Here is a 57671-nt window from a genome sequence, read left to right on the forward strand (position 1 = left end):
CCTGAGGTAAATACAGTCAATAAGTTTGTACTTAGCAAAGCCGTAGCCAATGCACTTTTGGCTCACGTATATGCCGAAAAACCTATACGCGACTATAATAAAACAGTGCAATATGCCGATGCAGTAATAAATGCAGGATTTTCATTAGTACCTAATTACGCCGATTTGTTTCAGCTAAACACAGCAGGTACTGATGCCAAATTGCGCAATTCATCTGAATCTATCTTTGAAATTACCTATTCAACAGGAGGGCAAACTTGGCTTAGTATAATGTTTGGTAAGAACCATATCAACCCTAATAGCAAGTACGATTGGCGCAAATGGTGTACCCCTTCACGCGACCTTATTGCAGCCTACGATGCTGAGGGAGACAATATTCGCAAAGATCAAGCTATCGTATGGGGGCAACCCTCTTGGAGCAATTACTACCCTTCAAGTCATTACGCTTTTATGTACAAAATACGTTCAGGCGCCAATAGCATCATCAAATTGCGTTTAGCCGATATTCTTCTGCTAAAAGCTGAAGCACTTGCAGCTTTAGGTCAAACTGCGCAAGCAGCAACCCTCGTTAACCAAGTACGTGCGCGAGTAGGGCTTACACCAATTGCTACTTCGCTTTCACAAGAGCAAATGAAAGAAGCCGTACTAAAAGAACGCCGATTAGAGTTAGCCTTTGAAGGGTTCCGCTGGTTCGACCTTGTGCGCAACGACAAAGCTATCTCTACAATGAATACCCTCAATACTCGTGATAGTGGAAGATTAACCCAAACATATCCTTTTACCGACAATACACTTCGCTATCCAGTACCACAAACTGAAATAGAAAAAAATGCCAAGCTAACTCAAAATACAGGATATTAATAAGAAAGCAATGACAAAAAAACTAATTTCATCTCTTTTAACATTAAGTTTGCTATGGGCAGTAACCTCGTGTACTGCCCAAAAGCAAACACATCAAAATACCGTGAAAGTACTCACTACTACAGGCGATCGCCTTTACGACCTGAGTACCTACACCACTACTTTACAAAAGAACAACAAAAACAACAATACCCCCGATATCACTTTGATGCCCAATGAAAAGTATCAAACTATTTATGGTTTTGGAGCAGCCATTACAGGGGCTACTTGTTACAACCTAATGCAAATGGCTCCAGCCGACCGAAAAGCTTTTCTTACAACAACTTTTTCAGAAACCGAAGGATTCGGACAAAACTACGTGCGAGTATCTATCGGCTGTTCCGACTTTTCACTTAGCGAATATACCCTTTGCGATACACAAGGAATACAGAATTTTGCTCTTACCAACGAAGAAAAGAACTACCTAATCCCGATACTACAAGAAATACTTGCCATCAACCCGAAAGTTCAAATTATAGGGTCGCCTTGGACAGCTCCACGATGGATGAAAGTAAATAACCTCACCGACCTACAACCCTATAACGAATGGACAAGCGGACAGCTCAATCCTGCATATTACCACGATTATGCCCTCTATTTTGCTAAATGGTTACAAGCAATGAAAGATAACCAAATAAATGTAGGAGCTATCACTATACAAAATGAACCACTCAACCGACAAAACTCGGCATCTATGTATATGGGATGGGACGAACAACTCGCCTTTATTAAAAATGAATTAGGAAAAACCCTACGCGACAAAGGATTTCCCAACGTTAAAATCTATCTATTCGACCATAATTACAATTACGACAATATAGAATCTCAAAAACAATACCCTATACACATCTATAAAGACCCACAAGCGAGCCAATATGTAGCGGGAACAGCTTTTCACAACTACGGAGGAACAACAAGTGAGTTAAGTAACATTCATAACCAATACCCCAACAAAGAACTTATTTTCACAGAATCTTCTATAGGGAAATGGAATGATGGAAGAAACCTCAAACGCCGTCTTACCGAAGATATGGAAGAACTCGGCATCAAAACCCTCAACAATCACTGCAAAGCAGTTATTGTATGGAACTTGCTACTCGATGAACACGGAGCACCTAACCGCGACAAAGGCTGCAAAACTTGTTTTGGAGCTGTAGATATACAAACAAGCAACTACAAAACAATGCAACGCAACTCACATTACTACGTTATAAGCCATTTAGCAGCTGTCATCAAGCAAGGTGCTACCCGCATAGGTATACAAAATAACACCAACAAACAAATCTTATCTACCGCCTTTCAAAACCCCGACAATACGCTAGCACTGATAGTAGTAAACAAAAATCAACAACCAACCCCCCTTACAGTAAAACATACCAACACTTATTTCACTTACCAACTACCTCCCAATAGTGTAGTATCTTTTTTGATACCACAAAATTAAAAAAAACACAAATTACGAATTAATTAAACAAATAAAAAATGAAAAGAATAGTATTATTAGTAGCATTTATTACAGCAACACTCATACAAGCACAAAATACTACCCCCACGACCACTATCAAAAGCACCATTCCGTTTCAACACACCGATGAAACATCTTGGATATTGCGATATCAAAACGACATCAACAAATATCAAAAAGAAAACAAACGCCTCAGCAATCGCTCCTGCGATGTTCTCTTCTTGGGAAGTTCTTCTATCAATTTATGGGACACCATTTACGAAGATTTTGCACCCCTCAAGCTCATACGCCGTTCCTATGGAGGTGCTACCTTACGCGATATGATATACAACTACGCTACCATTGCAAAAGGATATAAGCCGAAAGCCATAGTACTATATGTGGAAAACGACCTTGGAAGCCATAAAGAAGGCGTAAATGCCGTTAAATGCTTTGATCTCTTTCGCATATTCATAGCTAAGCTCAAAAAAGAATATCCCAATACCCCGCTATTTGTAGTGTCATTAAAACCCTCACAACACAAAGCCGACCAGCTAAAAGACCAACTAATTGTAAATACCCTTTTAGAGCAAAACGCTACTGAACAGCAATACACCTATATAGACATCACCAAAGTAATGTACGATGAAGAGGGTAACTTACGTACCGACATCTTCAAAGAAGATAACCTACATATGAATGCCGAAGGTTACAAACTCTGGACAGCTATTATTAAACCATTACTAACCCAATCGGTACAAAATTAGCAAACAATACCCCCATTATTCTACCACACAACAATATTTACAATAAAAAGATAACAGATATGAAAAATCTAACAACTTTACTACTTTGCTGTGCAGTAGCGACACTTTCAGCTCAGCAAATGCCTATTTATTTAGATGCTTCACAACCTATTGAAAAGCGGATAGAAGATGCTTTATCACAAATGACCTTAGAAGAAAAGGTAGCAATGTGCCACGCCCAATCTAAATTTAGCTCACCTGGTGTACCCCGACTTGGTATTCCTGAAAATTGGATGACTGATGGACCTCACGGAATACGCCCTGAGGTGCTATGGGACGAATGGATACAAGCAGGATGGACAAACGATAAATGTACCGCTTTTCCAGCCCTCACCTGCCTTGCAGCAACTTGGAATCCTGCCCTGAGCAAAGAATACGGGAAAGCAATAGGAGAAGAAGCACGCTATCGCAATAAGAACGTACTTTTAGGCCCTGGAGTAAATATCTATCGTACTCCACTCAACGGACGAAACTTTGAATATATGGGGGAAGACCCTTATTTGGCTTCTAAAATGGTAGTTCCCTACGTACAAGGAGTACAAAGCAATGGTGTAGCAGCTTGCGTAAAACACTATGCACTCAACAACCAAGAAATCAATCGCCATACTGTTAATGTAGTGATAGACGACAGAGCTTTATACGAAATATACTTACCCGCTTTTAAAGCAGCTGTGCAAGAAGGAAAGGCTTGGAGTATAATGGGCGCTTACAATAAATATAAAGACCAATGGGCTTGCCAAAACCAATATTTACTGCAAGATATCTTGCGCAAAGAATGGAATTTTGACGGAGCTGTAATATCCGATTGGGGAGGCGTAAACAATACCGATGGTGCAGCCCTAAATGGGCTTGATATGGAATTTGGAACTTGGACAGATGGGATGACCCAAAACCGCGCCGATGCTTACGACCATTACTTCTTGGCAAAACCTTTCCTCAACAAGCTTAAATCGGGAGAAATAAAAGAAGAAATCTTAAATCAGAAGGTACGCAATATCCTGCGCCTTATATTCCGAACTAATATGGCTGCCAACCGACCCTATGGTTCATTTGCCTCACCACAACATTTTGCCATAGCTCGAAAAATAGGGCAAGAAGGCATCGTATTGCTCAAAAACGATAAAAACCTATTGCCTATCGATACTCAAAAAATGAAGACAATAGCAGTAATAGGTGAAAATGCTATTAAAATGATGACCGTAGGAGGAGGAAGTTCCTCACTAAAAGCTATACACGAAATTCTACCATTAGATGGACTTAAAAACCGCATAGGCAACACTGCCAAAGTGATATACGCACGAGGCTATGCTAGCAACGATTATAAAGACCAAGATGGGCTTAGCGCCAACGACATCACCGATAAACGTTCCCCTCAAGAGCTCCTCGATGAAGCCCTTTCAGTAGCTAAACAAGCCGATATAGTAATTTTTATAGGAGGATTGAACAAACACGATGGACAAGATTGTGAAGGCAACGACCGCAAAGAGTACAACTTACCTTATGGGCAAGATGTCGTGATTGAAGCTTTGGCTAAAGCTAATAAAAATTTGGCTGTAGTTCTCATATCAGGTAATGCAATGGCAATGCCTTGGGTACATAAAGTACCTGCTATTGTTCAAGATTGGTATTTAGGTTCTGAAGCTGGTAATTCACTTGCCGATGTTCTATTAGGCGATGTAAACCCCTCAGGCAAATTGCCTTTCACTTTTCCAGTTCGTTTGGAAGATAATGCAGCAGCAGCTTTAGGTGAATATCCAGGCGATAAAAATGTTACCTATGGCGAAAGTATTTTAGTAGGTTACCGCTATGCCGATACTAAAGGAGTAAAGCCGCTATTTCCTTTTGGTCACGGACTTTCTTATACAACGTTCAAATATGGCAAGCTCACTGCCGACAAGAAAACTACTAACGGCAATATTACCTTTTCTATTACTATTCAAAATACAGGTAAGCGAGACGGAGCCGAAGTAGTACAACTTTACCTGCACGATGAAGAAGCCTCTGTATTGCGTCCTTACAAAGAACTAAAGGGGTTTGAGAAAGTATTCTTAAAGGCAGGCGAAACCAAAACGGTAACTTTTCACATCACCAAACAAGATCTTTCTTTTTTTGATGCTGACCAGCACGATTGGGTAGCCGAAAAAGGTACTTTTAAAGCTTTAGTAGGCACCTCTTCAGGCGACATTAAAAGCACTGTAGATTTTATTTTAGAATAAACATTTTTACTTTTCATATTATAATAGAAAAGAGGCTGTCCATTTTTTTTGGATAGCCTCTTTTTTTAATTCTCTTTTAAACTATCTTTAAAAGATGTATTTATAACTCTTTTCTAAGCCGTGCTACCGGTATATCCATTTGTTCGCGATATTTAGCAATGGTACGGCGTGCGATGGGATAGCCTTTTTCCTTAAGAATCTGTGCTAATTCGTCATCAGGTAGTGGCTTGCTCTTATCTTCTTTAGCGATAATATGCTGTAATATTTGCTTAATCTCGCGTGTAGATACATCTTCACCTTGGTCATTTTTCATAGATTCTGAAAAGAAATCTTTAATGAGCTTGGTACCATAAGGAGTAGTAACATATTTGCTACTTGCTACACGCGATACGGTAGATATATCCATACCCACCTTGTCGGCAATATCTTTGAGGATAAGCGGTTTAATCTTTAGTTCATCGCCTGTAAGGAAATACTCACGTTGGTGTTCCATAATAGCCTGCATTGTTACCAAAAGCGTTTGTTGTCGCTGCCTAATTGCATCAATAAACCATTTAGCAGAATCTAATTTTTGCTTGATAAAGAAAACCGCCTCTTTTTGTGAATTGCTCTTTTCTTTACTTTTTTTATAAGTATCAAGCATTGTGCTATACTCTTTTGATACGTGCAGCTCTGGAGCGTTACGTCCATTGAGGGAGAGTTCTAAATCATTATCAACTACTTTTACGGTAAAATCGGGGATAATTTGCTCTATATGGGCGTTACTATTAGAGTAGGTACTACCAGGTTTTGGGTTTAGGCGTTCTACTTCTTGCACTGCCTCTTTTAGTTCTTCATCGCTTACCATAAAGCGTTGTTGCAGTTTGGCGTAGTGTTTTTTAGTAAAGGCTTCAAAAGCTTCAGTAATTATATTGATAGCCAGTGTTATAGTAGGGGTTTGTTTTTTTCGTTTTAGTTGTATGAGTAAGCATTCTTGCAAGCTAAAAGCACCCACACCAGGGGGGTCTAACTGAAAGATAATTTGCTGGCGAATTTCCTCTACGTGTTCATCAGTGGTATAGATGTTTTGCGTAAAGGCGAGGTCATCGGTAAGGTCTTGTATAGAGCGGCGTATATAGCCTGTATCGTCTATACTACCCACCAAAAATTCGGCTATAAGATAGTCTTCATCATTTAGGGTAAAAGTATTCAGTTGATTGATAAGTGATTGGTGGAAAGAGATTTCGGCACTAAAAGGCAAGTCAAAATCGTCATCATCATCGCTATAGTTATTAGCGTGCAATCTATAGTCGGGTATTTCGTCATCACTCAAGTACTCATCGATGTTGATATCATTCATATCAATAACATCGTTGTCGTTATATTCATCGGCAGAATTGTCGAATTCCTCGTGAAATTCATCATAAGGTGTTTCTTCGCGTCCTGCTTCCAATGCAGGGTTTTCCTCCATTTCTTGCTTTATACGTTGTTCAAAAGCAAGCGTAGGCAGTTGCACCAGCTTCATCAGCTGTATTTGTTGTGGTGATAATTTCTGAGAGAGTTTAAGTTGTAAATTCTGTTTTAGCATTTTCTATAGAATAAGGCGCAAAGATACGTTTTTTATTTCTTTTTAGTAATGGTATTGATAATATGTCGTATTTTTTGTTTGTTTTTACGAGCGTAATAGCCTCTATTTACATAAAAAAGCAATATTACCAATGCTCCAAATATACAGCCAAATACAACCCCCAGCCATAATGATGAAAGAAACGTATTCAGCCATAAAATAATGATAAAAACAACCAAATTAATGGTAGCCAATAATATACTCGCCTGTGGGTGTGATAGTTTCAGGTAATCAATGATTACGTGGTGTATGTGGTTGCGGTCGGCTTTAAAGGGCTTCCCATCACGTATTACGCGGGTAGTGAATACCCGTGTGGTATCAAAAAAAGGAATAAAAATAATAGATAATAGCACCCACACTTTGTTGGCAGGAGTAATGATAGCATTCTCTAAAGAAGCAGTGTTTAAGGCAAAAAATTTAATAGCCAATACTGCTATTAAAAAACCTACTATCATAGAGCCCGTGTCCCCCATAAAAACTCGCATTTTTGCCGATAAGTTATAACGTAAAAAAGCCAACAAAAATCCAATACAAGTTATTGATAGCAAGAAGTAATAATGCATTTCGGCATCGTAAAACACATAGGCAAAAATACCAAAAATTACCATTCCTACCATAGAGGCAGATCCATTGATACCATCAATAAGATTATACGAATTTACGATAGCCATTACAATAGCACAACTGATAAATACTGAAAACCAATAAGGAATATCCGTAATACCCAAGAAGTTATCAAAGCTTATAATTTTCAGATTAGTACCAAAAAAAAGAATAAGGGTAGCTACTACTTGCCCCATAATTTTAGTACTTGGGTTTACTCCCACAAGGTCATCTTTTAAACCCACAAAAAAGAGGGCTCCTGCCCCTGATAAAATATTAATTCCTACTAAATCTTCGTCAAAAGAGCGAAACATAAATAGAGTAAAAACCAAACTTACAAAAAACGAGATACCACCCAAGGTTGGTGTCTTTTCGCTATGAGAACTGCGCTCATTGGGCTTATCCATCAAGTTTTTCTGTTTTACTACAAAAATAACACTCGGCAACGTAAAATACGCTACTACAAATGAAAATAAAAACACTAATAGTGCCGTAATACGTAAATTTTCTAAGAAAAAATGGGTTATCATAATGACTAAAATTAAAAGTAGTATTTGTGGTGCAAAGATAATCAAAAAAGTTGAAAGCACAAGCAAAAATTGTTTATTAATCTAGCTTGTGCTTACTTACGCTTGCCATATTCTTCTCATTCCATATAATAGTTTTTACAAAAGGCTTCTTTCTGAGGTCACAATTTATACTACACAATTCGCACGAAAAGTCTTTGCAATAATCCATATGGAAGTTAAATTCTATAGTTCTATCTACTTTCTGGGCTAAAAGTTTTATCACTTTTTCCATTTCTTGGTGAGCTTCCTTCAGCGAATAGTAATAAGGCAAGGTAATATGTGCATCTATGTGCAGGTGTGCCCCAAACTGCTGTATGCGCATATTGTGTATGTCAATCCACTCAGTATGCCGGTGTTCTTGCAGTATCTGTACTATTTTGGCAAAGAGAGCTTCATCTTGTTTGTCCATAATGCCACCCAAGGCTTTTCGTACTATTTGGTAACCTACTACAATAATATAACTTCCAAAGAAAATAGCAATCAGAGGGTCTAACCATTTCCAACCCGTAAAATGTACTAAAAGAAGCCCAAAAACAATGCTTATGGTAGCAAAAGTATCCGATTGTAAGTGTTTCCCAGCACTCATTAGCACCAAAGAGTTTTCTTTCTTACCTTTTTGGTACGAAATATACCCCATAATGTAGTTTACTACTGCTGTAGAAGCAAAAAGAGCTATTCCCCAGTCTAATTTATCTAAGTTGATGCCGAAAATGATAGCCGAAATCGCTTCTATAAGTATCAATATACCTGCTAAAACAATCAAGATGCCCTCAATTCCTGAGGTTACGAACTCTACTTTGCCGTGCCCATAGGGGTGGTCGGTGTCGCGTGGTTTAGCACACAAGTGCAGCGAATACCACCCCATAAAGGCAGCTACAATATTCACTGTACTTTCCATAGTATCTGAGAAAATAGCATTAGAGCCCGTAATGCGCCACGCTATTAGTTTTATCCCAAAAAGTACCACCCCTAGTAGGGTTACCAACTTCTGAAACTGCAAACTCTTCATCTACTAACGACTTACTTCAGCTACTTCCAACAAGAACGTATGCAGTTCGGTATTGCGCATAAAAGGTTTCAGTTTTTCGCTACCAGGTCCGTACATTCCCAGTTCGGTATAGTCTGATGAGTGATCCATACTTATCCAGCCCACCGAAGTGTGTGCTTTTTGTATTTCGGCAAAAAGACGATAAGGCAGATGCTTGTAGTTATACAATCCATCTTCTTTTCTTTCAGTTTTAGCGTAATATCCCAATAATTCTTTAGCCTGTTCCTCGCTGATAGTCATACCACCACAATGCTGAGCCACGTGTTCTTTTACTTTGGCTACCGAGTCGTTAGCGTTTATTTGTTGTAATATCCAGTCGTTAGAATGTGTGAATTTTTGGAGTCTATCAAAATTGTCGTTACACTCTTTACCATAGATAAGTCCGGGGTTGGCATTGCCGTGGTCGGAAGTAATAACAACTAGAGTGTTACCATCAGCTTTGGCAAAGTCTAAAGCTACTTTTACAGCCTCATCAAAAGCTACTTGGTCGTAAAGTAGTGCGCCAATGTCGTTGCCGTGAGCAGCCCAATCTACCTTACCGCCTTCCACTTGTATTACAAAGCCATTAGGGTGGTTTTTAAGCTGGTCTATAGCCTTAGCAGTCATTTCGGCAAGAGTAGGAATAGAAGCCTGTTCTTCAGCGCTTTGAGCGCGGTCTATAGAATAAGGAAGTGCTTCCTCAGCAAATACACCATACAAAGGCTTGTTGGCAGGAGCTTTTAGCATTTCGTTGCGCGTGCGAGCTATGGTATAGCCTTTCTTTTTCAGCATATCAAAAACATCTTTTTTGTCTTTGCGTTGTGCAGCATCAAAGTAATTACTACCACCCCCTAACATCACGTCCAAGCCTAATTCGGTGTAGTTGAGGGCAATTTCATTCATTGCATTGCGGCTTTTGCTCCAAGTACAGAATCCAGCAGGAGTAGCGTGGGTAATCATCACGGTTGTTACACAGCCTACTTTTTTGCCAGCATTCTTAAACTTCTGTAAAATAGGCATATTCTCCTTGCCATTAGGACTTATATTCAAGCTACCATTATTTACTCGTACACCTCCGCCCCACGATGAACTTGCTGCTGAAGAATCAGTTACTACCGAGCTTGCGGAAGCCATATCCATCAAGGCGCGTTGCCCAAGGTTACTTTCGTATAAATCCATCCAGCTTGAAGGGCGACCATATTTGCGTTTCAGATACAAATCAGCCATTACCATAGTGCCTGTGCTCATACCATCGCTCACCAAAAAGATAATATTTTTAGTACGTTTGTTGCGATGAGCTTCGCCCATTGTTTGTGCTTTTAGGTCGAATGAAGGTAGTATCAATCCGCCTAAAGCTGCTAATGTTCCGTTTTTAAAAAATGCTCTTCTTTTCATAATCTTGTTATAAGATGTTTAATTTTTCCTTTAATTCTGCAGGAAATTTGGCACGTTGCAAGAGTTCTTCTGCAAGAGCTAATTTCTTAGGAAAAAGAACTTTTCCTTTAAACTTATCAAGTTTTTTATCTATTTTTACTAAAGGTGTTTTTGTCTTGTTTAAATCTTGGACACTCATAATAATTAGTTGTTTTTTCGGGTTACTAAAAAGCCTATATAATCTTCACCTAAAATAAACTCTTCAAAGATTTCATCTTCTTTTCTCAAACCATAAACATAAAAGTCTTTTTTCAATTCTTCCAAGTTATTAGAAATTCCCATTCTATATAGGCGAGTTCTTGCTTCGGTACTTCCTGTTGCAAAAACATTAGATTGTTTATATTTATTAGTAAAAGCATAAAGTGTAGAAACTACAGTTGCTAATACTTTCTGACCATCACCATTATTGCTTCTTACTTCATCGTCAATTTCATTAGTTTCCTCATTGTAATCGCCAAAACCCAAATTGAAAAAACCTTCTACTGACATTTCAGTGTACTGAACCATTTTCTTGATTTTTCCTTTTCGTCCAACACTTTCAAACATAAAAGAATGTAGTTCATTTTCAGCAGAATAATTATATCTTGGATATTTCATAATCTTGTTATAAGATGTTTAATTTCTCCATTTTGTATTTCATTAATCTTTGCTTAAAGCGTTCCACCCTCTTGCTATTATAGGGATAAACTGTCCTGCACGGGTTACCAAGTTTACGCCATCGTCTTTAGGGGTGATATGACCAATCACACTAAAGTGCGGATTGCCCTTTATCTTGTCGTAATCTGCTTGAGCAATGGTAAAAAGCAATTCGTAATCTTCGCCTCCACTGAGGGCAATGGTAGTACTATCTAAATTAAACTCCTCGCAGGTACTAATCACTTGGGGGTCAAGAGGTATTTTATCTTCGTAAAGCCTACAACCTACGCCCGATTGACTACAAATATGCAGTATTTCGGACGAAAGCCCATCGCTTACATCCATCATAGCGGTAGGTTTTACCCCCAATGCCTTTAGCAAGGGTGGAATATCCTTGCGAGCTTCGGGTTTCAGCTGTCGTTCCAAGATATAAGTATACATATCAAGGTCGGGTTGTGAATGCGGATTAACTTGAAATACAGCTTTTTCGCGTTCTAATATCTGCAATCCCATATAAGCCCCTCCGATGTCGCCTGTCAGGACGATAAGGTCGTTTTCTTTAGCTCCATTGCGGTATACAAGTTCATCTTCTTGCGCTTCACCTATCGCTGTAACCGAAATGATAAGTCCGCGAGTAGAAGAAGTTGTATCTCCTCCTACCAAATCAACCTCATAGCGCTCGCAAGCCAAGTAGATACCAGCATAAAGCTCTTCCAAAGCCTCCAACGGGAAACGATTAGAAACTGCAATTGATACTGTTATTTGGGTAGCACGAGCGTTCATTGCGTAAATATCGGATACATTTACAGAAACTGCTTTATAGCCCAAGTGTTTCAGTGGCACATAGCTAAGGTCAAAATGGACGCCCTCAATGAGCAGGTCGGTTGATACGACTGTTTTTTTATCATCAAAATTCATTACCGCAGCATCATCTCCTATTCCTTTTAGGGTTGAAGGCTGCTTTGTTTTGAAGTCGGCAGTTAAGTGAGCAATCAGTCCAAACTCACCTAAGTCGCTCAGCTGGGTGCGATGTGGAGTTTTATCTTCTATCATTTAGCAAAATAGTTTAAAGCAATCACCACCCCAAGGTGCATTCCTTCGTGAGTATTATTAAAGTTGATAGCATCTTCAATACAAGTGAGCGTATAGCCATAGCTGGTGGTATAAGGGGTAAAGTTGCTGAATACCCCACGCTCATAGTCAGCTTGCAGTTGTTTTTGAGTACTGATAAGCAAGGCGCGTAGCGATTGTATTTCTTCGGCTGTAGGCACGTGCCCATCGGGGTGAGTACCTTTTTTGTAAGTTTCTATAAACTCATCGACAACTACGGGTTTCACCCCTGATAGTTTATAACAAAGAATTTGCTGAGTTGCTACACAATGAGCAATATTCCAAAGAATACTATTGTGAAAACCAGCAGGTATCTGTGCTAATTTTTCAGGTGATACATTTTCTAAATAGGTAAGTAGGTTGTTGCGAGTAGCCAAGTGTAAGGCAAATACTTGTTCTGTCATATTATTTAGTTATTAGTATAAAGTTGTTAGGTGCGAGCTGCATAGGCAGTTTCTATCGGCAAAGGTACGAAATAATGTTTAATTGTCAATGATTGATGATTAATTTTTCTTACTAATTTTTAAACGAATGGTAAGGGGAAGATAAGGGGAAGATAAGGGGAAGATAAGGGGTGAGTGGGGGAGAATTATGAATTTTGAATTATGAATTTTGAATTATGAATTTTGAATTGGGCACAAGCTGCAAGCTTGCGCCAGCGAGGGAGAACCTTGAGCGAAGGATAAGCGAAGGATAAGCGAAGGATAAGCGAAGGATAGTCGACGAGCTGGCACAGCCGAGTATGTGACGAAGGTTGAACAACTTTGTCAAACTCTGAAAGTTTGACAAAGTGTGTGGCGCATAGTAAGCGAAGGATAAGCGAAGGATAAGCGAAGGAAAGTCGGCGAGCTGGCACAGCCGAGTATGTGACGAAGGTTGAGCGAAGGTTGAGCGAAGGTTGAACAACTTTGTCAAACTCTGAAAGTTTGACAAAGTGTGGGAGGGGGAAGAGAAGTTTGACAAAGTAGGGAGGCAAAGAGGGAGTGCGAGTTGTACTATAAATATAATCTATATTATAGCTATAATTTATGGAAAATCAGTGTTAAAAAATGTTAATAAAAAAAAAAACGATTTAAACATCAATTTTTTTGATAGTTTATTGGAAAAAAGTTGTATCTTTGCCGCAGAAAATTTTAAAAACATTTCAGAATGAAAAAAGTAACTTTTTTGGCTGGGCTTATCATCGCCCTTGTACTTACCGCTTGTGGTAAAAAAAACACACCATTTGGTGAGGAACTCCTTAGCGAAGTTTCTATCAACAACGCTAAACAAATCCTTACCAATCCTCCTTTTGCTGATAAGCAATTCCGTTGGATAGAAATCAGAACCAATGGTGCGCTTAACTCAGACTTCCACGAATTGGAAGCAAAATACGAAGATCCTGCTGCTGGTGGGAAACTCGTAGTGCAAAAACAAGACAGCTCTTCAGGCTTGGGCGACCCTACCGTTAGCACTATTCCTGAAATAAACAAAAACTTTGAACTTTTCAAAGTTTCTGAACTTGACTTTACTAAAGTATTGAGCCAAGCTAAAGGGGCTATTGAGTTCCTTAGCAGTTTGCAAGACGCTAAAGAGTACGAAAATTTCAACGTAAACAAGATTAGCATTGAAAAGTTGGACGGTAAAATCGTTACTACTTACGGAATTGATATGACTAAAAAAGGTGAAGGTACTCAACGCCAAGGTAGAAAACGCGTTACTAACTACTACACGCTTACAATAAAACTTGTAGACGGTGGTAAATATGAAATAGACTAATAAGTAGAACGATGAAAAAACTATTATCAGCTTTATTTGCATTGGCTTTGGCAAGCTGTGTGCCCAGCACTGGCAGCACTAACGCGAGCCTTACTTCTCCTGAAGGGCTAAAAGATGCTCAGGCTCTTTTGGCAGATAACTTTGCTAAATATGACGGGAAGATAGTGGCTGTAGGCTTTAGTGTAGATGCTGACGACCATATAGATATGGTGGATGTAACCTATAAAGAAGGCAGTAAAGCTACTGCAGCTTCTTATGTAGTATATACCAAGCAAGTGATAGAATCTAACCCTTATGCAGGTTTGGAAGCAGAAAAGGGTTTAAAGGTAAGCGATTTTAAGGTTACTGAACTTACTTCTTTGGTAGAAAAAGCAAAAGCTCTTATTGCTGAAAAAGATAAGAACTTTACTGATTTCCGCGCTCATAAGTTGGAATACGAAGTACAAGCTGATGGCAGCTTGCTTACACGCTTTGTGGTATATGCCAACAATGCTAATACTTCTTATTTTGGCAAACGCGTAGATGCAGGAAAACCTGTATTTGCCTTCTCATTTGAAGCTGATACAGCGGGTAACGTAAAAGCAGTTTCGGGATTAGAACTATAATCATAGTTGAGGCTGTCTGAAAAACTTTTTTGGGCAGCCTCAATTTTTTAAAACAAACATTTAATAATGAATATTACAGAAGCTAAAGCACTCGTACTACAAGAGTGCCAACGTGAAAAGAAAATTACCATCCGCAACCTTGTAGTGGTTGCGGTTTTGGTTCTAATAGTAGTGGTTTTGGTGGTACTTTACGCACTGCCTTTTGTAACCCAATTTGCCAGCAACCTTGCCAGCTCTGCCAACGAAAATCAGCCTTTTTATTACAAACTTATTATCCCATTGGTGATAGTAATGTCGTTATACTATCCTGTGATGCGCACTTGGACTGTATTCAATAGAAGGAAAAAGGTAGATGAGTTTTTTGCACAATTGGAACAAGGTGCTGAAGCGCGTATCCATAACGAAATTGAAAGTTACCTTACTGTAATTCCTTTAGGAAAAATAAAATTTCAAATGGATGCTGTAACGCTCTTGCAGGTATCTATAGGCAGCAAAAACTACGAATTGCCCATCTATAAATACGCAGCAGCTGATGTGAAACGTGCTTTGAGCGCACCACAAGGTAGCGAAACTTACGACCAAGTGATGAAAGAGCTCTTCAATAAAGAAGCGACCACGGCTACCAGTGCCGCAACTACAACTAATGAGCCTCCTATTACCTTGAAACCTGTAGAGGAATTTAGGCATTATGCCCAAGAGCATCTTGCTACTGACCTTACCGCTATGGAACAGGGGCGCAGCACTAGCAAAAATATGTTGTACATACAGATGGCTTTTGCCATAGGGATAGTGGCTTTGGTGTTCTTTTTGTTTTCATCGGGGGTGTTCTCAGCAGGCAATTCTACTGGCGTATTTATACTGATAGGGGGCTTTGTAGGGGTAACATTCTTGTGGAGTATGTTCTCTAAACGCTATGCTCAAAACAAAATGGCGGGTACTGCCGATTATACCCAAGTAAAAAGCAAAGTGTTTGGCAAGTTGGTACATTACATCAGCGATAATTTCCAATACTTTGAAAAGGGACACGTGAATATAGGCGAATTCTTGTCGTCATACCTCTTTAAAGTGGAGCGTTACAACATCACAGGGGGCGACCAAATAGTGGGTAGATACAACGGCGTGCCTTTCCAATCGTGTAACCTTTCGGTTACTTATCGCCCGAACCTGCGCAACGAAAAAGAAGGCGATGATGTGGCTTTCTACGGCAATTTCTTTATGGCTCGTTCGCCTAAAACCTTTGAGCACCCTATTGTTATTCACCCTAAAAAGAGTTTTTGGGGCGATATGAAGGACAACGAAATAAGTACTTATTTGAATATTGGAGGTGAAAAAATACGCCTTGAAGACCCTGAGTTTCAAAAGCTATTTGAGGTGTATTGCGATGACCAAATAACAGCGCGCTATGTGCTTACACCTGCCTTTATGGAACGCCTTAAAAAGCTGAACGAAAAGCACAAAGGCGAGGTGTATATAGGTATTAATAATGACAATATAGTTATAGCTACCAATCGTGGCAATGCCCTTATGAAAGCTGACTACTCGCCTACGGCTATGCTTTTCCAAAAGATAGATTTGGCAATGGTGGAAGATGTATATAGCGAGCTGGTAGCTCAATTGCAAATGATTGATACTTTGAAATTAGCAGATAACAAATAAACGTAAGAAAAATGATAGCAATAATTGTAGCGATTGCTATTGTTGTACTGCCACTGTTATACATAGTAGTACAATACAATAGCATTACCCGTAGGCGTAACCAGATAGAGAATGCGATCTCGTCATTAGATTCGCTATTTATACAGCGTGCTGACTTGATACCTAACTTGGTAGAGACGGTAAAACAATACGCTAATTTTGAGAAGGAAACACTCACCAAGATAGCCGAGCTTCGCCGTCCTAAAACTATAGGGGATATTACGGAGAACGATAACCCTTATGTGCAGACTGATGAGGCTACGGTATCGCTAAAATCGTTTATGTTGCAGGCAGAGGCTTATCCTGACTTGAAGAGTAGTACGCAATTTACCTACTTGCAACGCCAGCTTACTGATTGTGAAGAACAAATAGCAGCAGGACGCCGATATTTGAGTGCCTCTATTACGGATTATAACGATAAAATAGTGGTGTTCCCGTCTAATCTTATCGCTTCTCTTTTTGGGCTGAAGAAATACCAATGGCAATATGCTACTAAAGAGCAACGCGAAGCTGTGAAAGTAAAGTTTTAAGTTAAAAAAGAGGCTGTTCGAAAAGTTTTGTTTTTAAAGTAAAAATCTTATTAACAGATGAAGTATTTTCTATAACTATCTGATTATTAACATCCCCCCCTTCCCCCCTTCAAAAGGGGGGGAGATGATGCAGTTATACTATTAAAGACTTTTTGAACAGCTTTTTTACAGCTTTTTTTTAATTTTTAAATAGAGTATTGATAGCTTCTATAGTTTCTTTTACGCTATGCTGTGCTGTGAGTGCTACGATGCTGGTGCCTACAATTACGGCATCGGCATATTGGCGCATTTGTGCTACATCGGCTTGTGTTTTGATTCCAAAACCTAAAGCTATAGGTAGGTGGGTTTGCTGCCTAATATCTTCTACAAAGGAGGCTAATCGGGGTAGGGCTACTTGCTGGCTGCCCGTAACGCCCAATGAACCTACAGCATAAATAAAACCATCACCTAAACGGGCAATCTTCTTTATTCTCTCGCCCGAAGTAACGCTTACTAAAGGAATAAAGGCTAATTGTTTTTCCCTGAGGAGGCTTACTACTTCATCGGCTTCTTCATAAGGCAAATCGGGAATGATAAGTCCGCTGATACCTACCGCTGCGCATTTATCAATAAAAGCCGCTACCCCATAAGCTAATACGAGATTGTAATAGACCAAGAAGACGAGTGGTTTTTGCACTTCTCCTTTTACTTCGGCTAATAGATTGAAAACGGTATCGGTAGTAACGCCTGCCTGTGAGGCTGTGAAAGAGGCTTGCGAAATGAGTTTGCCATCGGCTAGAGGGTCGGAGTAGGGGATACCTATTTCTAAAATATCAATAGCTGAATGGTTGAGATTTTGCAAGAACTCTTTGGTGAAGGTTACGCTGGGGTATCCTGCTACGATGTAGCCGATGTTTACTTTTTGTTGTTGAGCGAAGATACTTTGTATATTATTAGTCATAATGTTCGTTTTTTAGGATTGAAAATACGGTGTGCATATCTTTGTCGCCTCTTCCTGAAACGTTTACTACGATGTTTTGAGGCTGCCCAGCAGGTAGGGTGGGGCATAGCTTGCTGAGGTAGGCTAAGGCGTGTGCACTTTCTATGGCAGGGATGATGCCTTCTTGCTGGGTAGTGAGCAAGAGGGCTTCCATAGCCTCGTCATCGGTGATGGGGGCATAGGTTACTCGCCCTGATTGGAACAGATGGGCGTGCTGAGGTCCTACCCCTGGGTAATCTAATCCTGCAGAAATGGAGTGTACGGGGCTTATTTGTCCGTATTTATCTTGTAGGACATAGGTTTTCATACCGTGTATGATTCCTTCTTTGCCCAAAGTGAGGCTAGCGGCGTGCTCATCAGTATCAATACCTTTGCCGCCTGCCTCTACGCCATAGAGTTTTACGGAGGGGTCATTGAGGAAAGCCGAAAAAATGCCAATGGCATTGCTGCCCCCGCCTACGCAGGCGATAATGTGTTGCGGCTTGATGCCGAGTGTAGCGAGTTGTTGCTGGGTTTCGTTGCCAATCACCGACTGGAAGTCGCGGACGATAGCAGGGTAGGGGTGGGGTCCTACTGCCGAGCCGATAACGTAAAACACTTCTTCTATTTGAGCTACCCAAGCTTGTATAGCAGCGGTGGTGGCTTCTTTGAGCGTTTGTAGTCCGTCAGTAATAGCTACCACTTTAGCACCGAGTAGTTCCATACGGAAAACGTTTAGTTTTTGTCGTTCTATATCGGTAGCTCCCATATAGATGTTGCATTCTAATCCTAAAAGGGCGGCTGCGGTGGCAGTGGCTACGCCGTGTTGCCCAGCGCCGGTTTCGGCAATGACTTTCTTTTTGCCCATACGTTTGGCGAGGAGTACTTGTCCTAATGCATTGTTGATTTTGTGTGCGCCTGTATGGTTGAGGTCTTCGCGCTTTAGGTAGATATGGTGTTGGTAGTGTTGGCTTAGGTTTTTGGCATAGTAGAGCGGTGTAGGTCGCCCTACGTAGTTTTTGAGTAGGTCGTTGAGTTGTTCAGAAAAAGAGGGGTCTTTTTTAGCTTCGTTATAGGCGTTTTCTAGTGAAGTGAGTGCAAACATAGCGGTTTCGGGGACGAACTGTCCGCCGAAGTTGCCGTAATAAGCCTTGTTGTTTTTGTGATTATTGTTCATTGTTCTTAAATTTGCGACAAAGATACGGAATATATGTTAATAAAGACTTGTTACTTGTGATTTATTTTATACCTTTGCGGCTGTTTTTAAAAATTAGCAAATTAGCAAATTTGAGAATTAGGGAATTAGCAAATTTGAGAATTTGATAGAAATAAATAACTGATTAATAAATAAATAACTAATTAATAAACAATCATAATAGCGATGAACATTTTGAAGCGATTTTGCTTATGGGCATTGTGCTTATTGCCGCTACTAGCGGGGGCACAAAGCGTAGATTTACAGGGGACTGTAAAGGATACGAAAGGTGAGCCCTTATTGGGGGTTTTTATTTTGGTGAAGGGTACCCAACGAGGTGCTACTACTGATTTTGATGGTAACTACAGTTTGCAAGCAAATGTAGGGGATGTGCTTAAGTTTTCATTTTTGGGGCTTAAGACGGTAGAAAAGAAAGTAGCAGCAGGGGTTACCCATATAAATATTACAATGGAAGACGATGTGCAAGAACTGGAAGGTACAGTAGTAACGGGCTACGGGGGCAAGAAGATAGCCAGCCGTACGGTAGCATCGGTAGCCACAGTGCAGGGAAAAGAATTTGCACAAACGCCTAACGCCAATGCCATTGACGCACTACAAGGGAAAGTAGCGGGGATGGTGGTTACCACTGAATCTGGAAAACCAGGGGCTGGCTCTTCGGTATTGATACACGGGCTGAATACTTATTTTTCGGTATTTGACCCTAAAATAGTGTCAGAACCTTTATACGTAGTGGATGGAGCTACTGTAAGTGGTGATATAATGACGATGTATAACCCTAATGACATAGAGAGTGTAACGGTACTAAAAGACGCTGCTTCTACTTCTATTTACGGGGCACGTGCTGCCAATGGGGTAATACTCATCACTACTAAAAAAGGAAAACGCAATGAGCGTACTAATGTTACTATCAGTCACCAATTAGGTTTCTCTATCCCTACCAATGTGATGAATAAGTTTTTTGACAATATGGTTACGCCCCGCGAATATATGGACTTTTGGATCAAAAAGGAACCAAGAGCAATTACTTCATTGGGCAGACGCTTGGGGTATACCGAGACGACACCAGAAGCTATTACTGATAGAATATTGGCAGAAAACCCACACAATACCCGTTGGGATAAGGTTTTCTTTCACGGGTATGCACCAGTTTCGCGTACCGATATATCTTTATCGGGTGGGAGTTTAAACACTTCGTATTACTTATCGTTTGGCTATTTAGACCAACAGGGGATGAAAACGCGTTCTGCTTACCAGCGTTATACACTTAATGCGAATATAGATACCCAAGTGGCAGAATGGCTAAAGGCGGGAATTTCAGTTTCGTTAGGGCATAGTAGTGCAGAGAGTGTAGCAGGCGATGCTTCTACCGATATTTTATCATTGCCTATTTATTCACCTACCGATAACAAAGGCAAACGAAAAGATTATATTTTCTCAATCTTGGGAGTAGAACAAGGTTTTTACCACCCCGATTATTTGGCTGAAAAACGTCCTGGTGATAGTTATGGAGAGAATATTATGCCTATAGGTTATTTGCAAATAGAACCAATTAAAAACCTGACTTTTAAAACACAATTGGGGATACAATACAATATAGGTGAGGGATACAACCGAAATTTGCCTTCTTTTGTGGAATATCGTGGGACAGGTGAAACAGTATCAAGCGCCTCTCGTAATATCAATAAGAACTTGCAACGTACCTATACCAACTTATTGGAATACAAATGGAATATAGCGAATTTGCACAATTTTGATTTTCTTTTAGGACAAGAGTCGTTGGAATCAGTAGGACGTTCGTTTAGCGGAAGGTCATTAGGACAGCCATCGGACGGGCTAATGATGCTAAGTCTCGGAACCCAACAATTGGAATTGAAAGATAGCCAAGAGGAAAGTGGTTTTAACTCTTATTTTGGACGAGTGGAATATTCGTATAAAAACCGTTACTTTTTAGACCTATCGGCACGCCGTGATGGCTCATCGGCATTTGGGGCTAATAACCGGTATGCCAACTTTTGGGCGTTTGGAGCGATGTGGAAGCTAAAAGAAGAGGCATTTTTGAAACAAGTAGACTGGCTTACCAGCTTAGACTTGCGCTTTAGTACTGGACTTTCGGGTAATTCATCTATAGGGCAATATAACAACAGAACTCTTATAAGCCCGTCTAACAATTACAGAGAGCGTCCTGGTTATTTTCTTTCATCACTTGGCAACCCCGATATTATGTGGGAGGAACAACAAAAAACGACTTTGGGGCTGAATGTTTCTATAATGAAAGGAACCAACCTGAATGTAGAAGTGTATGAACGTAACACTTATAAAACGCTTGGAAGAGGTTATATCAATTCGGCTTCGGGCTTTACCTTTATTTCTGACAATATAGGCAATATGCAGAACCGAGGGATAGATATTACCTTCTCTACCATTGCTTATAGAAGCCAAAACAACGACTGGAATATACGTCCGTATTTCAATATGAACTACAATCAACAAAAAGTAAAGTCGTTGCACCTAAACAAGGAGTTTTTTGCGAATAGTTTTAATTATGCGGGTTATAAGCTAAATGAGGAATTGCAATGGGCAATGCCTATATTTAAAGGTTTAGACAAGAATGGTTATGCACAATGGTATTTACCTAAAGAGAACTATATGGAGCAACAAACAGATGATAGCAAGGTTACCTATCAGTACGATCCGAAAAAATTGATGCAAAATACTAATAAGAAAATGTTTGCCCCAGTGAATGGAGGCTTTGGGCTTACCGCTACATACCGCAATGTATCGTTAGATTTGGCATTTTCTTATTCGTTGGGCAAATGGATGATAAATGAAGATAGGTATTATACCCTTAACCCAGGTGTTTTTGGTACGAAAAACTTTAGCCGAGAATTGCTAAACTATTGGAAACAAGAGGGCGATGATACCGAAATACCAGCACTAAACAGCTCACGCTTTATGGAGAAGGATACGCGCTTATTGGAGAATGCTTCGTATGTGCGATTGAAGAGTTTGGGCTTGAGCTATTCGTTGCCACAACAGGCTATTGAAGATATGCGTTTCTTTACAGGAGTACGTTTGTACGCTTCGGCACGTAACCTCTTTACTATTACCAAATATACAGGAGCAGATCCTGAATTTGCAAATACAATATCACGTGGGGGTTACCCACCTACTCGTCAGTTTACTATAGGTGTAGAACTTAAATTTTAAAAAGAAAAGCAAATGAAAAAAATACTATATATAACATCTTTACTGTTGGTTATTAGTGTGTTGCCAACGGCTTGTGCCCGTTTAGATTTAGAACCTTATAACGAGGTAGATGAGAGCAAAACCTTTAACAGTAAGCGCGATGCTGAGCTGTGGGTGAATGGAATGTACAATGCCTTGCGCGATGCTAACCAAGGAAAACAGATGTACGCTTCGGACGTGCAAGCTGATTACCTAAATGCTGCACAGGGGATGGAAAAAGTGCCTAATATGCACCGCTGGTCGCTTTTTAATACTTCAGAAGAAACAACAGCTACCATTTGGAAAGAACGTTTTTTGATTATTCAGGATATAAATATTGCCCTTAAAGGCTTTCCTAAAATACCTGAACAAAATGAAATAAAAGGACTTACGGGAGCGTTGTACTTAGGGCGTGCTTATTGTTATACCTATTTGGTTACTCACTTTTGTAAGCCTTACAAAGCTGCTACAGCTGCTACCGATTTAGGTTTGCCTATTCTTACTGATACTACGCTTAAGAACTTTCCTCCTCGTAGTAGTGTGAAAGATACTTATGCCTTTATCTTGAGTGATATTGCCCAAGCGGAAACCTTATTGGCTTCTGAAACTGGTGAGGAGGGAGCTGATACTTTTACCATAGATGCGGTAAAAGCCCTAAAAGCACGTGTATTACTTTACCAAAATGATTGGGCACAAGCATACCAAGTGGCAGAACAGCTTATTGCTACAGGACATTACCCCTTAGCAAGTTCGGCAACGGCTTTTGGGAAAATATGGACAGAAGATAGCAATACCGAAAACATCACTCAACTATATGCTGCTATTAGTGCAGGAGTATCGGAAGTTTCAAATAATACGAATGACCTTTACTTATCAGAACAAGAAAGTTTCTTTATACCAGGACAAATAGAGGCGAGCCCTAATGTGCTACCTACACAAGATTTTGTAGATTTATTTGAGGCTGACGACTGGCGCAAAGATGTGTTTTTAAAATCGGTAGATATAGGTTTCTTTAGTCTTTATGCGGTAAATAAATACCCTAGGAATGAAAAATTGGAGCTTGCTAATAGTGTTTTCTTTTACTACGGACATAAGGCAAAACTCTTCCGTATAGCCGAAACCTACCTCATAGCTGCTGAAGCAGCTTTTAAGAATAATGACGAAACGAATGCTAAGCGCTATTTGAATTTATTGCGTGCAGCACGTGGACTAGCAGCGGTAACTACTACAGGTAACGACCTTTTTACCGATATACAAAACGAACGCAGTCGTGAGCTTTGTTTTGAAGACTTTAGGCTGTATGACCTTAGTCGTTGGGGACTGCCTGTAAAGCGCGGTACTCCTCAGGACTTGAGCTCTATCAGAAGTACCCCAGCCGAAGACTACAATGAGCTCAATATACAAGTGGGCAGTGCTTACTATCACAAAATAGTATGGCCTATTCCTGCTGATGATATAGACTACGAACGCGGTAAATGGAAACAGAACCCAGGTTGGTAATAATTAGAGGTTGGTGATTAGTGGTTAGTTTTAATTCATTAAAAGAGTTGCTTTCTAACGACTAATGACTAACCTCCAATTACTGATTACTAATTTCTAATTTATAAAAATATGGAATACTATCAATTACACAACAAACTAAAAGAAGCGTTTGATACAAACAACAATGTGGCATTGCCTGATTTGGGGGTGCGTATCACTCATAACAATTTCTTCTCGGAAGGGGCTAAAAATTACTTGCCCGGTAGTGAACATTTATTTTGCAAAGAGCACAACCTTGCTTTTACCTCGCAAAGTGCTCGTACCCAAGACGATTTGGACTGGGTGGACTATGAAGTGGAGTGCAATATCAGCTTTCAGTATCATATAGTGCAACCTATAGATGATACCCAAGCGAATGGGGTGATTATTGTATTTCACGGGCTGAATGAAAAGAAATGGGACAAGTATTTGCCTTGGGCATACGCCCTTAGTAAGCATACGGGTAAGGCGGTTATCCTTTTTCCGATAGCCTTTCATATGAGTCGTGCGCCTGAACGCTGGAGCTCACGCCAAGAGATGTATGTTATTGCCCAAAAACGTATGGAAGAACATCTTGACAACAGCGAAACTTCCTATGTGAATGCTGCTACAAGTACTCGCTTAGAGGCATATCCGCAAAGGCTATTCTGGTCGGGATTGCAAACGTATAACGATATTGTACAGCTCATTACCGACCTAAGAGCAGGGGTATTGCCTGCTATAGCTTCTACGGCTACAGTAGACCTTTTTGGTTACTCTATAGGTTCGTTTCTCTCGGTAATACTAATGATGGCAAACCCCAAGGGCTATTTTACTAACGCTAAGCTTTTTTGTTTTTGCGGCGGTATGACCATAGACCGTATGTTTCCTATTTCCAAATATATAATGGACGGGCGTGCAGCTATTACGATGCAGAAAACTTTTGCGGAGCTACTGAGTACTAACTTCAAAACTGACCCACGCTTAAAACATTATCAGGATAGTAATTTGCATTTTGAAGAAGGTTGGTTTAAAACGATGTTGCGATATAACTACTACCAAAAGGAGCGAGAAAAACGCTTTTCGCAGTTGGAAAATCAGATAAAAGCTTTGGTATTGGAACAAGACGAAGTAACGCCTCCTATAGAGGCACTCAACACGCTGAAAGGCGGTTATCGGAATATCAATATAGAGATAGAAATAGATGATTTTCAGTATCCTTATACTCATATGAATCCGTTTGCACTCACTACGAAGAATGCTACTGAAGTAACGGAGGCATTTGAGCGGTTTGTAAAATCGGCAACAGAGTTTTATAATAAATGATTAAAATGAAGAAAAACAAAACCCGATAGTTTGATTGCTCAGAGACCTATCGGGAATAAAACTTGGTGCAAAGGTATAAATAATTTTGTAACTAAGTACTAATTAATAAACAAATGATAGATACGCATACACATTTATATTCAGAAGAGTTTGATAAAGATCGTGCTGAGATGATAGCGCGGGCAAAAGCTGCGGGGGTAACGCGTTGCTTTATTCCTGCTATTGATAGCAGTTATACAGAGCGGATGTTTCAACTAAAAAACGAATATCCTGATTATGTGTTCCTGATGAACGGCTTACACCCTTGCAACGTGAAAGAAAACTATAAAGAGGAGCTCACCCACGTAGAAAACTTGATGCCGACACACTCTTTTTGCGCTATTGGCGAAATAGGGATTGACCTTTATTGGGATAAAACTTTTCTCAAAGAGCAACAAGAGGCTTTTGCGTGGCAAATACAGCTGGCTAAAAAACATCAGTTGCCTATAGTGATACACTGTAGGGAGGCTTTTGACGAAGTGTTTGAGGTGCTGGAAAGTGAGAAAGGAGATGACCTCTTTGGTATTTTTCACTGTTTTAGTGGTACGGAAACTCAAGCGCATAGGGCAATTGGCTATGGACTGCACTTAGGGATAGGAGGTGTGGTGACTTTTAAGAATGGGAATATAGATAAGTTTTTGAGAAATATAGATTTGCAGCATATTGTTTTAGAAACTGATAGTCCGTATTTAGCCCCTGTACCTTATAGAGGCAAACGCAACGAAAGTGCTTATATAGTGCAAGTTGCAGATAAGCTGTCGGATATATATGAATTGCCCGTAGATGAAATAAAAAGAATTACGACAGAGAACGCTACAAAAATATTTAAGATTTAATTAGGTATTTTCAAAATTATTTTGTTATTTTGCACTTGTTATAGGATTGATTTTAGTGAAAACAATAGAGCGAAACTTTTGAAAATGGAAGATTATTTTAAGTCTATACGTCCGTATTACGACCACGAGGTACCACAGGCATTACAGCGAATAAAGAAGAATTCATTGATAGCTGCGATGCTTGCTTATGCCTTTCCTAATGATACAGAGGAGGAAAGGATAGCACGGCTCCTTAGTTGCCAAACAGTAGCTGATTTTCAGGTATCTATAATGGTACAAGTGGTGGAAAAAGCAATAGAGAAAAGTATGTCGGGTTTTACCTACGAGGGGTTTGAGTATTTAGACCCTTCGAAGGCTTATGTGTTTATCTCAAATCATCGGGATATTATTCTGGATACTTCGCTGCTAAATGTGGCATTACATAGGAATGGACTTGGAATGACAGCTTCGGCAATGGGTGATAACTTGTTGCGCAAGAGGCATCTAAAAACTTTGGCAATGCTCAATAGGAATATTATCATCTATAGGAGTTTGCCACCACGTGAGGCACTTGAACACTCGCGCTTGGTATCGGAATATATACACGATTGCATTACACATCATAGAAATGTATGGCTGGCGCAACGTGAGGGGCGTACTAAAAACGGTGATGACCGCACGCAGCAAGGGGTGCTGAAAATGCTTTCGCTGAGTGCGCCTGATGATATAACCCCTTTGCAATACCTAAAACAATTGCACTTAGTACCAATGGCTATATCGTATGAATTTGACCCTACGGATGTGCTGAAACTGCCTGCACTGGTAGCTCAACATCAAGGGGTAGCCTATGTAAAATCACAAAAAGAAGATTTTGAGAACATCATACAAGGACTTTTGGGGCAGAAAGGGCGCGTACATATTTCGGTAGGGAAACCACTTAATGAAGCATTGGATGTGATAGAGCAAGAACACAAGCACCTGAATAAACAACTGCAAGCTGTAGCAGAGCGCTTGGATAAAGAAATACATCAGCAATACAAATTGTTTCCTGCCAATTATGTAGCGTATGACCTGCTTCACCAGACTTCAGCCTATAAGGATTATTACAACGAAAAAGAATTTAGGCAATTTGAACGTAGAATGAACAATAGGAGCAAATCGGGGGATATTTCACAAGAAAAGTTCTTGGAGATGTATGCAAACCCTGTAAAAAATAAAACAAATGGAAACTAATAATTCTAAAGTACTACTGATTTATACAGGGGGTACCATTGGAATGATCAAGGATTACGAAACAGGGGTACTTCGCGCCTTTGAATTTGATAATTTGTACAAGCGTATTCCTGAGCTTTCTCATTTAGATTGTGAGATTTCGGTACATTCGTTTGAAAAGGTAATAGATTCATCGGATATGAATCCGAGGCATTGGATAACAATGGCTGAGGTAATAGAACGTGAATACGAACACTACGATGGTTTTGTGGTGCTGCACGGGAGTGATACGATGAGCTATTCGGCATCGGCACTTAGTTTTATGCTGCAGGGGCTTACCAAACCTGTAATATTTACGGGCTCACAACTACCTATAGGTGATTTGCGCACCGATGCTAAGGAAAATCTTATAACATCCATACAATTGGCAGCCCTAAAAGAAAATGGAGTATCGGTAATACAAGAAGTGGGATTGTACTTTGAATATAAACTATATAGGGGTAATCGCACTACGAAGATTAATGCAGAGCAGTTTCGTGCTTTTGCTTCGCCTAATTATCCTATATTGGTGGAGAGTGGGGTGCATCTGAAAGTAATGAAGGAGAATTTGTTGCCACACCCAGTGGGGGAAAAGTTGGAAGTGTGGAAAGAATTTGATACTAATGTAGCTATTATAAAGATGTTTCCGGGGATTACATCTCAATTTTTGGAAGGAGTATTTGCTATAGAGGGGTTGAAGGCGGTAGTACTTGAGACTTATGGTTCGGGGAATGCGCCTACCAATGAAGATTTTTTGAAGGCATTGGAAGGAGCTATAGGCAGAGGGATACATATAGTAAATGTTACACAATGCTCTGGCGGTAGTGTGATAATGGGCAAGTATGAGGCGAGTGAAGGGTTGCGAAAGATGGGAATCATAGATGGGAAAGACATCACGAGCGAGTCGGCAATTACAAAATTAATGATTTTATTATCAAAAAATATTTCTTCTAAAACACTAAAAATCAAGTTTGAAGAAAGTATGGTAGGAGAAATTTCATAAAAAAAACAGAAAAAAATTTGCGAGGTACAAAAAAATTTTGTTACTTTGGCATTTGGAAATAGAGAGGTGTCCGAGTGGTTGAAGGAGTACGCCTGGAAAGTGTATATACACGAGAGTGTATCGAGGGTTCGAATCCCTTCCTCTCTGCCTCGATAGAAATAGTAATTATTAACTAACAATTTAAAAGATTAAACAAATGAGAAAAATGACATCTAAGCTACTATTAGTAGCAATGTTAATCGTAAATGTAGCAGTGGTTAGTGCTCAAGAAGTAGCAGATACTGCACAACAAAGCAAGGGCTTTCACCAAGTATTCAAAGAGCGTTTCATTGAAGGGGGACCTATGTATATGGCGCCAATACTATTGTGCTTGATTATTGGTTTGGCAGTAGCAATAGAAAGGATTATTTACCTTAATATGGCTACAACAAACACCAAGAAACTTCTTGTAGAAATAGAAGGAGCTTTGGAAAGCAAAGGTGTAGAAGGAGCTAAAGAAGTGTGCCGTGATACAAAAGGTCCTGTAGCATCTATATTCTATCAAGGGCTTGATCGTGCCTCAGAGGGTATTGATATGGTAGAGAAATCGGTAGTATCATACGGTGGTGTACAAATGGGGCAATTAGAAAAGAACGTTACTTGGATTTCGTTGTTCATTGCTATTGCACCGATGCTTGGGTTTATGGGTACGGTAATTGGTATGATTGAGGCGTTTGACAAGATTAGTACAGCGGGAGGCTTGGATGCATCATTGATTGCTGGTGATATCAAAGTGGCGTTGCTTACTACAGTATTCGGTCTAATCGTAGCGATGATTTTGCAAGTGTTCTACAACTACATTATCGCTAAGATAGATGCAATTGTAAACGATATGGAAGATGCATCAATCTCATTGATTGATATATTGGTAGCTAAAAAAGTAAAATAATAATAATCACCCATTAAAAAGAGATAATATGTATAAGATAGCAAAATATACAGCACTTGGCTTGGGTGTTATAGGGGTTATTTTATGGGCAGTACTTTCACTATCGGACAATGCTAATAATCCTGAAAATGGGGTAATGGGGGCACTATTTGCACTTACTTACATTTTATTGGCGATAGCATTTGCAGCAGTGTTGGTATCAGGAACATTGAATATCTTGTCTTCACCTAAGGCATTGAAAAAGACGCTTATCTATACAGGGGCATTTGTAGTAGTACTATTGTTGGCATACGTATTCTCATCAGGAGATGTAGAAGCTAATGCGAGCGAAGAGGTAAAGAAAGCAAGTGAGTCTGTAAGGAAATGGACAAGCACAGGTTTAATCGCTTTGTATATATTAGTAGCAGGTGCTATAGTAGCACTAATAGTTTCTAATGTAAAGAAAGCACTAATGAGATAAAAGAATAATATGGCAAAACGTTCAATACCTGAGGTAAATGCAGGGTCTATGGCTGACATCGCTTTCCTTTTGTTGATATTTTTCTTGGTAACAACAACAATAGAAAGCAATTCAGGGATTACTGTAAAATTGCCTCCAAAACAGCCTGCTGACGCACCGGAACCTCCTCCTGTGAAGGAAAAGAATGTGTTGGTAGTGATAGTGAATAAAAACAATCAGTTGCTTATAAATAACAAGATAAGTGAGCTGAAAGATGTAAAACAGACGGCTATAGACTTTTTGGATAATAATGATGATGGTAGCTGCAAGTATTGTAAAGGTGCTGGTAATGACCTTTCATCTGATAATCCGGACAAGGCTATAATATCATTGCGCAACGACCGAGAAACTTCATACAAGACTTATGTTGCGGTGCAAAATGAGCTAGTGAAGGCTTATAATGAGTTGCGTGAGCGAGAAAGAAAGCGTTTGTATCCTAATGAAGTGGAATACAATAAGATGGAAGAGGAGTTTGGTGCAGCTCGTACGCCTAAGGCGCGCAAAGATGCATTGGAGCCTAAAATATTGAAACTGCAGGAGCTTTTCCCAAGAAAGCTGATAGAAACTGCGCCTAAGAAACACTAAAATTAAAGAGTATGTCAAAATTTACGAAAAAGAAGAGTGGTGATTTGCCACCAATCTCTACGGCATCTTTGCCTGACATTATTTTTATGCTTTTGTTTTTCTTTATGACAGTAACGGAGTCAAAAGATAGTGATTTGATGGTTCAGAATAAGTTGCCTGTAGCGGATCAAGTACAGAAGCTGGACAAGAAAGACCCTGTGGTGTATATATACGCTGGGAAGCCTCTACCGAAGTATCAATCTAAATTTGGTGCGAATGCGAAAATACAAGTAAATGATAAATTTATAGATGTAGCAGAAGTGAGTCATTACATACTAAACTATCGTGATGGATTGCGTGAGGAGTTACAAAATATGTTTATTACTGCACTAAAGGTGGATGCTGACACAAATATGGGACTTGTGAGCGATATTCGTGAGAAATTGCAAGATGTGAATGCTCTTAAGCTTTCATACATTGTACACGAGGGCTCTCCACTTAACCAGAAATAGGTTTTTAAATTAATATTGTAGGAAAAGACGTATTATTATTTATGCGTCTTTTTCTATTATAAGGTGAATAATAACAAATTAAATAAAAAAAGAAATGAAGAAGATTTTATTTTTAGTAGGGTTACTTTTTACAGTGGCTACAGCATCAGCGCAGGCTGTTTTGGATAAAGGGGGCTTGCAACTTAATGGTAAATTGGGTATTTCGGGCTGGGGTGTTCCTGTTGCTATAGGGGTTGATTATGGTATTACTCCTGAAATAACAGTGGGCGGTGAGCTTTCGGCTCGTTTTTACAATACAACGGGTTATAAATTTGTAGAAGAAGATTTTGGATATGGAGTGAAAATAAGAAGAGCTAAACCTACTGATTTTACGCACTCTATATTTGGTATTTTTGCTAATGGGAATTATCATTTTCACAAGTTGTTTAAGTTGCCTTCGCAAGTGGATGTGTATGCGGGTGCGAGTTTAGGATTTTTTGTAGCTTCAAATCCTTCGGGCTATGAAGGTAGTAGTTTTTCTGGCTTTGGCTGGGGAATACAAACTGGTGGTCGTTATTTCTTTACTGACAAATTTGGTGTGCTCTTAGAAATAGGAGGTGGCTTGGTGGGTCACGAGATAAAAGCAGGGGTTACCTATAAATTATAATTTGGAGTAATTAAAATAATCAGTTCATAGGAGGGAGGCTATCTAAATGGAAACGTTTAGATAGCTTCTTTTTTATGGGGTTGTTTCTTGTGCTGCTTTGTGGCAGGCTTGGAATAGATGTAGCTGGTTGTAGCTGTATTTATCGCCTGTTTGCTGTATGAAATCTTTGAGGGTGGTATTTTCGGTTTGATTGTTGAAAAAGGTGGTTAGTTCTTGTATTTCATCTTGGTTGAGTATTTGTTGGATAATGGTGGGTGGTAGTTTGCCTTGTGTTACTAATCGTTGTAGGTGGTTGTATATGGTGCTTTCGGTGTATTTTCGTTCTTGGGCGATTTGAGTGATGGTTTTTCCTTCTTGCCAAAGTTGTAGGGTTTGGTCGTAGGTATTTGGTTTTTCTTTTTTTTCGTCTTCTTGATTGGGTTTTGTTTTCTCGGTGAATAGTTGTTCTTTTTCTATTTGTTGTAGGGCTTTTTCAAATAATTGGTTGTATTGTTCGTTTAAGGCTTGGTTGTTTATTTCTTCTTTGGTGAGTGTTTTTTCTTCTTGTAGGAGCTGTATGATTTGTTGTAATTTATAGAGTTTTTTTAGGGTTTCGGATAGGGAATCGTTGAGCTCATAGAGTTCTTTGGTGTATTCTTTTACTTTTTTGAGTTGCTTGATTTTGAGGATTTGGTATATAACTTGGTACCACACTTGGGATAGGAGTGGTATAAAGTAGGAGATGGCTTTTTGGGTTCGTTGGAATATTTGGGTGATGGTGTTGGAGCCAGTGAAATAGGTGTTGAGTTGCTTGGTAAATTTTTGGGCTATTTGGTGGATGTGGTCTATTTGGTGGAGTTGTTGTTGCGCCCAGTTTTTGTGAATATTTTTAGTACCTATTTCGCCGTTGTAACTGTTGGCGTGTATGATCCATTCTTCGAGGAGGGGTTGCCATTGGAATGCTTTGATGATATTGGCTTGCAGGTATTGATTTTTTCCTATTTGGCAGGCTTGTTGTACTTGTTTTTCGGTAGCTTTGTTGTGTGCGTAGGTAATGACTTCTTCGTCGTTGTCGATGCCTTCTTGTGGTATTGGGGAGAGCAATACAAGTCCGGAGAGGGAACGGAGGCGAGAGAAGGCTACGTAGGCTTGTCCTGAGGCGAATACGCTGTTGATGTCGATAATAGCTTTATCGAAGGTGAGACCTTGGCTTTTATGGATGGTGATTGCCCAAGCGAGGCGTAGTGGATATTGTGTGAAGGTGCCGAGTTTTTCTTCTTCTATGTCTTTGGTAAGTTCGTTGGTTTTAAATCGTTTGTTTTCCCATACGTATTGTTCAACGTTGATGGGGTCTTGGCTGTCATCAGGGAGGACTTGGATGTGGTTTTCGGAGAGAGTGACGATGGTACCCATTTTTCCGTTGAAAAATAGGTGTTCGCCAGAGGGGTCGTTTTTGATGAACATTACTCTTGCGCCTTGTTTTAGTTGGATAGTTTTTTCGGTAGGGTAGATGTATTCTGGAAAGTCGTCTATAACGGTGGCTTGGTAGGTGTAGGTGGGTGAGGTGAGTTGTTGCATTTCGTATTGGTTGATAGTATCGGCTTTGTGGTTGTGAGTGGTGAGGGTGATGTAGCTTTTGTCGGTATTTTGTTGGGTAAAATTGGGTTTTACGTGGTCGTTTAGGAATTGTATATCTTGCTGGGTGAGTTTGTTTTCGCGCAGGTGGTTTAGTATGGATATGAATAGGGGGTCGGTTTGCCGGTATATTTTTTCAAGTTCTATGTATAGGAGCGGGTTTTGTGTGATGACTTGCGATTGGAAGAAGTACATTCCTTTGTAATAGTGCTGTAGGACATTCCATTCTTCTTGTTTTACGACTGGGGGAAGCTGTAGTAGGTCGCCTATAAAGAGCATTTGTAAGCCTCCGAAGGGTTGTTTGTTTCGGCGGATGTGTTGTAGGATATGATTGATAGCATCGAGGGTATCGGCGCGTAGCATACTGACTTCGTCTATGATGAGGAGTTCGAGGTTTCTGATGAGTTGTAGTTTCCTTTGTTGCATTTGTGTGTGTGCGAGTATAGACTTTTGGTTTTCAAACCGCTGGTACTGAGGGGTTGGGGGTGGTGTGTATGTGGGTAGGAAGGAGGCGAAGGGCAACTGGAATAGGGAATGTAGGGTTACGCCGCCTGCATTGAGTGCGGCGATGCCTGTGGGCGCTGCTACGATGGTATTTTTATAGGTGGTATTGATAATTTTGTGTAGAAGAGTGGTTTTTCCTGTTCCTGCTTTTCCTGTGAGGAATAGGCTGGTGTTTGTTTGATTGATGAGGGTGAGTATGTATTCTTCCATAGGTTGTTTTATTTGGTGAGGCAAATTTATAAAAAAAATATTGAATATTGAAATAAAAATATTATCTTTGCCACTCAAAATAAAATGACTATGAATAAGCCTGCAACAGAGGAAAGTTTAGAGATAGTAAGGAAGGTTCTTACTAATTATTTGGAGGAGAATGCGCATCGCAAAACTCCTGAGCGGTATGCTATTTTGAAGGAGATTTATGAGTATAATGATCATTTTGACATAGAGACTCTCTATGTGAATATGAAGAATAAGAAGTATAGGGTGAGTCGTGCAACGCTTTACAATACGATGGAATTGTTATTGGAGTGTGGTTTGGTGCGAAAGCATCAGTTTGGGCAGAATCAGGCGTATTATGAGAAGTCGTATTTTGACAAGCAACACGATCACGTGATTCTTACGGATACGGGTGAGATTGTGGAGTTTTGCGATCCTCGTATTCAGACGATTCAGAAGACGATAGAGGAGGTGTTTAACATTGATATTACGCATCATTCTTTGTATTTTTACGGTACACGTAGGGGGGGTGATGGTGTAAAGAAAGCTGAAAAAGTAACTGATAAAGATTAAAATATTATGGCTGTAGATTTATTATTGGGTTTGCAATGGGGGGACGAAGGCAAGGGTAAAATTGTGGACGTTCTAACACAAGGATATGATATTATTGCGCGCTTTCAAGGAGGTCCTAATGCGGGTCATACGCTTGAATTTAATGGTATAAAACACGTGCTTCATACAATTCCTTCGGGGATTTTTCACGAAAGTGCTGTGAATGTGATAGGTAACGGTGTTGTGATAGACCCTGTTATTTTTAGGAAGGAAATTAAGGGGCTCAAGAAATATGGGATTGATTTTGCTGGGCGTTTGCTGATTTCGCGTAAGGCGCACTTGATTTTGCCTACACATAGGTTGCTGGATGCCGCTTCGGAAACTTCTAAGGGAAAGGCTAAGATTGGTTCTACACTTAAGGGTATTGGGCCTACATATATGGATAAAACAGGGCGTAATGGCTTGCGTGTGGGCGATATAGAGCTTGATGATTTTGAGGAGCGTTATCGTGTGCTGGTGGAGAAGCATTTAGAATTGCTTGGACATTATGGCGTGGATATTCAGTTTAATCTTGACGAGCTTGAGGCTGATTTTTTTGCGGCTATTGAGGTGTTGCGTGGCTTTGAACTTATTGATAGTGAGGAGTATTTGTATGGGGCACTGAAGAGTGGCAAGCGAATTTTGGCTGAAGGGGCTCAAGGCTCATTGTTGGATATTGATTTTGGTACTTATCCTTTTGTAACCTCATCAAACACTACGGCTGCGGGTGCTTGTACAGGTTTGGGTGTTGCACCTAATAGTATTGGGCGTGTGATAGGTATTTTTAAGGCTTATACTACACGTGTGGGTAGTGGGCCTTTTCCTACAGAGTTGTTTGATGAAGTGGGTGATACGATGACTGAAGTGGGTAGAGAATATGGTGCTACTACAGGCAGGCGTAGGCGTACGGGCTGGCTGGATTTGGTAGCATTGCGTTATGCGGTTAGGGTGAATGGTGTTACAGAACTTGTGATGATGAAGGCTGATGTGCTAAGTGGTTTTGAGACGCTGAAGGTGTGTACGGAATATTTGTATAAGGGAAAGAAGATTGGGCATTTGCCTTATAATATTGAACCTCAAAATGTATCGCCTGTTTATACTGAATTGAAAGGGTGGCATCAGGATTTGATGGGAATTAAGGAGTATGGAGCACTTCCAAAGGAGCTTTTGGATTATATTGCTTTTTTGGAGAAGGAATTGGAGGTGCCTATTACGCTGGTTTCGGTGGGGCCTGATAGGACACAAACGATTGTGCGTTAGTATTTTAGTATATGGGTTATGGGGAGTATTGTAAGGGATTTTTTGGATACTTTATTGGAGTATGCTACACCTTTAGTGGCTACTTTTAACAAGGGTGCTACGGAGGAGGAGCTTGCGGATTTTGAGACGGAGATGGGGGTGAGGCTTCCTGCGGAGGTTCGGGAGATGTATATGATGTTTAATGGACAGCGTGCGGGGGATAACGATGTGTTTTTTTTGGATGGGTTGCGTTTTCTTCCGTTAGGGGAAATAAAGGTTGCCCAAAGGCATTGGCAGGAATTATTGGAAGAAGTATCTGACTTGAAGTCGCTTAGCTTTGATAAGGAAGAGGCAATAGATATGGGCTGGCATAGGGTGATTAGAAATCAGTTTTATGATGGGAAATGGCTTCCTTTTCTTACAAATGGGGCTCGTTTTTTGTTTATTGATTTGAATCCTGACAAGAATGGCCGGCTGGGACAGATTGCTGAGATTGATCTTTTATTACATTCTGTAAAGGAATCATTTATGGATATTCAGGCTTCTTCGCTTGAAGATTGGCTTGAGGACTTGATAGAGAGTATTGAGGTAGGGATTGTATATTATGATGAGGAGCGTCATTCGCTGGTGGATAGTAGTTTGTACGTAGAAGATGGGCTTGGTATTCCGAATTTCTTTGCACCTGAGCCTGATTATATTTCGGAAGGTGGTTCTAATGTGTATCATTATTCTGATGAGAATTTGAGTGACTGGGTAATTCCTGATAGAGAAAATGTGTATTGTGATGAGATTTGTGCTCATTTTGAGCGTTATATTGGCAAAGAGGAAGGTGTATTCAGAGATTTAAAGCCTGAATATGTGCATATAGATGTGCATTGGATTGCACCAACGCCTGATAGACCTTATCACGTACTTTTTACTACAGGAATGAGTGATTACCCGATGTATTTACCACAAAATTTAGAAGACCCTAATGACTATAGCTACGCCGAACTGATGGTGTATTTGCCTGAAGATTGGAAAATTGGCGATGAGGCATTTGAGGATTTTAATAATTACTGGCCTATTTATTTTATGAAGATGTTGGCACGCTTTCCGCATCAATATAAAACTTGGATGGGTGAGGGGCATACAATTCCTAATGGGAATGATGCTGCACCTATAGCAAATACAGATTTTGGGTGCCTGCTTTTATTACCTCCATACACTATGGAAGATAAAGACTTCTTGAAGCTTACCACTGAAGATGGCACTACGATTAATTTTTATGCTATTATACCTATTTACAACGAAGAGATGGAGGTTAAATTGGAAAAGGGGCTGGAGCCTCTTCTTTTGCTTTTTGACAATTATAAGGTGAAAGAGCTGATTGACACTCACAGGAGGAATGTGGCTCTTGATAAATAGGGTTATTTTTGCTTATTGAATATTTTGTGCATTAGTTCTTTAAAGGTGCTGAAATCAACGGTGTAGGTGATTCCGGCACCTTGTGCATATCCAATGCGGTCAAGCATATATTGTTGCCATTCGTTTTCGCGGTTGAATATTTTGGCTGTTAGGTTTCCGTTTGGGGTAAGCCTGAAGAGTACTTCTATATTGCCAGCAACGGCGGTGCGTGTGATACCTCCTACAGGGATACCTACTTTGGCATTAACGCTTGCCCAGTCGGTGATTTGAGTGGATACGGTAAAGCCTAAGCGGTCGCTATTGATGTCGGAACGCCCGTCATTGATGCCCGCCTCATAGGATACCCCTAAATTGAGTTTGTTATCCTCGTCTGAGAGGAGTTGGTTGAACAGTCCGGCAGCGGTCTCGAATAAGTTATAGGCTACGAGACGGTTGTCGGTATTTTTTTCGCTCATAAACGAGCCTTGCGCCAAGAGCGAGAAGGCTTGTAGCTGCTTGCGGTCTTGGTCTTCTAATTTGTAGTTAAGTTCTGAAACGAGGCTTGGGCTGCTATCGGGGAAGGTGATGTCGAAAAGGGTTTCGGGGTGCATCAATTCGCCTTCGAGTTTTATGATTACCTGCGTGTTTATTTTTCGGTTGTACTGAGAGCTTTCAAGCAAGGTACTTGGATTGGCACTAAGGGTATAAGCGGCTTTTAGGTTTCGTAGGGTAGCGGTAAGCGGGTCGCCACTCCAAGAGATAGAGCCCCCAGGTAGTACAGTAAAGCGTTTATCGATGAAGTTTTCGTACTTGAAGTTGTAGAATCCTGAATAAGTGATAAAGTCGCCCCACATATTAAATTTTCCGTTGGTATTAATTTCTATCAGCAGGGTTCCTTCACCACGCCCTACGAGGCTGCTACCTGTTTTTCTATCCATTACTATTTCTACTTCGGCAGTGGGTTGTACGTTTAGCTCAAAGTTGAGTTCCAGCCCTTTAATGGATTCTAAATCTCGTTGTATTTTTACTTTTTTCTGTCCTTTTTCTACAAAGGTGATGAATGAGTCATCGCCTACGCTTTCGGTGTCGCTAAGGGGGATTTTAAAGGCGGTGCCTTCTTCGGTTTGGGCGTTTACTTTGATGGCTATTTCGTCTAATGCGCCTTTAATGGTAGCCTCGCCTTTCATAAAGGCGGTGCCATAGAATAAAGATTCATCGGTATAGGGGGTATTGAGCACCATAAAGCGCTTGCCGAGTGTTTTGAGTTTAAGGTCGAGGAACCAGTCTAACAATCGGTTGTGGCGTATGGAGCCATTGAGGGTAGCTTTTGTTTTGTAGGCGGTATCAGTGAGCAGCCAATTATCTATAATAAAGTTTTTATTGTTTACTTTTATGCGTGAACCGTCATTAATATCGGCATTTAGGAGCAGATAGCTGATGCCTGCTCCTGCTTTGTTTAGGGTGAGCTCACCGTCCATTTGTGGGTTGGTAATACTACCTGTTATATCTACTTTACCGCTCATAGTACCCCTAATATCGTAGAAAATGCCTTCCATAAAGGGGTTGAAGGGGGATAGGGCAAAGTCTTGGAAGTAGGCTTTGAGGTCTAACAAAGTACCTTTTTTCTTATCGATATTTATTTTACCACGAGTAGCGAAACCTGGGGTGCGCCCATTGGAAAAGAAAGCGGCGACATCAAAGGAACTAAGGTCGTTGTTGCCAAAAATACTCATTTCTAAATCGCCGTAATCATAGCCATTGAGCTTGAAGTATTGTATAAACAAATCGGCTGAGGGGTAATATAGTTCTCCTTTTTGGGTGAGTGATACGTTGCCGTTTACCTTACCTGTGAGGTTAAGACCTTTTACTTCGGGGGTTATTTTTTCTAAGGCTACGTTGTGGGCTACCAAGTGTAGGTTTTTGTAATCTTTACTAGTAAGCAGACCGCTAAGGTTGATATATTGGTTTTGGTGAGCCATTTTAAAGTTGTTGATTTTGATACTATCAGCGGTGCGGTTTAGTACTATTTTGTTATAGTCGTTCATTTGGTTGTCTCGGTTGATGAACCACTCGTTTCCTTTGAAATTGATGAGTGATTTTTTGATGCCTATGATAGACTCTTGTTTTTCGTTTAGGGTGTGGAAGAAACTGAGTTCGTAGTTATCTTTGGCAGTTTCGCCGCCTTTAAACTCGCTACGGAAGAAGAGCGTATCTTTGATAGTAGTATTGATAAGGTTGAAGTTATGAATGGTATATACGCCCAAATCTACCTTTTTGGCTTCTAAGAAAGCGTTGTAGAATGGGTTTTTGTTGTCTATTTCAACACTTAGGCTATCGATTAGGTTGTCGTAGGCATTGATATGTGGTGATTTTATTTGTAGCCTAAAACTTTCTTTATCGGGGTTGATACTACCATTGATAAAGGTATTGCTACCCAATTTTACTTTGGGCAGGAATACTTCTACGATTTTGTTGTAGATATTAAAATGAAAGTCTACGTATTGGTTGGGGTCTATTTTATAGGGGTTGTAATGTGTATAGATGCTTCCTAAGGCGTTTTGCATCATATGTTTTATTTCGGCGAGTTTAAACTGTCCTTTGATGTTACCGCTTACAATATCGGGTGAGTTGATACTGATTTCTTTGATGCCCTCATTGAGTGTAGAATACACTTCAAAATCTTTGAAGGTGAAATCGCCAGCGGAGTTGATATAGTTTGTATTTTTGAAGGATATTTTTCCTACGATGTTGTCTATATCGTTTCCTTCAATATCAATGATTACTTTGCCGCAGAATTGTGAAATACTATCGTTTTCGACAAAGTGGAGTGCGTGTAGGTCGGCAATGGCTATATTGGCTTGGAAGTCATATTGGGTCTTTTTATCGGAGAGGTCGGCAATTCCATTTACGCTCATTGTGAGGTTGGGGTCGTAGGTATCAATTTTTCCGCTGAATACTTGTTGTTTCATTTCGCCATTTACAGCAATACGATGATACTGATAGCCATTGAAAAGCAAGTTGTGGATATTTCCGCTGGCATAGAGTTGCATTGTTTGTGGGGTGAAGCCTTTGCCTTTCACTTTTAAATCGGCTGTAATATCACCGATAGTGGGGGTACTGAGGAGTCGTCCTAAATGTAGTTGCTGGGCGTTGATAGTACCGCTATATTCTATTTCATCGGTATTGAGCAGATTGTCTAACACACCGTTGATATGTGCTTCGCCTTGGTTAGTACTCAGTAGCATATCGGTAGTGAGTGCTGTGGTAGTATAGCTAAAATCGCCGTTTAGATGGAAATAATCCAGCTTTCGGAGGTCGTCTGGGATATTTTTGCCTAATATATTGGGCATAAGATAGGCAAAATCGTTATAGAAAGCTCCTGCGGTTATGTTATTGCCTGTGATAATGATATTTTTGTGGTCGTTTAATAGGTTTTTAAATTCAAAATTGCCTTTTACTTCGGTACTTTGGTGTGTGATATTGCCTTGTAGTTTGAAATTGTTGAGGGGTCCGTACATAGAGGCTTTATTCACGATAATTTGGCGTTGGGGGGCAAATTCGTTGTAGAAGACATTCAGGTCGGTGGTATTGATGTTGGATTGTTGTAAATCTGCCTGAAAAGCGACATCGTTGATGAAGTTGGAATAGCTATTGTTATGGGCGTGCAGGGTGATATTGCCTTGCAGCTTGGTTTTGTTGGGTGTTTTGAGCTGTAAGTCTTTGGCTTGTATAAGGCTATCGGAATAGATGAATTGTGAGGTGCTAAGGTGATTTACTTGTAATTGCTTGTCATATAACAAACTGCCTTCATCGAGTGATAGGGTTACTTTGCTGCCGTGTATGCCAAAATTTTTTACTATGGCATCGAGGTTGTCTATGCGTAACATAGCGGGCTGGGCATCATTTTCATCGGTGATGTAGCATTTGCTGTTGTGTAGTTTAATTTTGGAGGCAGTCATAATAAAGCTGCCTGTGCTGGGCTCATCGGAATCGAAGCGACTTACAAAAACATCGAGGTTGGAGAGTGTGTCGCCTTTATGAGTTTTCATATTGAAAATGAGCTTGTCGCCTTCTATATTTCCGAAGAAGAGGTTCCCTTCGGTGAGCTGTTTGAGGGATAGGATAGAAGTATTGAGTTTTTGAGCTGCGATGAGCGTATCGCCTTTATGGTCGGCAATGAGTACTCCTTTGATATCGACAAAAAGCCAAGGTTTTATGTGGATTTTTTCAATATTGATATTGATATTGTAAGAATCATTCAGGTAACGGGTTACCTTTTGGGCAATGAAAGTTTGCACTGCGGGTAAAAGCAGTAGCCCCCCTATGACAGCTATTGGGAGCACGAAGAAGTAGAGAAGTTTTTTTAATATTTTTTTGCCCAAAGTATAATGATTTTGTAACGGCTGCAAAGTTATAAAAGAAAAATGATATTGCAAAAAAAACTTTCCTTCGGTACGAGCCGCACAGGCTTCACATACTCGGCTGCGCCAGCTCGCCGACTTTCCTTCGCTCAACCTTCGCTCAACCTTCGTCACATACTCGGCTGTGCCAGCTCGCCGACTTTCCTTCGCTGCGGTATAGCTGTACAAAATGGCACTTTTAGGGTGGGTATAAAAACTAAATTTGCACGTTTGCTAATTATTTTGTACCTTTGTGCCCTTGATTTGATTAACTATAAAAATGGCAGAAGAAATATACAATCAGCAAGAAAGTGCTGCTTATTCGGCAGATAATATTCAATCACTTGAAGGGATGGAGCACGTGCGTATGCGTCCGTCTATGTATATAGGCGATGTAGGCGTGCGCGGGCTGCACCACTTGGTATATGAGGTGCTGGACAACTCGATAGATGAGGCACTGGCTGGCTATTGCGACAGTATAGAGGTTACTATCAACGAAGATAACTCAATAACCGTAGAAGATAACGGGCGTGGTATTCCTGTGGATATTCACAAAAAGGAAGGGGTATCGGCATTGCAAGTGGTAATGACCAAAATAGGTGCAGGGGGTAAGTTTGACAAGGGTTCTTATAAAGTATCGGGCGGATTGCACGGGGTGGGAGTATCGTGTGTGAATGCGCTTTCAAGCCACCTTACTGCTACTGTGTACCGCGACAAAAAAATATGGCAACAAGAATACGAGCAAGGTGTAGCTCTTTACCCTGTAAAACAAGTGGGTGGCACGGATAAACGTGGTACTAAGGTTACTTTCTTGCCTGATGCGACTATCTTTGAACAGACTACGGAATATAAATACGACATTTTGGCAGCGCGTATCAGAGAATTGGCTTACCTAAACAAGGGGATTACTATTACTCTTACTGATTTGCGCCAAAAAGATGATAAAGGCAACTATAAAAGCGAGAAATTTTATTCGGAAAAGGGACTTACTGAATTTGTTAGGTTCTTAGACGGTAATCGTTTGCCTATTATCTCACAAACTATTGCTATGGAAGGGGAAAAGAATGGTACCCCAGTGGAAGTAGCAATGGTATACAACGATTCTTATACTGAAAATGTACATTCGTACGTTAATAATATCAATACTACCGAGGGGGGTACTCACTTGCAGGGTTTCCGTACGGGGCTTACACGTACCTTGAAGAACTATGCTGAAAAATCGGGATTGTTGGAAAAGCTGAGCAAAGACAAAAAGAACCCTGTAGAAATAGAAGGTGATGACTTTCGCGAGGGGCTTACTGCTGTAATATCGGTGAAAGTAGCTGAGCCACAGTTTGAAGGACAGACAAAAACGAAATTGGGTAACCGCGATGTTACGGCGGCAGTATCGCAAGCTGTTACTGCTATGCTTGAGGCTTTCTTGGAGGAAAACCCTAACGATGCAAAAATAATTGTAGAGAAGGTTGTACTTGCAGCACAAGCGCGTATGGCTGCTAAAAAAGCTCGCGAAATGGTGCAACGCAAGAGCGTGATGAGTGTGGGGGGCTTGCCAGGGAAATTGGCTGACTGTTCTGAAGAAGATCCTGCTATCTGCGAACTTTTTCTTGTGGAGGGGGATTCGGCAGGAGGTACTGCTAAGCAAGGACGTAATAAAGATACCCAAGCTATCTTGCCACTAAAGGGTAAAATCTTGAACGTGGAAAAATCGATGCAGGACAAGGTGTTTAGCAACGATGAAATTAGAAATATATATACAGCCTTAGGGGTAACTATTGGTACTGAGGAAGACTCGAAAGCGTTGAACCTTAGCAAGCTACGTTACCACAAAGTGATTATAATGTGTGATGCCGATGTGGACGGTTCGCATATTACTACGCTAATACTTACTTTCTTCTTCCGCTATATGCGTGAGTTGATAGAAAATGACCACGTGTATATTGCAACTCCGCCGCTATACTTGGTAGCAAGCAAAACAAGCAAGCGCAAAGAATATGCGTGGAGCGACAAGCAACGCGATGAGCTTTCAACAGAAATGGGCAATGTAACTATACAACGCTATAAAGGTTTGGGTGAGATGAACCACGACCAGCTTTGGGATACTACTATGAACCCTGCGCACCGTACGTTGCGAAAGGTTACTATAGACAATGCTTCGGAAGCTGACCGCATATTCTCGATGCTAATGGGTGATGAGGTACCGCCTCGCCGTGATTTTATAGAGAAAAACGCTAAATACGCTAAGATTGATGCGTAGGGGAATTAGCAAATTGTAATTGTGCGGCTGACTTCTAATGACTAATTTAAAGCTCTGATAATCAATAATCGCCACATTGGTACATCAATAAATAAACTTATATGGAAACAATTACAACTAAAAAGAGGCTTTATCACCCACCAATGGTGAAAAGCATCGAAAAAGAACAAGAAGACGACTTTTATTATGAACTTTCGGCTGAAGATATTCAAAAAATAGAGATAGGACGTGAGCAATGTAGAATAGGGATGACAATAAGTAGTGAGGAACTACAAAAAGAAACAAGAGAAAAGTATGGTAATAAGATGGTCATTTGAGGCTAAAAAAGATTACCATAATAGCCTTGATTATTGGGAAGAACATAATGGCTCGTTTGAATATTCTTCAAAAATAATAAAAGCAGTAGAAGAATTGGAACTTGAACTCTCTAATACTCCTCTTTATTTAGGCAGATATAGTAGGGAATTACAGATGTATGTAAGGGATATTCTCAAAGGGCGTTTTCTGATTTATTTTACTGTAAATGAAGCTGAAGATTTAATTGAAATACACTATTTTAGGGGGGTAAAACAGCAGTCTATAGAATAGGTATACAGAGGTGTTTGAGAAGTTTTGTGAGGACAATTCGGGAATTAGGAAATTGTAATTGTGTGGTTGACTCTAATGACTAATGACTAACGACTAATAATTACTAACGTAACTAACAAATAATAAAAATAAACGTATGAAAAAAGGACTTTTTTTGATAGCAACAGCTATGTTTTTAGCTTCGTGTAGCTTTTTTGTAGACCAAGCAAAAGAAACGGCTAAGAAAGTGAGTGATATTAGTGAAGAGGCTGCTAATCAGGCTGCTACTAAAGCTGGCGAGATAGTGGGTGGCTCGGCGCGCTCTTTTGGCGATGGACTTGGTGAAGGTATTGACAAATCCGGCAATATGACTTTGCAACTTTCAGAAGAACTATCTAATGCTGGTGTAAAACTTGGTGCACACACTATTAGTAGCACTGATGATGGTAACGATAACAAACTTTCTATTTACTTTATCTTTGATAAAGATTTTGAGAGAACTGTATCTGTAAAGGTATTCAACAAACAACAAATAGAGGTAGGACGTATAAAACAAACCGTAAAAGGTAAAAAAGACGAAGCTACTTACGTGGATTTTGTATTTGACCCTCGCACTAATATAGATCCTAAATATACCATATTAGTGGATTAAGTTCCTCACCCCAGTTCCCCCTCCCCAAAAGGGAGGGGGGCAAAACGCAGTTGTGCGGTGAATTTTGAATTCTGAATTGGGCACAAACTGCAAGCTTGCGCCAGCGGGGGAAAGAGATAGGAAAAACAAAAATAAAAAAAGCGCAACATTCGTAGGGGTGTTGCGCTTTTTTATTTATTCAATAAACTAAGCCATTAGTTTTTGTGCGAGTTCTTCGCCTGTATGGTCGTTGAGGCTGGTAAGGACTTCGTTGATAAGGCGTTCTTCTTTGCCGTCTTCGCTCCAAATACCGCCTTTGAAATATATTTTCTGCTGTCCGTCAAATTTAGCTATAGCACCGATGGGTGCACTACAACCGCCTTCTAAAGCGCGCAAAAAGGCTCGCTCTACCTGAGTTTCAACATAGGTGTTGCCATCGTGCAAACGCAATAGGGCTTCTTGCATTGCTAAATTGTCTTCGTGCAATAATACTACAATAGCTCCTTGTGCGGGGGCGGGTAACATCCAATCGAGGGTGAGGTAATCTACGCTTGAAGCTCCTAAACGTTCTAAGCCTGCGGCTGCAAAAATACCTCCATCGTAATTATTGCTGATGATGGTTTTTAGTCGGGTTTGTACATTACCACGTAGGTTTTCAATGGTGTGGTGTGGGTAGCGATGTAGCCATTGGGCTTTGCGGCGCAAGCTGCCTGTGGCAATGGTGGCTTGAGGTGCTTCTAAAAAAGAAAGGTCGTTGTTGTAAACTAATACATCAAAGGGATTGCCGCGCTTGAGTACAGCCCCTACTGCAAGTCCTTGGGGGAGTAGGGTAGGGACATCTTTCATACTATGAACTGCGATGTCTATATCTTTATTGAGCAGGGCAATATCTAAGGCTTTGGTGAATATGCCTGTAATACCCATTTCGTATAGGGGCTGGGTGAGGTTTAGGTCGCCTTCAGACTTTATAGGTACTAATTCGGTAGTATACCCTAAGGCTTCTAATTGTTGTTGTACGGTTTGCGCTTGCCATAGGGCGAGGGCGCTGTCGCGTGTTCCGATACGTATTGTTTTCATTGTATATATTCTATTTAAGGGGACAAAGATAGTAAATATTAATGAAATTATGAATTATGATTTTTGAATTATAAATTTTATCTGTTTTTATTACATTCATTTCAGAAAAATGATGTAATTTTGCAGGCTGTAATTATTAATGACAAGCGGCAAATGATAAATGGCGAATGATTGATAATTAATTGATGTTTTTTAAAAATATATTGCAATGCTAAATGTACATAACTTATCGGTTTCTTTTCAGGGTGAGTATCTTTTTGAAGAGGTAGCTTTTATGCTTAATGGGGGCGACAGGGTAGGGCTTATTGGGAAAAATGGAGCTGGAAAATCGACTATGCTTAAGCTTTTGGCACGTGAAATAAAACCTGACTCGGGGATTATTGCTACTGATAAGGAGGTGCGTATTGGCTTTTTAAAACAGGATATTGACTTTGTAAAAGGACGTACGATACTTGAAGAGGCTTATCAGGCTTTTGACGAAATTAAACGCTTGGAATTGCAGCTGGATGATATTCATCATCAACTTGAAACTCGTACTGACTACGAAAGTGAAGCGTATCACAACTTATTGAACAACTTAAGCGATTATACGCATCATTATGAGCTTATTGGTGGTTATCAATATCAGGGGGATACTGAAAAGGTGTTGCTGGGCTTGGGCTTTAAACGCGATGACTTTAATAAACTTACCGATACTTTTTCGGGGGGCTGGCGTATGCGTATTGAATTGGCAAAGCTGTTGTTGCAAAACAATGATATATTGCTACTGGACGAGCCTACGAACCACCTTGATATTGAGTCGATTATATGGTTGGAACAATTTCTTACTACTTATAGCGGGGCGGTGGTGATTGTATCGCACGACAAGATGTTTTTAGACAATGTTACTAATCGCACTATTGAGATTTCGGTAGGGAAAATATACGATTATCCTAAGCCTTATAGTAAGTTTTTGGAGCTTAGGCAGGAAATACGCGAGCAGCAACTTGCTTCGCAGAAAAATCAGGAGAAGAAAATACAGCAAACGGAGAAGCTGATAGAGAAGTTTCGGGCAAAAGCTTCAAAAGCTTCAATGGCACAATCGCTGATTAAGAAATTAGACAAAATAGAGCGCATAGAGGTAGATGAAGAGGATAATGCAGTGATGAATGTGCGTTTTCCTGTATCGGTAACCCCTGGTAAGGTGGTGCTTGAAATTGATGAGGTAAGCAAAAATTACGCTGAGAAGCAAGTGTTGGAACGGGTTAGTTTGCTAGTGGAGCGCGGTAGTAAGATTGCTTTTGTAGGACAAAACGGACAGGGAAAAACTACGCTGGCTAAAATGATTGTGGGTGAAATTCCTTATGAAGGGACTATTAAGCTGGGGCACAATGTGCAGTTGGGTTATTTTGCCCAAAACCAAGCTGATTACTTGGATGGCGAAATAACAGTGTTGGACACTATGTATAACGCTGCTAACGATACGAACCGCATAAAGGTGCGCGATATACTGGGGTCATTTCTTTTCAGGGGTGATGAGGTAGATAAAAAGGTGAAGGTGCTATCGGGGGGCGAGCGCAACCGCTTGGCACTGGCTAAAATGTTGCTATCGGACTTTAACGTGCTGGTAATGGACGAGCCTACGAACCACTTGGATATCAAGAGTAAAAATGTGCTAAAAAAGGCACTGCAACAGTTTGAGGGTACGCTTATAATTGTATCGCACGACCGAGACTTTTTGCAGGGGCTTACTGATAAAGTATACGAATTTAAAGATAGGCACTTGAAAGAATATTTGGGTGATATTGATTTTTATTTGGAACAGCGTGCTGCGGCTAATTTCAGAGAAATAGAACAGAACAAAGAAGCCGCAACTGTAGTAGAAACTAAAAATGTGGCTACAACTGATGAAAAATTGAGCTTTGAACAGCAAAAACAACAAAAATCGGTGCAAAATAAGCTCAATAAAATAGAAAATAATATTACTTTATTGGAAAAAGAGTTGAAAGAAATGGATATATTGATGGGAGAACAGGTACAAAGTGATGTTTTTTATAAAGAATATGAACAAAAAAAGCAAATGTTGGAGGATTTGATGACAGAGTGGGAAGCCTTAATAAGCTAAAAATATGCATCCTAAGAAAATATTACTCTTCATAGTTAGTACGCTTATTACGCTGTTTGCGTTGACGCTTTTCAGTAGTTATCACACTACCGATGGCGGTATGGTGCGTGAGGGCATAGTGTTTGGCAATAGCACTATGTTGCGTTATCCTACCCCTGAGATACTGGGGATGCTCTTTAAAAATGAAAAAGAGAACAATACACTGGATAAGCTCATCAGAGATACTAAAACAATAGTAGATGAGAAAACAGATGCTTTGGCGGAGGCTGATACCATTGTAAAAGATACGCTTGCCTCTGAAACGAATAAGGAGGGGAAGATTTATTACCCTGGTAATCCTAAGGATTTTATCCGTAGGCTGAAGAACAAGTTGTGCCAAAACTCGTGCCAGATAGTGCATTACGGCGATTCGCAAATTGAGGGCGATCGTATTACAGGCTATGTGCGCAACAGGCTACAGCTGGCTTTTGAAGGTGGAGGTCCTGGGTTTTTCCCTATAAAGGTGGTGTATAACCAAAATAGTATAGATATTACGGCAAGTAATAATTGGGTGCGCTATGCTTTCTTTGACCGTAAACAACGCAAAAAAGTGGGGCACGACAAATATGGGCTTTTTGCTACCTATTCGCGCTTTACTCCTTATGCTAAAGATAGTGCTTCGCTACCTGTAAGCAAGGCTTGGTTTACCCTGAAACCTTCAAAAAAATCGTATGCACGCTTGCAGCACTACACTCGTTTTGGGCTACACTATGGCAATGCTACCAGCAGAATTGCTATCAGGGTATATGAAGATGGTAACCTGATAAGTTCGGACACTTTAATAGCTGACAACCGATATCATAGCTATAAGCTAAACTTCAACAATACACCTAAAGAATTGCGGGTGGAACTAGAAGGTAGGCTAAGTGCTGACTTTTATGGGGTTACCCTTGATGCTGCTACGGGAATACGAATGGATAACGTGGCGATGCGCGGTGAGGCAGGACGTATATTTACGCGTATGAATTACGAAAACTATAGGCAGATGAGCGAGGAACGCAAGCCTGATGTTTTTATCTTTCAGTATGGTGGCAATACAATACCTTATATGAAAACTGAAGCACAATTGAGGGAATATGTAGAGGGACTTATATTCAATATGAAATTGGTGAAGCGTGCCAACCCGACGGCTATGTTTATGCTTTTAGGTCCTGGTGATATGACAACTTCGCGCAATGGCAAGCGAATTACGTATCCTTTTTTACCTAAACTCAATGACTTGATGAAAGAAGAGTGCTTGAAGAACGATATAGCTTATTTTAGTATGTACGAAGCTATGGGGGGTGAGAACTCTATGATTAACTGGGTGAAGCAAGGAATGGCAGCTTCTGATTATGTACATTTTAGTTCTAAGGGAACAAAACTTATTTCGGAAGTGTTTTATCAATGCCTTCATAACGACCTTGCCTCGGTAGAATAACAAACTATGATAGATTTTTTTAATAATTTCTTTACTTTCAATCCCGAGCATCCGCTTACATTTGTGCGAATAGACTTTTGGATATTCTTTGCCTTGCTGTATGCGGTATTCGCCTTTATATATAATCGCCGGCACGTGCGCAACTTGTTCTTGCTACTTGCGAGCTTTTACTTTTACTATAAAGCGAGTGGGCTTTTTGTGCTTTTGCTTATTTTTAGTACTGTAACCGATTTTTATTTGGGGCACTACATTTACCGCCAAGTGGAGGACTCACGTAGGAGAATAGCTGTAACTATAAGCGTTTGTTTGAACTTGCTGGTGCTGAGCTATTTTAAATACGCTTACTTTTTTACAGATACTTACAATGCGTTGTTTCAAACGCATCACCAAACGTTCAATTACTTGGCTTATTGGGCTAATGGTTTTAGCAATAAAGGATATTTTACGGTAGATAAAATTATCTTGCCTGTGGGGATTTCGTTCTATACCTTCCAAACGATTAGCTATACAATGGATGTGTATAGAAATAAAATAAAACCTTTAAGCTCTATATTAGATTTTGGTTTTTATGTGAGTTTCTTTCCGCAACTGGTAGCGGGTCCTATAGTGCGTGCTGAAGAGTTTGTACCACAAATTCTGAAAAAAACACGCATTAGCAAAGAGGAGTTCAACAAAGCTATCTTTTTGATACTAAAAGGGCTTATCAAGAAAATGATTTTTGCAGACTTTATAGCATTGCATTTCTTGGATAAGGTGTTTGATGCCCCTACGATGTATACAGGCTTTGCGAATCTTTCGGCACTTATAGGCTATTCGTTGCAGATTTATGGTGATTTTTCGGGCTATACCGATATTGCTATAGGGGTGGCGCTCTTGATGGGCTTCCATCTTCCTACGAACTTTAATTCGCCTTACAAGGCTTTGAACTGCGGTGATTTTTGGAAACGTTGGCATATTTCGCTTTCTACTTGGCTGAAAGATTATCTTTACATTCCTTTGGGAGGTAATCGCAATAGTTCTTTGGGTACGTTTGTATTTTCGCTACTATTTGTGGTTATTTTGGTAGTGGCTATTGGTAATAGTACTTTTACAATTATTACGGGTTTGCTGCTTATTATAGGCTCTATAATAGCCTTGGTGTATAAACCTTTTGAACGTTATTTAACTACCAATATCAATATAATGCTCACGATGCTCATCGGGGGGCTGTGGCACGGGGCTGCTTGGAAATTTGCTATTTGGGGCGGACTTAACGGCTTGGGGGTAGTAGCCTATAAGTATTGGCGCAAAGTGAGTCCGTATGAGAATAGCCAACTGTGGATTGCCCGCTTTTGGAAGATAGCGTTTACGTTTGCTTTTATTACTTTTACCCGTATATTCTTCCGCAGTAACGATATGGAGAGCGTACAACAATGGTTTGACCAAGTGATGCACAATATGCATTGGGCTTCGGCAATGCAAATTATTAAATACAACAATATTGCTTTTGGGATTATTCTAATAGGTTATATTACACACTGGCTACCACAGCGTTGGAAAGATGAAATAGAACATATTTTTGCCGAAAGCCATTACGTGGTGAAAGTGGCTATAGCTTTGGTAGTGGTACTGATATGTTACCAAGCTTATTCTACCGATTTGCAACCATTTATATATTTTCAGTTTTAAATAAGAAGTAAAAAAATAGAGTTATGTTATACATCAAGCAATTATTACAAGAAGGAAAAACTATAGAAGGTGAGGTTACCCTTCAAGGATGGGTGCGTACCTTTCGTAGCAATCGCTTTATTGCACTGAATGATGGTTCTACCATACACAATTTGCAAGTAGTGGTTGATTTTGAAAATACCCCTGAAGAAACGCTGAAACGCATTACTACAGGAGCGGCTATAGAAGTGAAAGGGCAAGTAGTGGAAAGCCAAGGAAAAGGACAAAACGTAGAACTACAAGCCTCTGAAGTGATTATCTTGGGCGATAGTAACCCCGAAGAATACCCTATACAGCCTAAAAAACACTCACTTGAGTTCTTGCGTGAAAACGCTCACTTGCGCGTGCGTACCAATGCCTTTGGAGCGATTATGCGTGTGCGTTCAACATTGGCATACGCTATACATAAATACTTTCAAGACAATGGCTTTTTCTACGTGAATACGCCTATTATTACGGGTAGCGATGCTGAAGGAGCTGGCGAAATGTTTCGCGTAACTACTTTAGATGCTAAAAAACCTCCTCTTAACGAAAATGGTGAGGTTGATTACAAAAAAGACTTCTTTGGACGCGAAACTAACCTTACTGTATCGGGGCAGTTGGAAGGCGAAACTTTTGCAATGGCACTTGGTAAAATCTATACCTTTGGGCCTACCTTCCGTGCTGAAAACTCTAATACTTCACGACACTTGGCTGAGTTTTGGATGATAGAACCCGAAATGGCTTTCTTCGACCTAATTGATAATATGAATTTAGCCGAAGACTTTATTAAAAGTGTACTAAAATACACCTTAGAGGTACGCCGTGATGATATAGAGTTTCTCAATGCAAGGTTTTTGGAAGAAGAAAAAAGCAAACCACAGCAAGAGCGTAGCAGTATGTCGCTTATTGAGAAATTAGAGTTTGTAATACACAACGATTTCAAACGCGTAAGCTATACTGAGGCTATTGATATACTGAAAAACTGCAATCACAACAAGAAGAAGAAATTCCAATACCTGATAGACGAATGGGGGGTAGACTTGCAAAGCGAACACGAGCGCTATTTGGTGGAAAAACACTTTGGTTGCCCTGTGATACTTTACGATTATCCTGCTAAAATTAAAGCGTTTTATATGCGCCTGAACGACGATGGCAAGACAGTGCGCGCTATGGATATTCTTTTCCCTGGTATTGGTGAGATTGTAGGAGGCTCGCAACGTGAAGAACGCTATGAGGTACTAAAACAAAAAATTGCCGACTTGGGTATGGATGAACAAACCCTTTGGTGGTACTTAGACCTCCGTAAGTTTGGTACAGCTACACATAGTGGTTTTGGTTTGGGCTTTGAGCGTTTGGTACTTTTTGCTACGGGTATGACCAACATACGCGATGTAATTCCTTACCCACGTACTCCACAAAGTGCTGAGTTTTAATTGAAAAATTAAGTCATATAAAAAGGGCTACCTGATACAATTTCAGATAGCCCTTTTTTGTTGAGTAGCTATTAGTTGCCGTATTTGTTTACTTTAGCTTTAGCTTTTACAAGTTCAAGGTTTAATTCGTTGATTTTTTGTTGTTTTTCAAGTAATTTTCCTTTGTACTTTGTATCGTCATTAGGAGACAAATTACCTTTGGCTTTTTTGCTATTGTATTTGTTTTCTTCTTTAGCCAAATCAGTTTTAGCTTTGGTAATTTTAGCTTCTATTTTAGATACTTCACCTTGTGCTTTAGCTAAGCGCTCTTGTTGTTTTTTAGCAGCTTTTTCAGCTTTAGCTTTTTCTTTAGCGGCTTTTTCTTCAGCTTTTTTAGCGGCTTTTTCAGCTTTAGCTTTTTCTTTAGCGGCTTTTTCTTCAGCTTTTTTAGCGGCTTTTTCAGCTTTAGCTTTTTCTTTAGCGGCTTTTTCTTCAGCTTTTTTAGCGGCTGCTTCGGCTTTAGCTTTTTCTTTAGCAGCTTTCTCTTGCTCTTTTTTAGCTTTTTCCTCTGCTTTTTTAGCAGCTTCTTCGGCTTTAGTTTTTTCTTTGATTGCTTTTTCTTCAGCCTTCAAAGCTTTTTCTTGCTCTTTCTGAAGTTGTTGCTGTTGTTTTAGCTGCTCTTCTTGTGCTTTTAGCTCGGCATCGCTACTGCCGCTCATATCTACTGTATTAGTAACAGTACCTACAGGAAGTACTTCATTGACAATGGGATCTACTTGAGCCATTGAGATTTGGGCTACTAAAAGCCCTGCGAAAAATGTAATACTCTTTAATTTCATACGCAATTTTTAGTTATTTAGTTTTCTCGGCGACAAAGTTATACAAAATAAGTGTATTGCCGATTATTTTTAAGAATACTTTAACACTAAAAAAACCACCTATATAATAGTGATAGGTGGCTTTTTGGAGTAATTAAAATATAAATAGTTATGGATTATTTTTGTTGTACATTACCCCTGATGCGCAATCCTTTTACAGGATTTTCTTTTGCATTAGATGTTACGGTAATGGTTTTGCTGATAGGACCAACACGATTAGTATCGTATTTTACCTCAATTTTCCCTTTAGCACCAGGAGCTACAGGTTGGTTTGTCCAAGAAGGAACGGTGCAACCGCAAGACGAAGTTACGTTGCTGATTACTAGCGGAGCTTTACCAGTGTTAGTAAACTCAAACACGCGTATACCATCAGCGCCTTGCTGGATGTTACCATAGTCAATTTCTTCTGCTTTGAAAGAAATTTCAGCGTCTTGTGCAAATGCTACTGCACCAAAAAATGCTAAAAATACAAATGTTAAAAACTTTTTCATAGTATAAAAAAATTAAATGATTTATTATTCGTTACACTTACTACGTTACAATAACCGTGCCAAAGTGTGTTTTACTAGTCGTTAGCCATTAGCTATTGGCAGTTAGTTTTTGCCTTTTACGCAATTAAAAAAATCTTCTGAAAGCTTGAAAATGAGAGGATAAGAAAAAGTAACGGCAGTGGGGACTCCTCTTATTTTACCAGGGATAAGGCAGGGTAGGCTTCTGATGAGGAAGGCAGCTTCTTCTTCCAATATTTTGTGAGCACCTCGCTTCCCTATTATACTGACAGTGCCATCAGTATTGATGCGAAAAATAATAATCACTTTTCCTTCTATACCCTCAGCAAGGGCTTCAGGAGGATATTTAAAATGTATCTTCACGTGCTTGTCTAACTGCTCTTTAAAACATTGATATTGCCTGTCGTTAGGAACTTCTTTGCAGGCTTCGAACATAGGTTTTTCATCAACAATAAAATAGGGAATCTCAATAGGTACTTCTTCGTCTGAAGGAGCAATAATTTCTTCTTGTGCATAGCTATTGGCTACTACTGCTAAACATAGTACTAAAAGGACTTTTGGTAAGAGTTTCATTGTCTATCTGTTTTCAAAAAAAGCACAATAAATATGCCAAAGTACTCCCTATATTCACCATAGCTTAAAGCCTATGCAGCTACTCACTAAGCATAAAGTAAATAGGATAAACAAAAGAAACCGTAACTATTTCACCCCGATGTTTGCCAGGGGTAAAGCAAGGCAAGCTCTCTATCAAAAAAATAGCTTCTTTTTCAAGGCTTTTATTGATGCTTCGCACCTGAGTTACATTAGTAGTACCATCGGGGTTGATGTTAAATCTTATATACACTTTGCCTTGTACACATTCTTCTGTGTCAGAGGGATATCTTAGGTGCGTATAGATGTATTTGTCTAATTCTGTCTTAAAACATTTCAATTGCAGCTCTTTGGGAACTCCTTTGCAAGCTTCAAACATAGGTTTTTCATCTACCAATACATAAGGAACCAACAAAGGTTCTTTCACTTCTTGGGGTGGTATATAAGGAGTGAGCTTGCTTTCTTTTTGAGCATAACCGCTAGCAGCACCTACTAATAATAGCGTAAAAAAGATTTTCTTTAAGGATTTCATTGTTTGTCTGTTTTCAAAAAAAAGCACAATAAATATGCCAAAGTACCCCTATATTCCCCCATAGCTAAAAGCCCGTGCGGCTCGCACCGAAGGATAAGAACAATTGTTTTTGGCACTATCTTTGTGTTTTATAACGAAAAGAAAAAACAATGAAAAGAACTTGGCAATTATTACTCTTCTTAATGCCTCTATTAGCAACTTCACAAGCCAAACAGTGGTCATTAGAGGATTGCATCAACTATGCGGTGCAACACAACATTAGTGTAAAAAAAACAGAACTAAATCAGCAAACAGCTGAAATTAACCTACAGCAGGCAAAAGACAACCGTTTGCCCACCATCAGTGGTTCGGCATCGGCAAACCTCAATAATGGTTCAGCAATTAACCAAATTACTAACGAACGAGTCTCGCGCCGTACCTTTTCCAACAACTTTGGCATATCGGCTTCTATGCCGCTCTATCAAGGCAATAAGCTCAATTTGCAAACAGACCGCAGCCAGCTGCTCTTAGAGCAAAACGAACTCTATGTGCAAGAGGCGAAGAACAACATCACCCTGAGTGTGCTCGAAGCCTATCTGCAAGCCCTCTACAGCTATGAAGGGATAGAGGTAGCCAAGAATGCAGCAAGCTCTTCTGCTGAAGAATTGAAACAAGCACAAACTAAGTTTGCCAATGGTGCGATAGCCAAGCTCAGTTTGGCAGAGATAGAAACCCGTCACGCCAATAATCAGTACGCTATCATTCAGGCTGAAAATCAATACGCCAACCGCGTGCTTACCCTCAAGCAACTTTTAGAGCTTCCCCCCAATAGCGATTTTGCTATAGCACTCAACCTGCAAGAAGATGACTATGTGGCAATTATCCCCAATAAAAACGAAGTATTTGCAGAAGCTAAACAAACGCTTCCTAATCTGAAAATCTATCAATCACAACAAAAGATAGCCGAAAAAGATGTTGCAATAGCCAGAGCGGGTGCGTTGCCTTCCCTTAGCCTGCAAGCAGGAGTCAATACAGGCTATTCCAACCTTAATGATTTGGGGTATGCTACCCAGTTAGATAGTAATTTTGGTCAGACGATAGGCGCTTCGCTCAATATACCTATTTTTTCGCAAAACAAAAATAAGAGCAATGTCAAGTTAGCAAAGCTTACACAACAGCAGGCAGTATTAGAAGAACAACAAGCCGAAAAAGAGCTTTATGCTAAAATAGAAACCGCTTGGCAAAATGCCACCACACACCAAGCACAACAAGCGGCTTCGCGTACAGCTCGCGACAATGCCAAATTGGCATATGATTTAGCAGTGAAAAAACACGAGTTCGGCGGACTTACCAATACCGAACTGCTCGTAAGCCAAAATTCCTACCTAAGTGCAGAACAAACTTATCTACAGAATAAATATATGTCGGCACTATATGTTCAGTTGCTCAATTTTTATCAAGGAAAAGAAATAACATTTCCATAGAAGAGACATCCCCCCTTCCCCCCTTCAAAGGGGGGGAGATGCTGCAATTGTACTAATAAAAACTTTCTAGGTAGTCTTATGCGATGCAAAAGCGAAAATACTCCTGTTATTCAGGAATTATTTTTTTAACTCTTGATTCATATATAGAAAATGTTAAAAAATGAAATATTAATCATTTATGCCGAATAAAATTATTCCATATAATTCTAAACTAAAAGATTTTGCACGATATTTGCGAAATCATAGTACATTAAGTGAAATAATTCTTTGGAATCACATAAGGAAAAAAGCCTTAGGTGTAGAATTTCACAGGCAAGTTCCTATTTTGGAGTATATAGTAGATTTCTATTGCCATGAATTGGCTTTAGCAATTGAAGTAGATGGTAATATACACGAATTTAGTTTTTTAGAAGATTGTCAGCGACAAGAAGCTATAGAAAAATATGGAGTAACATTTGTTCGCTTTTCAAATGAAGAAATAAATACTAATCTCTTTGAAGTGATATCATTACTAAAAAGTATTGTTAATACACTGAAAGAAGATAGAATTGAGGAAAATGAGAGAATTCCACAAGAATAGTACAATTGCGGCATATCCCCCTTTGAAGAAAGTCCGTGAGCTGGTGCGGCGGAGTATGTGTTAGGGGAATTTTAATAATCATATGAAATTGCCCAAAAGTCCTTATACAGAACAATTGCGGCATATCCCCTTTTAAAGAAAGTCCGTGAGCTGGTGCAGCGGAGTATGTGTTAGGGGAATTTTAATAATCATATGAAATTGCCCAAAAGTCCTTATACAGAACAATTGCGGCATATCCCCTTTTAAAGGAAGTCCGTGAGCTGATGCAGCGGAGTATGTGTTAGGGAATTTTAATAATCATATGAAATTGCTCAAAAGTCTTTATACAGAACAATTGCGGCATATCCCCCCTTTGAAGGGGGGTAGGGGGGGATGTTAATAATCAAACTTTTTAAACAGTTTAAGGGAAAATGTCTCTTAAATAAATACTTACACAAACATTTATATATTAATTTTAGAACTTACACAATGAAAAAGAAAATCAAAAAAATCATTATTATAGCCCTATTAGCTGTAGTGGCTTTTGCAGCATATCACTTCTTTATGAAAGAAAA

General features: G+C 39.9%; 50 protein-coding genes and 1 tRNA gene (2 of these 51 running past the window's edge). 34 read left to right on the forward strand and 17 right to left on the reverse strand.

The features are described 5' to 3' along the window. The 4 genes in view from J4N46_RS06590 to J4N46_RS06605 are tightly spaced (at most 59 nt apart) and all read left to right on the forward strand, a layout consistent with a single transcriptional unit that may run on beyond the window. Window positions 1-861: the 3' portion of a RagB/SusD family nutrient uptake outer membrane protein gene (locus tag J4N46_RS06590; RefSeq protein ID WP_208058640.1), read on the forward strand. Its footprint begins 630 nt before the window's first position; only the last 861 of its 1491 coding nucleotides appear in the window; the start codon falls outside the window, past its left edge; the stop codon is at window positions 859-861. Between the two features lie 10 nt (window positions 862-871). Then, on the forward strand, window positions 872-2344 hold the full coding sequence (locus tag J4N46_RS06595; RefSeq protein ID WP_208058641.1) for a glycoside hydrolase family 30 protein: 1473 nt from the start codon (window positions 872-874) through the stop codon (window positions 2342-2344). Window positions 2345-2382: 38 nt separating this feature from the next. Next, window positions 2383-3111 (forward strand): GDSL-type esterase/lipase family protein, encoded by a 729-nt coding sequence (locus J4N46_RS06600; protein ID WP_208058642.1) that lies wholly within the window; start codon window positions 2383-2385, stop codon window positions 3109-3111. Window positions 3112-3170: 59 nt separating this feature from the next. Then, window positions 3171-5366 (forward strand): glycoside hydrolase family 3 C-terminal domain-containing protein, encoded by a 2196-nt coding sequence (locus J4N46_RS06605; RefSeq protein WP_208058643.1) that lies wholly within the window; start codon window positions 3171-3173, stop codon window positions 5364-5366. A gap of 100 nt (window positions 5367-5466) precedes the next feature. Here J4N46_RS06605 and rpoN read toward each other — a convergent pair whose 3' ends face one another. From rpoN to J4N46_RS06645, 8 genes are all read right to left on the reverse strand, one after another. Continuing rightward, entirely contained in the window at window positions 5467-6933 is a 1467-nt protein-coding gene (gene rpoN, locus J4N46_RS06610; RefSeq protein ID WP_009416562.1) for an RNA polymerase factor sigma-54, read from the reverse strand. A 32-nt stretch (window positions 6934-6965) separates the two neighbouring features. After that, window positions 6966-8105, reverse strand: coding sequence for a glycosyltransferase family 4 protein (locus tag J4N46_RS06615; protein ID WP_009416563.1), 1140 nt, complete (start codon window positions 8103-8105; stop codon window positions 6966-6968). A gap of 76 nt (window positions 8106-8181) precedes the next feature. Beyond that, a complete protein-coding gene (locus J4N46_RS06620) occupies window positions 8182-9153 on the reverse strand; it encodes a cation diffusion facilitator family transporter (RefSeq protein ID WP_208058644.1) in 972 nt (323 codons plus the stop codon). A gap of 3 nt (window positions 9154-9156) precedes the next feature. Further along, window positions 9157-10566 (reverse strand): alkaline phosphatase, encoded by a 1410-nt coding sequence (locus J4N46_RS06625; RefSeq protein WP_208058645.1) that lies wholly within the window; start codon window positions 10564-10566, stop codon window positions 9157-9159. Between the two features lie 7 nt (window positions 10567-10573). Next, window positions 10574-10744 carry a hypothetical protein gene (locus J4N46_RS06630; RefSeq protein ID WP_208058646.1) on the reverse strand — a complete coding sequence of 57 codons (171 nt, stop codon included), beginning with the start codon at window positions 10742-10744 and terminating at the stop codon, window positions 10574-10576. Between the two features lie 5 nt (window positions 10745-10749). Continuing rightward, window positions 10750-11202 (reverse strand): DUF6934 family protein, encoded by a 453-nt coding sequence (locus tag J4N46_RS06635; RefSeq protein ID WP_208058647.1) that lies wholly within the window; start codon window positions 11200-11202, stop codon window positions 10750-10752. A 42-nt stretch (window positions 11203-11244) separates the two neighbouring features. Beyond that, on the reverse strand, window positions 11245-12294 hold the full coding sequence (gene thiL / locus J4N46_RS06640; protein ID WP_208058648.1) for a thiamine-phosphate kinase: 1050 nt from the start codon (window positions 12292-12294) through the stop codon (window positions 11245-11247). Further along, the gene (locus J4N46_RS06645) at window positions 12291-12755 is read right to left on the reverse strand and encodes a DinB family protein (RefSeq protein ID WP_009416568.1); all 465 of its coding nucleotides are present in this window, start codon (window positions 12753-12755) and stop codon (window positions 12291-12293) included. Before J4N46_RS06645 ends, thiL begins: the two co-directional genes overlap by 4 nt. A 745-nt stretch (window positions 12756-13500) precedes the next feature. Here J4N46_RS06645 and J4N46_RS06650 point away from each other — a divergent pair. The 4 genes from J4N46_RS06650 (at window position 13501) to J4N46_RS06665 (ending at window position 16939) form a co-directional block, all read left to right on the forward strand. After that, complete coding sequence (locus tag J4N46_RS06650; protein ID WP_208058649.1) at window positions 13501-14109, forward strand: hypothetical protein; 609 nt, start codon at window positions 13501-13503, stop codon at window positions 14107-14109. A gap of 11 nt (window positions 14110-14120) precedes the next feature. Next, a complete protein-coding gene (locus J4N46_RS06655; RefSeq protein WP_208058650.1) occupies window positions 14121-14714 on the forward strand; it encodes a hypothetical protein in 594 nt (197 codons plus the stop codon). 66 nt (window positions 14715-14780) lie between these two features. Continuing rightward, entirely contained in the window at window positions 14781-16370 is a 1590-nt protein-coding gene (locus tag J4N46_RS06660) for a DUF3137 domain-containing protein (protein ID WP_208058651.1), read from the forward strand. Between the two features lie 11 nt (window positions 16371-16381). Beyond that, entirely contained in the window at window positions 16382-16939 is a 558-nt protein-coding gene (locus J4N46_RS06665; RefSeq protein ID WP_208058652.1) for a LemA family protein, read from the forward strand. A 178-nt stretch (window positions 16940-17117) separates the two neighbouring features. Here J4N46_RS06665 and trpA read toward each other — a convergent pair whose 3' ends face one another. Together trpA and trpB are read right to left on the reverse strand one after the other, a co-directional pair. Then, window positions 17118-17879: a tryptophan synthase subunit alpha gene (gene trpA, locus J4N46_RS06670; protein ID WP_208058653.1), complete on the reverse strand. Its 762-nt coding sequence runs from the start codon at window positions 17877-17879 to the stop codon at window positions 17118-17120. Further along, window positions 17872-19074 carry a tryptophan synthase subunit beta gene (trpB, locus tag J4N46_RS06675; RefSeq protein ID WP_208058654.1) on the reverse strand — a complete coding sequence of 401 codons (1203 nt, stop codon included), beginning with the start codon at window positions 19072-19074 and terminating at the stop codon, window positions 17872-17874. Before trpB ends, trpA begins: the two co-directional genes overlap by 8 nt. Before the next feature lie 204 nt (window positions 19075-19278). On the opposite strand from trpB, the gene J4N46_RS06680 reads away from it, so the two are divergent. The 12 genes from J4N46_RS06680 to J4N46_RS06735 all read left to right on the forward strand — a co-directional run bounded on the left by J4N46_RS06680 (window position 19279) and on the right by J4N46_RS06735 (window position 31421). Continuing rightward, entirely contained in the window at window positions 19279-22320 is a 3042-nt protein-coding gene (locus J4N46_RS06680) for a SusC/RagA family TonB-linked outer membrane protein (protein ID WP_208058655.1), read from the forward strand. Between the two features lie 12 nt (window positions 22321-22332). Continuing rightward, the gene (locus J4N46_RS06685) at window positions 22333-23838 is read left to right on the forward strand and encodes a RagB/SusD family nutrient uptake outer membrane protein (RefSeq protein WP_208058656.1); all 1506 of its coding nucleotides are present in this window, start codon (window positions 22333-22335) and stop codon (window positions 23836-23838) included. A gap of 111 nt (window positions 23839-23949) precedes the next feature. Beyond that, window positions 23950-25164 (forward strand): DUF6051 family protein, encoded by a 1215-nt coding sequence (locus tag J4N46_RS06690; protein ID WP_208058657.1) that lies wholly within the window; start codon window positions 23950-23952, stop codon window positions 25162-25164. Window positions 25165-25277: 113 nt separating this feature from the next. Then, entirely contained in the window at window positions 25278-26039 is a 762-nt protein-coding gene (locus J4N46_RS06695; RefSeq protein WP_208058658.1) for a TatD family hydrolase, read from the forward strand. Between the two features lie 84 nt (window positions 26040-26123). Continuing rightward, window positions 26124-27251: a 1-acyl-sn-glycerol-3-phosphate acyltransferase gene (locus J4N46_RS06700; protein ID WP_208058659.1), complete on the forward strand. Its 1128-nt coding sequence runs from the start codon at window positions 26124-26126 to the stop codon at window positions 27249-27251. After that, window positions 27241-28272 (forward strand): asparaginase, encoded by a 1032-nt coding sequence (locus J4N46_RS06705; protein ID WP_009416582.1) that lies wholly within the window; start codon window positions 27241-27243, stop codon window positions 28270-28272. Before J4N46_RS06700 ends, J4N46_RS06705 begins: the two co-directional genes overlap by 11 nt. 60 nt (window positions 28273-28332) lie before the next feature. Beyond that, window positions 28333-28419: transfer RNA gene (locus J4N46_RS06710), tRNA-Ser, on the forward strand. A 49-nt stretch (window positions 28420-28468) separates the two neighbouring features. Then, window positions 28469-29200, forward strand: a complete 732-nt coding sequence (locus J4N46_RS06715; protein ID WP_208058660.1) for a MotA/TolQ/ExbB proton channel family protein — start codon at window positions 28469-28471, stop codon at window positions 29198-29200. A 28-nt stretch (window positions 29201-29228) separates the two neighbouring features. Beyond that, window positions 29229-29660: a hypothetical protein gene (locus tag J4N46_RS06720; protein ID WP_208058661.1), complete on the forward strand. Its 432-nt coding sequence runs from the start codon at window positions 29229-29231 to the stop codon at window positions 29658-29660. Between the two features lie 9 nt (window positions 29661-29669). Beyond that, complete coding sequence (locus J4N46_RS06725) at window positions 29670-30284, forward strand: ExbD/TolR family protein (protein WP_208058662.1); 615 nt, start codon at window positions 29670-29672, stop codon at window positions 30282-30284. 11 nt (window positions 30285-30295) lie between these two features. Then, window positions 30296-30775, forward strand: coding sequence for an ExbD/TolR family protein (locus tag J4N46_RS06730; RefSeq protein WP_009416586.1), 480 nt, complete (start codon window positions 30296-30298; stop codon window positions 30773-30775). A gap of 94 nt (window positions 30776-30869) precedes the next feature. Further along, entirely contained in the window at window positions 30870-31421 is a 552-nt protein-coding gene (locus J4N46_RS06735; protein WP_208058663.1) for an outer membrane beta-barrel protein, read from the forward strand. A 72-nt stretch (window positions 31422-31493) separates the two neighbouring features. On the opposite strand, the gene J4N46_RS06740 is transcribed toward J4N46_RS06735, so the two are convergent. Then, window positions 31494-33749: a helix-turn-helix domain-containing protein gene (locus J4N46_RS06740; protein WP_208058664.1), complete on the reverse strand. Its 2256-nt coding sequence runs from the start codon at window positions 33747-33749 to the stop codon at window positions 31494-31496. Window positions 33750-33833: 84 nt separating this feature from the next. Here J4N46_RS06740 and J4N46_RS06745 point away from each other — a divergent pair, with 84 nt between their 5' ends. Genes J4N46_RS06745 through J4N46_RS06755 form a run of 3 tightly spaced genes read left to right on the forward strand, consistent with a single transcriptional unit; the run spans window position 33834 to window position 36992 of the window. Beyond that, window positions 33834-34328 carry a Fur family transcriptional regulator gene (locus tag J4N46_RS06745; protein ID WP_009416589.1) on the forward strand — a complete coding sequence of 165 codons (495 nt, stop codon included), beginning with the start codon at window positions 33834-33836 and terminating at the stop codon, window positions 34326-34328. 6 nt (window positions 34329-34334) lie between these two features. Further along, on the forward strand, window positions 34335-35606 hold the full coding sequence (locus tag J4N46_RS06750; protein ID WP_208058665.1) for an adenylosuccinate synthase: 1272 nt from the start codon (window positions 34335-34337) through the stop codon (window positions 35604-35606). An 18-nt stretch (window positions 35607-35624) separates the two neighbouring features. Then, entirely contained in the window at window positions 35625-36992 is a 1368-nt protein-coding gene (locus tag J4N46_RS06755; protein ID WP_208058666.1) for a suppressor of fused domain protein, read from the forward strand. A gap of 2 nt (window positions 36993-36994) precedes the next feature. On the opposite strand, the gene J4N46_RS06760 is transcribed toward J4N46_RS06755, so the two are convergent. Further along, window positions 36995-41314, reverse strand: a complete 4320-nt coding sequence (locus J4N46_RS06760) for a translocation/assembly module TamB domain-containing protein (protein WP_394369230.1) — start codon at window positions 41312-41314, stop codon at window positions 36995-36997. Between the two features lie 337 nt (window positions 41315-41651). Between J4N46_RS06760 and gyrB the strand changes: the two genes are divergently transcribed. The 4 genes from gyrB (at window position 41652) to J4N46_RS06780 (ending at window position 44844) form a co-directional block, all read left to right on the forward strand. Further along, window positions 41652-43625: a DNA topoisomerase (ATP-hydrolyzing) subunit B gene (gene gyrB / locus J4N46_RS06765; protein ID WP_208058667.1), complete on the forward strand. Its 1974-nt coding sequence runs from the start codon at window positions 41652-41654 to the stop codon at window positions 43623-43625. 101 nt (window positions 43626-43726) lie between these two features. Further along, window positions 43727-43942, forward strand: a complete 216-nt coding sequence (locus tag J4N46_RS06770; protein WP_208058668.1) for a hypothetical protein — start codon at window positions 43727-43729, stop codon at window positions 43940-43942. Then, window positions 43920-44213, forward strand: a complete 294-nt coding sequence (locus J4N46_RS06775; RefSeq protein ID WP_009416595.1) for a type II toxin-antitoxin system RelE/ParE family toxin — start codon at window positions 43920-43922, stop codon at window positions 44211-44213. Before J4N46_RS06770 ends, J4N46_RS06775 begins: the two co-directional genes overlap by 23 nt. Before the next feature lie 136 nt (window positions 44214-44349). Continuing rightward, window positions 44350-44844 carry a hypothetical protein gene (locus J4N46_RS06780; RefSeq protein WP_208058669.1) on the forward strand — a complete coding sequence of 165 codons (495 nt, stop codon included), beginning with the start codon at window positions 44350-44352 and terminating at the stop codon, window positions 44842-44844. 186 nt (window positions 44845-45030) lie between these two features. Here J4N46_RS06780 and hemC read toward each other — a convergent pair whose 3' ends face one another. After that, window positions 45031-45900 carry a hydroxymethylbilane synthase gene (gene hemC / locus J4N46_RS06785; RefSeq protein WP_208058670.1) on the reverse strand — a complete coding sequence of 290 codons (870 nt, stop codon included), beginning with the start codon at window positions 45898-45900 and terminating at the stop codon, window positions 45031-45033. Window positions 45901-46108: 208 nt separating this feature from the next. Between hemC and J4N46_RS06790 the strand changes: the two genes are divergently transcribed. From J4N46_RS06790 to asnS, 4 genes are read left to right on the forward strand one after another with little or no spacing between them, the layout of a single operon-like run. Continuing rightward, window positions 46109-48004 (forward strand): ABC-F family ATP-binding cassette domain-containing protein, encoded by a 1896-nt coding sequence (locus tag J4N46_RS06790; protein ID WP_208058671.1) that lies wholly within the window; start codon window positions 46109-46111, stop codon window positions 48002-48004. 4 nt (window positions 48005-48008) lie between these two features. Next, the gene (locus tag J4N46_RS06795; protein ID WP_208058672.1) at window positions 48009-49463 is read left to right on the forward strand and encodes an SGNH/GDSL hydrolase family protein; all 1455 of its coding nucleotides are present in this window, start codon (window positions 48009-48011) and stop codon (window positions 49461-49463) included. 6 nt (window positions 49464-49469) lie between these two features. Beyond that, window positions 49470-51131: an MBOAT family O-acyltransferase gene (locus J4N46_RS06800; RefSeq protein ID WP_208058673.1), complete on the forward strand. Its 1662-nt coding sequence runs from the start codon at window positions 49470-49472 to the stop codon at window positions 51129-51131. 23 nt (window positions 51132-51154) lie between these two features. Continuing rightward, complete coding sequence (gene asnS, locus J4N46_RS06805) at window positions 51155-52585, forward strand: asparagine--tRNA ligase (protein WP_208058674.1); 1431 nt, start codon at window positions 51155-51157, stop codon at window positions 52583-52585. A gap of 71 nt (window positions 52586-52656) precedes the next feature. Here asnS and J4N46_RS06810 read toward each other — a convergent pair whose 3' ends face one another. The 4 genes from J4N46_RS06810 to J4N46_RS06825 form a co-directional block, all read right to left on the reverse strand. Next, window positions 52657-53403, reverse strand: coding sequence for a hypothetical protein (locus J4N46_RS06810; RefSeq protein ID WP_208058675.1), 747 nt, complete (start codon window positions 53401-53403; stop codon window positions 52657-52659). A gap of 155 nt (window positions 53404-53558) precedes the next feature. Next, window positions 53559-53933, reverse strand: coding sequence for a DUF1573 domain-containing protein (locus J4N46_RS06815; protein ID WP_009416606.1), 375 nt, complete (start codon window positions 53931-53933; stop codon window positions 53559-53561). A 102-nt stretch (window positions 53934-54035) separates the two neighbouring features. Beyond that, complete coding sequence (locus J4N46_RS06820; protein WP_208058676.1) at window positions 54036-54524, reverse strand: energy transducer TonB; 489 nt, start codon at window positions 54522-54524, stop codon at window positions 54036-54038. A 79-nt stretch (window positions 54525-54603) separates the two neighbouring features. Beyond that, window positions 54604-55074, reverse strand: coding sequence for an energy transducer TonB (locus tag J4N46_RS06825; protein ID WP_208058677.1), 471 nt, complete (start codon window positions 55072-55074; stop codon window positions 54604-54606). A gap of 149 nt (window positions 55075-55223) precedes the next feature. Here J4N46_RS06825 and J4N46_RS06830 point away from each other — a divergent pair, with 149 nt between their 5' ends. The 3 genes from J4N46_RS06830 to J4N46_RS06840 form a co-directional block, all read left to right on the forward strand. Then, window positions 55224-56537 (forward strand): TolC family protein, encoded by a 1314-nt coding sequence (locus J4N46_RS06830; RefSeq protein WP_208058678.1) that lies wholly within the window; start codon window positions 55224-55226, stop codon window positions 56535-56537. A 178-nt stretch (window positions 56538-56715) separates the two neighbouring features. Further along, entirely contained in the window at window positions 56716-57117 is a 402-nt protein-coding gene (locus J4N46_RS06835; RefSeq protein ID WP_208058679.1) for an endonuclease domain-containing protein, read from the forward strand. A gap of 468 nt (window positions 57118-57585) precedes the next feature. Continuing rightward, a protein-coding gene (locus J4N46_RS06840; protein ID WP_208058680.1) for an efflux RND transporter periplasmic adaptor subunit crosses the window boundary here: on the forward strand, window positions 57586-57671 show its beginning. It continues 1144 nt past the right edge of the window; only the first 86 of its 1230 coding nucleotides appear in the window; it begins with the start codon at window positions 57586-57588; its stop codon lies off the right edge, out of view.

The sequence above is a fragment of the Capnocytophaga bilenii genome, assembly GCF_017565765.1.
Classification (GTDB): Bacteria; Bacteroidota; Bacteroidia; order Flavobacteriales; family Flavobacteriaceae; genus Capnocytophaga; species Capnocytophaga bilenii.

Bases quoted from the DNA above. Each gene is read 5' to 3' on its own strand.
- J4N46_RS06740 (WP_208058664.1), bottom strand. From the start codon at position 33,749: ATGGAAGAATACATACTCACCCTCATCAATCAAACAAACACCAGCCTA.
- thiL (WP_208058648.1), bottom strand. From the start codon at position 12,294: ATGATAGAAGATAAAACTCCACATCGCACCCAGCTGAGCGACTTAGGT.
- J4N46_RS06660 (WP_208058651.1), top strand. From the start codon at position 14,781: ATGAATATTACAGAAGCTAAAGCACTCGTACTACAAGAGTGCCAACGT.
- J4N46_RS06645 (WP_009416568.1), bottom strand. From the start codon at position 12,755: ATGACAGAACAAGTATTTGCCTTACACTTGGCTACTCGCAACAACCTA.
- J4N46_RS06630 (WP_208058646.1), bottom strand. From the start codon at position 10,744: ATGAGTGTCCAAGATTTAAACAAGACAAAAACACCTTTAGTAAAAATA.
- J4N46_RS06790 (WP_208058671.1), top strand. From the start codon at position 46,109: ATGCTAAATGTACATAACTTATCGGTTTCTTTTCAGGGTGAGTATCTT.
- J4N46_RS06595 (WP_208058641.1), top strand. From the start codon at position 872: ATGACAAAAAAACTAATTTCATCTCTTTTAACATTAAGTTTGCTATGG.
- J4N46_RS06635 (WP_208058647.1), bottom strand. From the start codon at position 11,202: ATGAAATATCCAAGATATAATTATTCTGCTGAAAATGAACTACATTCT.
- J4N46_RS06665 (WP_208058652.1), top strand. From the start codon at position 16,382: ATGATAGCAATAATTGTAGCGATTGCTATTGTTGTACTGCCACTGTTA.
- J4N46_RS06715 (WP_208058660.1), top strand. From the start codon at position 28,469: ATGAGAAAAATGACATCTAAGCTACTATTAGTAGCAATGTTAATCGTA.
- hemC (WP_208058670.1), bottom strand. From the start codon at position 45,900: ATGAAAACAATACGTATCGGAACACGCGACAGCGCCCTCGCCCTATGG.
- J4N46_RS06820 (WP_208058676.1), bottom strand. From the start codon at position 54,524: ATGAAACTCTTACCAAAAGTCCTTTTAGTACTATGTTTAGCAGTAGTA.
- J4N46_RS06725 (WP_208058662.1), top strand. From the start codon at position 29,670: ATGGCAAAACGTTCAATACCTGAGGTAAATGCAGGGTCTATGGCTGAC.
- J4N46_RS06680 (WP_208058655.1), top strand. From the start codon at position 19,279: ATGAACATTTTGAAGCGATTTTGCTTATGGGCATTGTGCTTATTGCCG.
- J4N46_RS06795 (WP_208058672.1), top strand. From the start codon at position 48,009: ATGCATCCTAAGAAAATATTACTCTTCATAGTTAGTACGCTTATTACG.
- rpoN (WP_009416562.1), bottom strand. From the start codon at position 6,933: ATGCTAAAACAGAATTTACAACTTAAACTCTCTCAGAAATTATCACCA.
- J4N46_RS06705 (WP_009416582.1), top strand. From the start codon at position 27,241: ATGGAAACTAATAATTCTAAAGTACTACTGATTTATACAGGGGGTACC.
- J4N46_RS06655 (WP_208058650.1), top strand. From the start codon at position 14,121: ATGAAAAAACTATTATCAGCTTTATTTGCATTGGCTTTGGCAAGCTGT.
- J4N46_RS06835 (WP_208058679.1), top strand. From the start codon at position 56,716: ATGCCGAATAAAATTATTCCATATAATTCTAAACTAAAAGATTTTGCA.
- J4N46_RS06685 (WP_208058656.1), top strand. From the start codon at position 22,333: ATGAAAAAAATACTATATATAACATCTTTACTGTTGGTTATTAGTGTG.
- J4N46_RS06690 (WP_208058657.1), top strand. From the start codon at position 23,950: ATGGAATACTATCAATTACACAACAAACTAAAAGAAGCGTTTGATACA.
- J4N46_RS06810 (WP_208058675.1), bottom strand. From the start codon at position 53,403: ATGAAATTAAAGAGTATTACATTTTTCGCAGGGCTTTTAGTAGCCCAA.
- J4N46_RS06830 (WP_208058678.1), top strand. From the start codon at position 55,224: ATGAAAAGAACTTGGCAATTATTACTCTTCTTAATGCCTCTATTAGCA.
- J4N46_RS06625 (WP_208058645.1), bottom strand. From the start codon at position 10,566: ATGAAAAGAAGAGCATTTTTTAAAAACGGAACATTAGCAGCTTTAGGC.
- J4N46_RS06825 (WP_208058677.1), bottom strand. From the start codon at position 55,074: ATGAAATCCTTAAAGAAAATCTTTTTTACGCTATTATTAGTAGGTGCT.
- J4N46_RS06815 (WP_009416606.1), bottom strand. From the start codon at position 53,933: ATGAAAAAGTTTTTAACATTTGTATTTTTAGCATTTTTTGGTGCAGTA.
- J4N46_RS06695 (WP_208058658.1), top strand. From the start codon at position 25,278: ATGATAGATACGCATACACATTTATATTCAGAAGAGTTTGATAAAGAT.
- J4N46_RS06720 (WP_208058661.1), top strand. From the start codon at position 29,229: ATGTATAAGATAGCAAAATATACAGCACTTGGCTTGGGTGTTATAGGG.
- J4N46_RS06800 (WP_208058673.1), top strand. From the start codon at position 49,470: ATGATAGATTTTTTTAATAATTTCTTTACTTTCAATCCCGAGCATCCG.
- J4N46_RS06620 (WP_208058644.1), bottom strand. From the start codon at position 9,153: ATGAAGAGTTTGCAGTTTCAGAAGTTGGTAACCCTACTAGGGGTGGTA.
- J4N46_RS06735 (WP_208058663.1), top strand. From the start codon at position 30,870: ATGAAGAAGATTTTATTTTTAGTAGGGTTACTTTTTACAGTGGCTACA.
- J4N46_RS06745 (WP_009416589.1), top strand. From the start codon at position 33,834: ATGACTATGAATAAGCCTGCAACAGAGGAAAGTTTAGAGATAGTAAGG.
- asnS (WP_208058674.1), top strand. From the start codon at position 51,155: ATGTTATACATCAAGCAATTATTACAAGAAGGAAAAACTATAGAAGGT.
- J4N46_RS06605 (WP_208058643.1), top strand. From the start codon at position 3,171: ATGAAAAATCTAACAACTTTACTACTTTGCTGTGCAGTAGCGACACTT.
- gyrB (WP_208058667.1), top strand. From the start codon at position 41,652: ATGGCAGAAGAAATATACAATCAGCAAGAAAGTGCTGCTTATTCGGCA.
- J4N46_RS06770 (WP_208058668.1), top strand. From the start codon at position 43,727: ATGGAAACAATTACAACTAAAAAGAGGCTTTATCACCCACCAATGGTG.
- J4N46_RS06750 (WP_208058665.1), top strand. From the start codon at position 34,335: ATGGCTGTAGATTTATTATTGGGTTTGCAATGGGGGGACGAAGGCAAG.
- J4N46_RS06650 (WP_208058649.1), top strand. From the start codon at position 13,501: ATGAAAAAAGTAACTTTTTTGGCTGGGCTTATCATCGCCCTTGTACTT.
- J4N46_RS06730 (WP_009416586.1), top strand. From the start codon at position 30,296: ATGTCAAAATTTACGAAAAAGAAGAGTGGTGATTTGCCACCAATCTCT.
- J4N46_RS06780 (WP_208058669.1), top strand. From the start codon at position 44,350: ATGAAAAAAGGACTTTTTTTGATAGCAACAGCTATGTTTTTAGCTTCG.
- J4N46_RS06600 (WP_208058642.1), top strand. From the start codon at position 2,383: ATGAAAAGAATAGTATTATTAGTAGCATTTATTACAGCAACACTCATA.
- trpA (WP_208058653.1), bottom strand. From the start codon at position 17,879: ATGACTAATAATATACAAAGTATCTTCGCTCAACAACAAAAAGTAAAC.
- J4N46_RS06700 (WP_208058659.1), top strand. From the start codon at position 26,124: ATGGAAGATTATTTTAAGTCTATACGTCCGTATTACGACCACGAGGTA.
- J4N46_RS06775 (WP_009416595.1), top strand. From the start codon at position 43,920: ATGGTAATAAGATGGTCATTTGAGGCTAAAAAAGATTACCATAATAGC.
- trpB (WP_208058654.1), bottom strand. From the start codon at position 19,074: ATGAACAATAATCACAAAAACAACAAGGCTTATTACGGCAACTTCGGC.
- J4N46_RS06755 (WP_208058666.1), top strand. From the start codon at position 35,625: ATGGGGAGTATTGTAAGGGATTTTTTGGATACTTTATTGGAGTATGCT.
- J4N46_RS06615 (WP_009416563.1), bottom strand. From the start codon at position 8,105: ATGATAACCCATTTTTTCTTAGAAAATTTACGTATTACGGCACTATTA.